This window comes from Paracoccus sp. NSM, from assembly GCF_052379855.1.
Lineage (GTDB): Bacteria > Pseudomonadota > Alphaproteobacteria > Rhodobacterales > Rhodobacteraceae > Paracoccus.
Genome location: NZ_JBQTCG010000015.1, coordinates 1 through 41,654 on the forward strand (window position 1 = coordinate 1; position 41,654 = coordinate 41,654).

Consider the following 41,654-nt stretch of genomic DNA (forward strand, 5'->3'; position numbering starts at 1 on the left):
ATTACCGCCCCACTGTCTTCGGTGAATTGGATGCGATCTTCTGCGACAAAAATGTTGGGCGGAAAAGACACGTCGAAGATCGCAACAATCTCGTGCCCGAGACTGCTTTCATGAACGAAAATGTTCTCCATGAACGTGGGAGGTGAAACAGCTTTCACCGTGATCCCTAGTTCCTCTTGAAACTCTCGAACGACAGCAACCTCTACCGTTTCGCCAAACTCGACTGTTCCACCGAGAGGTCGCACGCCCTTCACGCGCCCGGCGTCATCGAGAACTTCAGCCGCAAGCAGACGACCGTCGCGCCAGTGGAGGCCCAACGCCTTAAGCCGTATTCTAGATGCAGGACGCCATGTGCTCATGCAGAAGGATTACAGCAAGGCGCGATCGACCGCAAAAGGCTCCTCGCGTCTATCCGCCGGCCTTGGTGCCGCGAACGGCGCGCGGCGACCTCTGACCCGCGCACTCGGCCCAAAGCGGCCCGACAGCCCCGGTCTGGCGCCGCCTTGCAGCATCCCCGGACCGGACGTTCGTGCTTGGCGCAGCGAGATCGCGCAGGCAAAGTCTGCTTTGTGGGGCAATGGGGACGGTCAGCCAGTTACCGTCAATATGGCTGCAGATGATGCTTCGCCAAGATGCTCGTGATCCAAGGATCTGTAGCTTCCGTTTAAGGCTTTACTGTTGGGCGATCGTAGGACTTGCCCTGCGTCAAGCGCCACATGGATGTCGTCTGACCCTATGCGACGGGGCCGGGTCGAGGCGTCGGGCCTGCCTCAGCGGCGTCGCGGATGCTGGTCACCATCCGGCGCAGGTTCTGCGGATAGGGGTCGGCCCGGCAGGGATACAGGTCGGGCGAGGCCAGCGTGCGCGCGATGGCCGGGTAGCGCAGCGCCTGTTCGGCATCCTCCATGGCGAAGGGCAGGCCGCGCCGGGACCGGGCCTCCATCACCAGCACCTCGCCATAAGTGTAGTGGATCAGTGCGTGATAGACATGCCCGGCCTCGGCACCCTCCAGGCCAAGTGTCTCGATCGCAAGGGCCACGCGTTCGATCAGGGGCCAGACGGTTGGGCTGCCCGGATGCCCGTCGATCAGGCAGCGCACCAGCCACGGATCGGCCCGCATCGCATCATAGAGCGCGCAGAGGATCGATACGATCTCGTCCACCGGGCATGGGCGTGGAGACGGATGCGGGATCTCGGCGGCGACGCGGTCGATCAAGCCGTCCAGCAGGTCGTCGCGGTCGCGCACATGGTGATAAAGCGTCATCAGCCCCGAGCCCAGCCGGTCGGACAGCGCGCGCATGGTCAGGCCATCCATGCCCGCCTCGCGCAGGATCGAAAGCCCCGCCTCCAGCACCCGGTCACGCGACAGACGCCCCGCCCGGCCGATCCGCCCCGGCCCGCGTTTGGTCGAAATTTCCACGTGCGTTCCTTTTTCGTGTGTATTACTAAATCGCTCAGGAATATGATTCGTATGCCATACGATACCTGTCCCGCCTGTGCAGCGCGACCGCAATCGGACGCGGCAGATCGGCGGACGGCATTCGCGGCTGATAACCGGACCCGCTACCCACGTTCCGAAGGCACGCGGCCCCTGACAAGGAAAGTGCAGACCATGAGACCCTTCGGCAAGGCGGCGCGGCTTGTCGCGACCACGGCCATGACGGCGCTGATCGCGGGCTGGCCCGGATCGGAAGCGCTGGCACAGGGCGGCGACGTGATGGTCCTCGACGAGATCATCTTGCGCGGCGAGCGGCTGGCCAAGACCCCGCTCGAGACGGAAAGCAGCGTTCATGTCCTTGACGAGGCCGCCATCGAGCGCGCCAACGCCACCACCGTCTATGAGGCCGTGCAGTCGGCGCCGAACGTGCTGCCCGCGCCTGCCGACCGCCTGCCGCCGATCCGGGGCGTGGATTCCGACGGCCCGTTCGGGCTTCGGGGCAACGACCTTTATGGCACCGCGCCGCGCGCCAGCCTGATCGTGGACGGGGTGCCGCGGATCAGCTCTTACGTGAACAACGGCTTCCAGTCGCTGTTCGACGTCGAACAGGTCGAGGTCCTGCGCGGCCCGCAGACAACGTTGCGGGGCACCAACTCGATCGCCGGGGCCTTCGTCGTGCGCACCAAGGACCCGGTCTTTCTGGACGAGGGGCAGGTCACGCTTGGCGCGCAGTATGACGGGGTCGCGGGGACGAACTGGCGCGGCGGGCTGATGGTCAATCGTGTCCTTGCCCCCGACGAACTGGCCGCCCGCCTCGTGCTCGAGGCCGAGGATGGCGCCATTCCCGTCGACTTCGCCGATGATCCGACCGGCATCCTCAGCGCCTATGACCGCGTGTCGGGGCGCACCAAGCTGCTGTGGCAGCCCGCGCAGATGCCCGGCCTGACTGCAATCCTGTCGGCCGAATATCAGGAAGGCCGCGACACCGGCTTTGATTCCTTCATCTCGGGGACTGGATTGACGGGGCGTCCGCCCTCGGACCGGATCGCGGTCGGCACGCAGCGCCTGCTGGACACCAAGGCCTGGGGCCTGTCGCTGGATGTCTCGCAAGAGGGGAATTCCGGCACGCTGCGGTCGTTGACCAGCATCCAGCGCGAGGATTTCGCGATGTCGCCGGAATCGACCGAGAATTTCGTCTCGTTCGACGACTTCGGCACGCGCAACCTGCTGCAGGAACTGACCTGGGAATTCGGCGCGAACGGCCCGCTGACGGGCGTCGCGGGTCTCAGCCATCACCAGCAGCGCAAATCGGTCGATTTCGGCCTGTTCGTCGATCTGGACACGCGCCAGACGCGCCGATCCACGGCCGCCTTCATGGACCTGTCCTATGCGCTGTCGGACCGGGTCGAACTGCTGGGCGGCGCCCGGCTGCATCACGAAAGCAACGCCTTCACCACGTCGAACAATTCCTTTGGCAATGTCTCGGCGGTGGATTTCGACGAGACCGAGACCGTGTTTCTGCCCAAGCTGGGCATAGGCTACGCCGTGGCCGAGGATCAGCGCGTCTTCGCCACGATCCGGCGCGGCTATAACGGCGGCGGCGCGGGGGTGAACTTCTTCACCGGGGTGCCGTTCGTCTTTGACCCCGAATATGTCACCACCGTCGAGGCCGGTTATCGCGGCGAGCTTCGCGATGGCTCGGTCGCGCTGGCCACGACGCTGTTTCACAACCGCTATGACGGTTACCACGCCTATGTCAGCGCGCCGGGCAATCCGCTGGACTATTCCATCGCCAATCTCGACGGCACCAGCTGGGGCGGTGAATTCGAGGTGGCGGCCTATATGACCGATGACCTGCGCCTGCGTGGGGGGCTGGGGCTCTTGCGCACGCGGGTCGATGCGCCGGGCCAGGCCATCGACGGCAACCGCTTCGGCAACGACCCGCGCACGACGCTGACCATCGGCGCCGACTGGTCGCCCCGGCCGGGCCTGACGCTGGACGCGAACGCGGTGCGTGTCTCGGGCTATTTCCCGAATTTCAGCCAGACCGAGGGACAGGAATCGGGCGATTACTGGAACCTCGATCTGGGCGTCAGCTATGCGCGCGACAATCTCAGCATGCGGGCGTATGTGGCCAATGCGCTGGACGAGCTGCAATATGTCGCCCGCGACAGCCGTGACGGCGCCGGATCGGTGCTTGAGCCGCGCCGCATCGGGGCGACCCTGACCTATGCGTTCTGACAGTCGCGTCGCGGGGCTCTTGCTGGCCTGCCTGATTGCGGCGGGCCCGGCTTCGGCCGCGCCGGTCCTGCGCGACGTGAACGACGGGACCGGTCGCGGCGTGGCGATCCCCGCCGCGCCCGAACGAATCGTGACGCTTTACGACAACCTGCTGGCCCTGCCGCTTTACGAGCTGGGCTTGCCGCCGGTCGGCTCGCTCTGGCAGGTGACGAGGCCTGACGGCACGCGCGAGGTGATGGGGCTTCAGCCCCTTTTCGGCGTGACCGGGTCCGAGGCCGGGATCACCCCCGTATGGCATGGCGGCAGCTACGACATCGAGGCGATCCGCCTTCTGTCGCCCGACCTCATCATCGGGACCGAGGGCGACGCAGCCCTGCTGCCCCTGCTGCAGCGGATCGCGCCCGTCTTCCTGCATCGCAGCCATTCGGCCGACAGCCGGGGCCTCGACGGCACGCGACGCCTGGCGCGGGATCTTGGCCTCCAGGCCCGTCTTGCCACGCTCGAGGCCGAATATGAGGGCCGCGCCGCCCGGCTGCGCGCGATGCTGCCGCCGCCCGCCCGCCCTGACGGTGACCGGGTCTATGCTGTGCTGTTCCTCAATGACGGGCTGATCGCGCTGACCGGGCCGGGCGGCATCATCGAGGCGGTCGAGGATCTGGGCTTTCGCCAGCCCGAATGGTTGCACGACATCTCGGCGAACGGTTTCTCGATGCCCCTCTCGGCCGAGGCGCTGCCGCGGATCGACGCGGATCTTCTGATCGTGGTCAAGGGCTTCGGCATCGGCAGCGACGACGAGGCCCGCGCAGCGCTGGACCGCGCGGCGCCGGGCTGGCATCTGCTGATGGGGGGGCGCGCGCCGCTTTTCGTCGATGGCGACAGGGTGATGACGATGACCTTCGCCTCGGCCCACGAGGCGCTGGAGGCGGTGGCCCGGCATTACGCGCTGGACCTGCCTGCAAGGGAATGACCGCTTGACGCTGGAATGCCGCAACCTGACGACCGGCTATGACCGTCGCACTGGCCCCCGGATCAGCGATGTCACGCTGAGCGTGCGGCCCGGTTGCCTGACCGCCCTGCTGGGGCCGAATGGCTGCGGCAAATCCACGCTGCTGCGCGCGCTGATGGGGTTTCAGCCCGCATGGCAGGGGCAGGCGCTGCTGGACGGACGGCCCGTCGCCTCGATCCCGCGCCGCGACATGGCGCGCCGCGTCGCCTGGCTGCCTCAGGACAGCCGATGTCCCGATTACCTGACCGTGGGCGAGTTGCTGGATCTGGGCTGCCATTCGCGCGCTGGAACCCTCTCGGGCCATCCTGTCCTGACGGGGGACGAGGCTGCGCGCATCCTGTCCGAGGTGGGGCTTGAGGGGATGGGGCTTGCGCAGGTCAACCGCCTGTCGGGCGGCCAGCGCCAGCGCGCCTTCATCGCCATGGTCCTAGCGCAGGACGCCGAGATCCTGCTGCTGGACGAGCCGGTGAACCATCTCGACATCCGCTACCAATACGAGATCATGGCGCTGGTCCGCGATCTGATGATCCGTCGCGGACGGACGGTCGTGGTGGTGCTGCACGACCTGAACCTTGCGGCGGGTTTCGCCGACCAGGTGGCGTTGATGCAGGACGGGCGGCTGGCTGCCGAAGGCTCGCCAGGGCAGATCCTGACCGAGCCGCGCATCGCCGAGGTTTTCGGCCTGCGGGTCGAGCGATTGGACCGCGATGGGCGGTTGGCCTTTCTGCCCGCTCTGCCGATGCCGACGTCCGACGCGTCGTTGCAGGGCGGCGCTTGATGCGCGGCGCGATTGCGTATGGCTGCGGGCTGGCGCTGATCGGGGTGCTGGCGCTGAGCCAGGGCGCGACCCGGATCGCGCCCGCGGATCTGTGGCAGGCCGTCACCGCATTTGACCCGACCCGCTACGAGCATTTCGTGGTCCGCCACCAGCGCTTGCCGCAGGTTGCGATGGCGGGCCTTGTGGGTGCGGTGCTCGCGGGGTCCGGGGTGGTCCTTCAGGCACTCATGCGAAACCCGCTGGCCGAACCTTCGCTGATCGGCATTTCCTCGGGGGCGTCGCTCTTTACGGTGCTGTTCGGCTTCGCGCTCGGTGCGCCGGTTCCGTGGCAGGGGCCGATCGCCTTTCTCGGAGGGATCTTCGGAATCGCTTCGACGCTGGCCCTGTCGCGGTTGGCGGCGGGCGGCAAGGACCCGCGCGGCTTGTCGTTGATCCTGTCGGGGGCGCTGGTCTCGATGCTTTACGGCGCGATGGCGCAGGCGGTGCTGCTGTCGGACCCGGCGCTGCGGCAGGCGGCCTTGGGCTGGGTGACCGGCAATGTCAGCTTTGTCCATGCCGACCGCCTGCCGCTGATGGCGCCGTTGGCACTGCTGGCACTTGCCGCGCTCTGGCCGATGAGCCGGGCGCTGACGCTGCTGTCGCTTGGCCGCGAGGCCGCCGCCGCCGCAGGGATCGAGGCGCAGCGCGTCTGGTTCATCGCCACGGCGCTGGTGACGCTGGCGGCCTCGGCTGCGGTGGCGATCTGCGGGCCGGTCGCCTTTGTCGGCCTGGTCGTGCCGCATATGCTGCGCCCGCTGGTCGGCGCGACCCTGCGCCGGGCGCTGCCCGCCAATGCGCTGGCGGGCGCGGGCGCGCTGATCCTGGCGGATCTTGCGGCGCGCACGGCGCTGGCCCCGCAGCAGATCCATACGGGCGTCGTGATGAACCTGCTGGGCGGGCTGTTCTTCATCTGGCTGGTCCGCCGGGTCTATCTGGCCCCCGCCGCCACCCCCGAGGGCCGGTGATGCGCGCGCGTCTCATCCGACCCGTCGATGGCAGGACGCGGCTGCACCTGGGGCCGGTGGCGCCAAGGGTCGGGAACCTGATTGCGGGCGTGTCGCTGGCTATCGCCTGTCTGGCCGTCGCGCTGGTCTCTCTGATCCATGCGAGGACGGGGGTGCAGGCGACCGATCTGCTGGCCGCGTTGCTGGGCCGGGACGCCGATCCAGCGGCGCTGGACATTCTGGACCTGCGCGCTCCGCGTGTCGTGCTGGCGCTGGTGACAGGCTTCATTGTCGCGGTCGCGGGCGCCATCCTGCAGACGCTGGCGCGCAATCCGCTGGCCGAGCCGGGCCTGCTGGGTCTCTCGCAGGGCGCAGTGGTGGCGACGATGCTGCTGGCCGCGTTGGTCCCGGCCGCGACGCTGGCGCAGCAATCCCTTGCGGCGACGGGGGGCGCGCTGCTGACCGGGGTGACGATCCTGGCGCTGGTCGGGCCCGGCCGGGCGGCGGGTTTGTCGATCCTGCTGATGGGGATCGCGGTGCAGACGGTTCTGGCCTCGGTTTCGGCGCTGCTGCTGGTCCATGCGCCACCCGACCTGTCCTATCGGCTGGCAGCCTGGTCGATGGGGGCGCTGGACCGCGCGTCTTGGCCGCTGATCCTGGGCTATCTGCCCTGGGCGTTTCTGACTGTGCCGCTGCTGATCCTGGCCGGGCCCAGCCTCCGGGCCTATGATCTGGGCGAAGATCTGGCGCGCGCTCTGGGCGAGCCTCTGGGCATGCGCCGGGTGGCGATCCTGCTGGCGGTGGTGGCGCTGACCGGGGCCAGCACGGCGGCGGCCGGGCCTCTGCTGTTTCTGGGCGTGATGGCGCCGCATCTGGCGACGTATCTGTCGCCCGCATCGGGGACGGCGCGGCTGGTCCTGTCGGGGTTGGTCGGGGCGCTGCTGGTCGCGCTGGCCGATCTGGCGGCGCGGCTGGCCATGCCGGTCCTGCCTCTGCCGCTTGGGCTGTGCCTCGTGCTGATCGGCGTGCCGGCCTTCGCGGCCAGCCTGCGGCTCGCCGGGTCCAGGCCATGATCCCCGCACCAAGGAGACGCCGATGACGAGCCGCAGCCATGCCCTGTTCCGCCATGCCCGCTCCGAGGCGCTGATCGCCTTTTGGCGCGCCGAGTTCCTCGCCCATGAGATCAAGGTCGAGCAGCCCGACCCGGCCAGCCTCGTCGCCCGAGCCGAGGGTGTCCGCATCGCGCTGGCCTGTCACGGACCGCATTGCTGCCTCGAGGTTGATTGCGACGATCCCGCCTGGCTGCCCGAGATCCGGGGGCATCTGGACGCGCATATGGCCGAGTTCGATCCCGGCATGGCGCCGCTGATCTGGTCGGGTCGGGGCCAGCCCGGCGCCTTGCCCGACGCCCTGACGCTGGCGCGGGTCGAGGCCTGCGACCCGCTTGGCGTTTCATGGTGGCGCATGGTGCTGCGCCTGCCGGCCGGTGCCGCGTCGCGCCATGCGGGCGCGCATTGGCATTTCCGCCTGCTGCGCGGCGCGATCCCCGGACGCGCGCCGGTCTGGCCGCGCATGAACGAACGCGGCAGCATCGACTGGCCGTCCGGCGCAGATGCGCTGCTGGACCGGTTCTTCACCACGCGCCACCTCGATGTTGCCTCGGGCTTGCTGAGCTTCGACATTTTCCGCCATCCCGGCGGCCCGACCGATGGCTGGGCGGCCACGATCCCCCTTTGCGACGAGGTCGGTCTTTTCGGCCCCTCCGGCAAGGCCGGTCCGCCATGGGTCGCAGGCCGGACGCTGTTGGCAGGCGGCGACGAGACCGCGATACCGGCCATCCTGCGCGCCATGGAAACCGCCCCTGCGGGCGCACAGGGCCGCGCGGTCCTGCTGGCCGGCAGCCCCGAGGATCGGCAGGACGCGCCGCATCCGGCCCTCCGCACGCACTGGCTGTTCCGCAGCCAAGGCGCGACCGAGGCCGACCTGATCGCCGCGCTGAAAGAGGAGCTGCGCGACGCTTTTGACGGGCTGTGGTTCGCGGGCTCACAAGAGGCCGCACGCCGTTTGCGCAGCAGCGCCCGGGCGGCGGGGTTGACCCCAGACCGGGCGTCCGCCATCGCCTACTGGTCATGACGCCTGGCCGAATTGCACGCCGAGGCCCGATTGCTTGACTCCGCCAAAGGGCACGTCAGGTCGGATCACGCCATGCGCGTTGATCCAGACCGAGCCGCATTCCAAGAGCAACGCTAGGGCGCGCGCGGCGTCAAGGTCGCTCGTCCAGATTAAGCTGCCAAGCTCGTTCGAGCTTTCAGTGGCTGCAGCGAGCGCTTCGTCGACGTGGTGGTGGTGGATCACGGACAGCCGCTTGATGCATATCAACGCAGGCTCGCGGCGCGGTCAATTCTGCCTGTCATCACCGAGCCTTGTCACAGGACCGTCGGGTTTGGGCGCAACCTGCCGGTGGTGGGCTTGATCAGCGCTTTCGTCATCGCGAATGCGGTCTTTCACGCCGAGGCAAGCAGGCTTGGCTACGCCTATGACGGACTGGGCGTGCGACTGGGGCTTGCCACGATCCTGATGCTGATCGCCCTTATCGGGGGGCGCATCATTCCCGCGTTCACCCGGAACTGGCTTGCCGCGCGGGGCGCGACATCTCTGCCGGTGGCGTTCGGCCGGGGTGACGCGCTGGTCCTGGCACTGACGGCGCTTGCATTGGCAGGTTTTGTCACGAACCCCGCTGCGGAAGGCTTGCCGTGGCTCATGGCGGCGGTGGCGGTTGCGCAGATGTGGCGCCTGTCGCGCTGGCGCGGCTGGCAGGTGCGCCGAGAGCCGCTGCTGTGGGTCTTGCACCTTGCCTATCTGGCGCTGGGCCTCGGCTTCGCCGCAGAGGCCGCCGCCATCTGGGGCTTCATGGAAGCCGGCGCCTCGCGCCATGTCTGGGTCGCCGGAGCGATAGGGTTGATGACACTGGCCGTCATGACCCGCGCAACGCTGGGACACACAGGCCGCGCGCTGAAGGCTGACGGCGTTACGGTGGCGATCTTCCTTGCCATGGCCGGGTCCGCGGTCGCTCGTGTGGCGGCAGGCGGTGCCGAGCAGCCGATGCCGCTGCTTCTGGCATCCGCCAGCCTGTGGGCCCTGGCCTTTGCCGGTTTTGCCGTCAACTTCGGGCGGATGCTGTTGCAGCCCCGGCAGAACAGCGCGACCAAGGCTGCGGCATGAACCGGTATCCAGCATCGCGCTAGGCTGATCGTCGCGTCGCGATCCCGGTTGATCTATCGCAAGGCGATTTCCTCTTGCTACGATAGGGTCACCCCGACCAGGACGACACCTCATGCGGGCGGGCGCGCCTTGTCTTGCGTCTTCGACCCTCGGGACCACTGACCGGAGAAATGCCCGTGAATGCCGACTTTGCCTCTGTCTTTTACGAAATCGCGCTGCTGGTGCTGATGGCGGCGGGGGTCGGCTTTGTCGGATTGATGCTGCGCCAGCCGCTTGTGGTGGCTTTCATCGCGGTGGGGGTGCTGGCGGGGCCGGATGCGTTTGGGCTGGTCTCGTCGGTCGATTTCATCGAGACGCTCAGCCAGATCTCGATCGCCGTGCTGCTGTTTCTGGTGGGGCTGAAGCTGGATATCGGCCTCGTGCGGAACCTCGGGCGGGTCGCGGTGGCCACCGGGTTGGGGCAGGTCACGTTCACGGCCCTTTTCGGCTATCTGATCTGCCTTTCCATGGGGCTGGATCATGTCACCTCGCTTTATATCGCGGTGGCACTGACGTTCTCGTCCACCATTATCATCGTCAAGCTGCTGTCGGACAAGCAGGAGATCGGCGCCCTGCATGGCAAGATCGCGCTTGGCTTCCTGATCGTGCAGGACATCTTCGTGGTGCTGGCCATGGTCACGCTGTCGGCCATCGGCGTGGGCAGCGGAGAGCAGAGCGGCGGTCTCTGGCAGGTCCTGCAGGTGTTTCTGGGCGGGCTGGCGATGGTGGGCGTTGTGGTGCTGTTCATCCGGCATCTGGCGGACCCCCTGCTGCGCCAGATCGCGCGCTCGCCCGAATTGATGGTCATCTTCGCGGTGGGCTGGGCGGCCAGCCTTGCCGCGCTTGGCGATGCGCTTGGCTTCGGCAAGGAACTGGGCGGGCTGCTGGCGGGGGTGTCGCTGGCCTCGACCGAGTTCCGCGATTCCATCGGGTCCCGGCTGGCTGCCTTGCGCGACTTCCTGCTGCTGTTCTTCTTCATCAATCTGGGCGCGTCGCTGCAACTATCGACGCTTGGCGATCAGATCGGGCCGGCCATCGTGCTGTCGCTGTTCGTGCTGATCGGCAACCCGCTGATCGTCCTGGCGATCATGGGTTACATGGGCTACCGCAGGCGCACGGGCTTTCTGGCCGGGCTGACGGTTGCCCAGATCTCGGAATTCTCGCTGATCTTCATGGCGATGGGGATCACGCTAGGCCATGTTACGCACCAGGCGATGGGCCTAGTAACGCTGGTCGGGTTGGTGACGATCGCCCTGTCGGTCTACATGATCACCTGGTCGCACAAGCTCTTTGCCTGGTGCGAGCCCTATCTGGGCCTCTTCGAGCGCCGCCACGCCCATCGCGAGGCCGAGGATACCGAAGGCCCCGCCGAGACGCGCGGCCATGATTACGTCATCTTCGGGCTGGGCCGCTACGGGTGCCGCATCGGCGCCAAGCTGCAAGAACGGGGGCACCGCATTCTGGGCGTCGATTTCGACCCGGACGCGCTGGCCGCCTGGCGGCGCATGGGGATGGACGCGGTCTATGGCGATGCGACGGATCCGGAATTCGTGGCCCATCTGGATCTGGTCAATGTCCGCGCCGTCGTCTCGGCCGTTCCGCGCGAACGGGGTGCCCTGACCGAGGCCGACCCGCAGCTTGCGCTGCTTCATGGGCTGAGGGATGCGAATTACCGGGGCCGGGTCTTCCTGTCGGTTCAGAAGCTGGCAGACGTGGACGATCTGCTGCGGCAGGGAGCCAGCGTCGTGTTGAAGCCCTTTGACGATGCCGCCGATTATGCGGTGCGGCGGCTGACGTCGGAAACAGAAGATCCTGCGTGATCTGTCGCGCAATACCCGATCAGCAATGTCCGGCGGGTCGAGCGGTTGCCCATGCCCCCCGCGACCTGCCTGCGCGCCGGTCCTGAACGCAGAGGCCCCGGTTCTGCCGCTATCGCCCGGTGACGCGCCCAAAGCGCCGTCTCCGGGCAATCAGGCCTCGCGCTCGTCAGACGCGCCTGCTCTGGCCGCCTTCATGAGGGTCGAACCCGGCCATCACGACCTCGCGCGTGCGGCAATCGTCACACATCGTCAGCAGGCTGCGCCGGCTTTCGCCTTCGGGGCCGCTGAACATCCAGTGGCTCTGCAGCTTCTCCATCACGCGGCGGATGCTGGACCCGGTGCCGAACGCCTTGCCGCAGGAGGTGCAGCAGAAGGGTTCCTCTTCCTTGAGGACGCGGCGCGGCTCGGACCAGGCGGCAAAGTCGATGCGGGCCTCGATCGTGATGGCCTGTTCGGGGCAGGTCGCTTCGCAGATGCCGCATTGCACGCAGGCGCTTTCGGAAAAGCGCAGGCTGGGCTTGTCGGGCATGTCGCCAAGCGCGCTGGCGGGGCAGGCGCCCACGCAGGACAGGCAGAGCGTGCAGGCATCCGTATCCAGATGCACGGTGCCGAATGGCGCGCCCGCGGGCAGGGCGATGCGGCTTGCGGGGGTGGGCGCGGTGCGGTTCAGTTCCGCCATGGCCAGCGTCAGCAGACCGCGCTTGTCCTCGGGCGGCAGGAAGCTGGAACGCTCGGGCCTGGCGGCAGGGGCGGGATGCCAGAGGGCGGCCTCCAGCGCGTCGGGATCGTCGGTCTGGATCAGCGCGCAGTCATCGGCGGCAAGGCCCGAGGCCGAGCAGACCGCGCCGATCAGGTCCAGCGTCGCGGCCAGCCCGTCCAACGGATGGGCGGGCCGGTCCTTGGCCAGAACCCGGACGCCGCCCGCGCCCCAGGCAAGCGCCGCCGCCATGATCTCGGGGCCGACCTGACTGGGCTCGTTCACGGGGACCGGGATGACATGGGCGGGCAGGCCGCGCCCGAACCGCGCCATCGCGTCGATCAGGGGCGCGCCGTGGTCTTCGTCGTGAAAGAGGATCACGGGCGCCGTCTGGGCGCCCGCCGCGAACCAGGCCTGAAGGCCCCGGCGCAGGCGCTGCGCGATATTGGCGACGACCGGCAGCGCATAGGCGGCGGCACCCGTGGGGCAGGCCGCCGCGCATTGTCCGCAGCCCGCGCAGATCGCGGGGTCGATCATCACCGTGTCGCCCGCGGGCGTGATCGCGCCGGTCGGGCAGAGGTCAAGGCAGCGCGTGCAGCCCGTCAACGTGTTGCGCGAATGGGCGCAGAGGCCGGGCGTGAAGTCGATGAATTTAGGCTTGTCGAACGTGCCGACCATCTGCGCGGCCTCAGAGACCAGCCGCGCCACCGCGCCGGGGTCGCGCGGATCGGCGCGCAGATAGCCGGGGCGGGTCTCGTGGAACAGCGCCGGATTGCCGGTCAGGTCGATCACCAGATCCGCGCGCGAGACCGCGCCGTTGCGGCCGGGGCCGAAATCCAGCCTTGCGCGCGACGACGGCGCGGGGGCGGCAAAGGCGTTCACGTTCAGCTCGAACGCGCCCAAATGGCCGCGCGCGGTGCCGATCCGGCCTTGCAGGACCGGCCATGTCGTCTGGCGCGGCGGGGCCACATCGGAACCCGGCAGAAGCAGGACGGTGATGTCCAGATGCTCGGCCAGCTCGCGCGCGGCCTTCAGCGCGACGTCGTCCCGGCCCAGGATCAGCGCGACGCCGTTGCTTTCCAGCGTCACGACCTCGAACTGGCTGGCCTCGATTTCGGCCATCGCCAGCAGGGCAGCCATCTTGGGCGCGGACTTCGCGCCTTCGTCCGACCAGCCCGCCGTCTCGCGGATATTGGCGAAGCGCAGGGTGCCATCGTAACCCATGTCCTGCGCGACTTCGGAGAACAGCGGCGCCTCCTGCGTGCAGGCCACCGTGATCTGGGCGAAGTCGCCAAGGGCCGCGCGGAAATGGTCCAGCTGGGCGCGGCAAAGCTGGGTCGCGGGCCTGCCCTCGGCGCCGAGCGTTTCGGGCGCGAGGGTCATCGTTCCCTCGCAGGTGCAGATCATTCGCGCGTCGGTCATGTCGGGCTGGGCCTTTTCGATGGGCTTTGGCTGGACTATCTGTGCAGATGTAGTCCGAACTGCCTGTAAAGGGTAGCGGGGGAGGAAGAAAATGTCACAAACCATCGCGCCCGCGCGGGTCGATCTGCCGCCCGCTTTCGCGCTGCACCGCAGCGATGCGCGCGACGTCCTGGCCGAGGCTGCACGACTGGCGCCCGACCATGGCGCGGGCCTGTTGGTCATGCATGAATCGCCGGGCCTGCTGGCCTTTGCCGTCGTTCTGGAACCCGAACAGCCACTGGCCGAAGCCCGGCGCGCCTTTCTTCTGGGCATGACCGCTTTGGCCGATGCGCTTGGCGCCCATTGCCCGCCCGAACGCCCCGTCCGGCTGGAATGGCCGGACCGGGTGATCTATGACGCCGCGCGTCTGGGGGGAGGGCGCCTTGCCGTGGCCCCCGGCTGCGCCGAGGATCAGGTGCCCGACTGGATGGTCTTTGGCGCCGAGTTGATTGCGGATCGCGACCACCTTGCCGAACCCGGCCGCCATCCGGACAGCACGTCCCTTAAAGAGGAAGCCTTCGATCCGGCAGAGCTGATCGTTTCGACCTTCGCGTCTTACATGATGCTCTACTTCGATCGCTGGAAACATGACGGCTTTGATGCCGTGACGAACCGCTACCTGATGCGCGTGGACCCGCCGCTTCTGCGCGGCGTCCGGCGGATCGAGGGCGACCGCCTGTTCGAGATGACGCCCTCGGGCGGTGGCCGTCGCTTCGCCGCGCTGGCCGAGGCACTGGCCGCGCAGGATTGGCGCGACGAGACGGGGCCGCGCCTGTGACCCGGCTGCCGCGCACGATCCGGCTGGACCCCTCTGATACGGTCGTCTTCGCCCGAGCGGCAGAGCCCGGCGAATGGGCGGTGCCGGGCACGTTCCTCTTTTGGGGGCGCGATCCTGACGACCTGTCCCGAAAGGAGGCCATCGCCTTCCGCTCGGGCTTTCTGGGGGTGGACAGCTTCGGCCATTCCACCCTTGTCGCGGTGCAGGAGGCCAGCGCGGCCGAGCGCGCGGCGATGGTCGAGACACTGGCGCGGCAATTGGTCACGCATCTGGGCGCCCCCTCGGTCGAGGCCGCCCGCCCCGCTGCCGAGGAAGAGGTCGCCCTGGCCGAGGCATTGTGCCGCGGCCATGACCTGAACCGGCTGATCGCGCTGCATCGCCGCCATGACGGCACTGACATCCGCGAACAGTTCCGCACGCTGAGGCCCCGCGACGAGACCGCCTTTTCGGCCAGTCACCTTCAGGGCCATGACCGCGCCTTCCAGTTCTTCGAGGAAGTCGAGGATCACGTGGACATTTTCGATCTGAAAGGGCAGCGCTGATGCCGGAATTCTGGGTTGCCTCGGGGCATCATCTGACGCGGCTGGACGCGGCAGGGCGCATGGTGGTCACCGACGAACTGCTGTTGGCATGGCTGGCGCGCCCCGAATTGCTGCCCCCGCCCGAGGCCTGCGCGGCGGAACGCGCGCTGCATGCGCGGCTGATGCAAACGCCCCGCGCGCAGGTGCCCGAACCCGAGCTGGCCGCCTTGGCCGACCGTGACGCGCAAGAGAACTGGCGCTTTTTCCTGACTCTGCGCGATCACCTGCTGCGCGCGGGCACGATCGAGGCCGGGTATGCCGCCATCATGGAACAGGGTGTGCGCCTGCCGGTCGTGTTCCTGTCGCAACTGGTGCAGCTGATCCTGCGCAACGCGCTGGACGGCTGCGAGGACCCGCAGGTCCTGCGCGCGGCCGAGTGCTTCTTTCGGCCGCAACGCGCGCACGTCAAGGACGGGACGCTGCTGCTGGCCGATGACGAACTGGTGACGCAATTCGCGCAGGACATGCACGCCGCGCCGCTGACCACGATGTTCTCGGGCGGTGTCGACGGGCTGGACGTGCTGGGCGGTGGCAATGAATGGACCTATTGGTCGCGTTCCGACGCGCATACGACGGTGCTGAATTTCGGCGGCGACCCACTGGCGCGGGCGGGCATGGCGCAGGCGCTTGAGGCCTTCATCACGCATATGATGGGGATCGAGGTGACCGTGACGGCTCAGACCTCGGCCCAGGATGTGGAGCTGCGCTGGTATGTGGGCCTTGACCCGGCGGGGACCGCGATCGGTGATGCGCTCTGGCATGAACGCGCACTGCCTGCGACGCTGGTGGGGCTGTTCCGGCTGGATTTCGGTCCGCATGTTCCGGTGCGCGCCGATCTGGCGGGCCAGCCGGTCTGGCTGATCCTGGGCCTGCCCGCCGACAACACGCTGCGGATGAAGCCGCAAAACCTGCTGTCGGGCCTGCCGCTGGCAGAGCCTGCGCTGCATTGAGGGGAAAGCCCATGCCACAGGAAGTCCTGCGCTTCGGCGTTCTGGCCATCCGCCGCCCCCCGGTCACGCGATGGGGCGCGGGTGAATTGCGGCCGACCGCCCTTTTGATGCCCGAACCCGAGACGCCTGCGAACACGCTGCTGATGACCGAGGATGGCGTCGAGACCTGGTATCTGGGCGGGCGCGATCTGATCCTGTGGTCGGGCGATACCGGGCATCACCGCGACAATCTGCAATCCGGGCGGCCCTCGATCTGGGTCGCGCTGCGCGGCGCCGATCCCGCCCGGACGCAGCTTGTCTGCCTGACCGCCGATCCCTACGAGGGCGAGGGGCTTGCCTCGGATCTGGACCTGATCGTGGCGGCGGTGCCGATGCCGCAGGCCGTTCAGGCGATGATCGAGGACTTTGTGGCGACCCATCACGTCGAGATGCCCTTCAAGAAGCGCAGGCGTCTGCCGAACGATCCCAACGCATTGATCACGCGCGCGCCGCGCGTGCTGCACCCCGAGGATTCGTGGCAGGCGCGCAAGGGCAAGGGGCCGGACCTGTGACCGACGAGGATGACGGCTTTCTGTCGCGCTGGTCGCGCCGCAAGCGCAAGGCCAGGGCCGCACCCGAGCCCCAGCCTGAACCGCAGCCCGAAGCCCAGCCCGAAGCCGCACCCGTCGAACCCGAAACCCTGTCCGACGAGGAACTGGCCGCCCTGCCGCGTATCGAGGACCTGACCGAGGGCAGCGATATCCGCGCCTTTCTGCGGGCCGGCGTGCCCGCCGCGCTGAAGAACGCGGCGCTCAGGCGGGTCTGGATGCTGACGCCGGCGATTCGCGATTACCGCGATCCGGCGGTCGATTATGCTTGGGACTGGAACACGCCGGGCGGTGTTCCGGGCGATGGTTGCGCCCCCGCGCCGGAACGCGCGGCGCAGATGCTGCGCGATCTGCTTGATCCTCCGAAGCCGCAGGCCGAGGCCTTGCCCGAGACCGAACCTGCAGACGAGACCACTATTGCCGAGGCCTCCCCCAAGGTCGCAGCAGCGCCCGAAGATCGAGCCCCGTCCCGGCAGGACGCCTCTGCCCCGCCCGCGTTTTCCGACGATGACGCGCCCGCCCCGCAGCCCCCGCGCAGGCATGGCGGCGCATTGCCGACCTGACGCAGCGACACCTTCGCCGCGGCGTTGACGGCCGCCCCGGCCGAGACCATTCGTCGCAAGGGGCAGGCGTGCCGGATTGTGTGGACAGAATTGCGGCAATCCGGTAACTTTTGCATCTCGTTGCATATCATTGCAGCGATTGGGGAAATGCACAGACATGACAGACAGCCAGCCCGCGACGGGGCCAGCTATCGAGGGAACGGACCGCGCCCGTGGCGATCAGTATCGCTTTCTGGCGACACTTCTTTCTGCTGCGCCTTCGCAAGACCTGCTGATCGGAATTGCCGGCCTGTCCGGCGATGCGACGGCGTTCGGGCAGGCCGTGAACGCGCTGGCCGCCGCGGCGGGGCGCACCGATGCCGCCCAGGTCGAACGCGAGTTCTTTGCCGTCTTCGTGGGCGTCGGACGCGGTGAATTGCTGCCCTATGGAAGCTTTTACCAGACCGGGTTCCTGAACGAACGCCCGCTGGCCGAGGTCCGCGCCGATCTTGCCCGGCTTGGCGTCGCGCGGGCCGAGGGTCGGTTCGAGCCCGAGGACCACATCGCCCTGCTGTTCGAGGTGATGGCCGACATGGCGCATGGCCAGATCGCGGTCGGGCCCGACGAACAGGCGGCTTTCTTCGCCCGTCATGTCGCGCCCTGGGCCGGGCAGTTCTTCGACGATCTCGCCGTGGCGCCCAGTGCCCGGTTCTATCGTTCGGTGGCCGAATTGGGCCGCCTGCTTGTCGATATTGAAGCACGCGCCTTTTCGTTGGCCGCGTGATGTTTGGATGATGCTTCGGGCAGGGCAACCTGACCCCGCGCCAGGGAGGGAGAAGAAATGACCAAGGAAAAGGGTAAGGGCACGGGATCCTCGTTGAACCGTCGTGCCTTTTTTGGGGTCGCGGCCACAGGGGCTGCCGCGACGGCCCTGGGTGCGGGATCGGCGATGCCGGCCTTCGCGGAAACCGGCGATGAGCGAACGCGCGCGCGCTATCAGAAGACCGCTCATGTCGAGACCTATTACCGCACCAACCGCTACTATCCCCGGGGGGCCAACTGATGCTGACGAAACGCAGAAACCGTGAAACGGCGGCCACGGGCCGTCTGTCGCAGATGGCGGCATCGGTCGCCGCGAAGCCCCTTGACCGCCGCAGCTTCCTGCGGGCCTCGGGCCTGTCGGTGGGCGGACTTGCGGCGCTTGGCACGCTTGGCGCGGGCATGACCCGCCGGGTCGAGGCCGCGGGCTTCACCGACCTGTCGCAGCCTATCGAGATCAAGACCAACATGTGCACCCATTGTTCGGTCGGCTGCACGGTCAAGGCCGAGGTTCAGAACGGCGTCTGGGTCGGCCAGGAACCGGCCTACAGCAGCCCGATCAACCGCGGCACGCATTGCGCCAAGGGCGCCTCGGTGCGCGAGCTGGTGCATGGCGACCGCCGGATCAAGTATCCGATGAAGAAGGTCGGCGGCGAATGGCAGCGCATCAGCTGGGATCAGGCGCTGGACGAAATTTCGGAGAAGATGACCGAGATCAGGGGCCGTTCGGGCGCGGATTCGGTCTATCTGCTGGGTTCTGCGAAGTTCTCGAACGAGGGCGCCTATCTGTTCCGCAAGTTCGCGGCCTTCTGGGGCACGAACAACGTGGACCATCAGGCGCGCATCTGTCACTCGACCACGGTGGCGGGCGTGGCCAACACCTGGGGCTACGGCGCCCAGACGAACAGCTACAACGACATCCGCAACGCCAAAACCGTCGTCTTCATGGGCTCGAACGCGGCCGAGGCGCATCCCGTCTCGTTGCAGCACATCCTTGAAGGCAAGGAAACGCAGCGCGCCAATGTCGTCGTCTTCGACCCGCGCTTCACCCGCACGGCGGCCCATGCGACCGAATATGTGCGCTTCCGTCCCGGCACCGACATCGCGGTGATCCACGGGATGCTGTGGCACATCTTCGAGAACGGCTGGGAGGACCGGGAATACATCGCCCAACGCGTCTGGGGGATGGATCAGGTCCGCGAGGCCGTCCGCGCCTATCCGCCCGAAGTGGTCGAGCGGATCACGGGTGTCGATGGCGACACGCTGAAGCGCGTGGCTGAACAATTCGCCAAGGAGCGCCCCTCGACGTTCATCTGGTGCATGGGCGGCACGCAGCACACCGTCGGCACGGCGAACGTCCGCGCCTACAACATCCTGCTTCTGGCGACCGGCAATGTCGGCGGCGAAGGGAACGGCGCCAACATCTTCCGCGGCCATTGCAACGTGCAGGGCGCGACCGATTTCGGTTTGGATGTGGGCAACCTGCCTTGCTATTACGGTCTTGGCGCCGGTGCGTGGAAACACTGGGCACGCGTCTGGGACGTGCCTTACGAGTATTTCGTCAGCCGCTTCGACGCGGTGCCCGCCAAGGCTGGCCGCGATGCGCGCACGCCGGAACAGAACATGGAGGTGCCGGGCATCACCTCGACCCGCTGGTTCGACGCCGTGACGATCGACACGGACGAGATCGACCAGCAGGACAACATCAAGGCGATGATCGTCTTCGGTCATGGCGGCAACACCGTTCCGCGGATGCAGGACGCGCAGCGCGGCATGGATGCGCTGGACCTGCTGGTCGTGGCCGACCCGCATCCGACCACCTTCGCGGCCCTGCACTCGCGCACCGACAACACCTATCTGCTGCCGATCTGCACGCAGTTCGAATGCTCGGGCTCGCGCACGGCCTCGAACCGGTCGGTGCAATGGGGTGAGAAGGTCGTCGATCCGATCTTCGAATCCGACAATGATTATGCCGTCATCTACGCCCTGTCGCAGCGCCTGGGCTTCGCCGACGACATGTTCAAGAACTTCGAGATGGTGCAGGGCAAGTTCGGGATGGAGCCCACTCCGGAATCCATCCTGCGCGAGATCAACCGTGGCGGCTGGTCCACCGGCTATACGGGGCAATCGCCCGAACGCCTCAAGGCGCATATGGCCAATCAGGACAAGTTCGACCTGATCACCCTGCGCGCCCTGCCGGATGCCCCCGAGGAAATCCGCGGCGATTACTACGGCCTGCCCTGGCCCTGCTGGGGGACGCCCGAGCTGCGCCACCCGGGGACGCATATCCTCTATAACACCAACCTGCACCCGATGGAGGGCGGCGGCGCCTTCCGTCCGCGCTTCGGGCTCGAGCACGAGGGCCAGACCCTTCTGGCCGAGGGCAGCTGGCCGCGCGGGTCCGAGATCCAGGACGGCTATCCCGAATTCACCTTTGCCCTGCTCGAGCAGCTGGGCTGGGATGGCGACCTGACTGCCCAGGAGCGTGCGACGATCATGCGGATCGGCGGCGACAATCCGGGCGGCGTGTCCTGGTCCACTGACCTGTCGGGCGGCATCCAGCGTGTCGCGCTGGAACATGGCTGCGTGCCCTTCGGCAATGGCAAGGCCCGCGCGGTGGCGTGGAACCTGCCCGACCCGATCCCGGTCCACCGCGAGCCGCTTTATTCGCCGCGCCCCGATCTGGTCGCCGAATACCCGACCCGCGACAACGGTCGCCAGCAGCGGATGCCGAACATCGGCAAGACCGTGCAAGAGGCGAACCTGGCCAACAACGTCCATGACAGCTTCCCGCTGATCCTGACCTCGGGCCGTCTGGTCGAATACGAGGGCGGCGGCGAAGAGACGCGCTCGAACCCGTGGCTTGCGGAATTGCAGCAGGACATGTTCGTCGAGATCAACACCGAGGATGCGGCCGCGCGCGGCATCGTCGATGGCGGCTGGGTCTGGGTGACGGGCGCCGAGGGCGGGTCCAAGGCCCGTGTCAAGGCGATGGTCACCGAACGGGTGGGCAAGGGCGTGGCCTTCATGCCCTTCCACTTCGCCGGCTGGTTCCAGGGCGTCGATCAGCGGGGCAACTACCCGCAGGGCACAGACCCGATCGTGCTGGGGGAATCGGTCAACGTCATCACCACCTATGGTTATGACCCTGTGACCGGCATGCACGAGGGCAAGGTCACGCTTTGCCAGATCGCGGCTGCATAAGGGAGGATGTGAAACATGGCACGAATGAAATTCCTCTGCGACGCTGACCGCTGCATCGAGTGCAACGCCTGCGTCACCGCCTGCAAGAACGAACACGAGGTGCCCTGGGGCATCAACCGCCGCCGGGTCGTCACGATCAATGACGGCCTGCCGGGCGAGCGTTCGGTCTCGATGGCGTGCATGCATTGCACCGACGCGCCCTGCGCCTCGGTCTGCCCGGTGAACTGCTTCTACACCACTGCCGACGGCGTCGTCCTGCACAACAAGGACACCTGCATCGGCTGCGGCTATTGCAGCTTTGCCTGCCCCTTCGGCGCACCCCAATACCCGCAGACCGCCAATTTCGGCACGCGCGGCAAGATGGACAAGTGCACCTATTGCTCGGGCGGCCCCGAGGCGGATCACAGCCAGGCGGAATACGTCAAATACGGCGCGAACCGTCTGGCCGAGGGCAAGCTGCCGCTTTGCGCCGAGATGTGCTCGACCAAGGCGCTTCTGGCGGGCGACGGCGACATCATCGCCGAGATCTACCGCGAGCGCGTCGTGACGCGCGGCTACGGCTCGGGCGCCTGGGGTTGGCGCACGGCTTACGGCGAAACCGTGTCGGTCTGAGGAGAAAACCGATGAGCAATCTTCTCACCCGCTTTTTCGCTGTGCTGTTTCTGGCCATCGGCCTGTCCGGGCCGGCCATGGCGCAGGTCAACCCGACCGCCAGTTCGGTGACCGAGGACCAGCTGTTCGAAAGCCTCGGCACCGCCCCCGTGGCGGGCCGGATCACCATTCCGGATGCTGCCGCAGGCTATCTGATCAAACCGGACAACAAGTCCTGGGCCGCCCTTCAGGCCGAGACGCTGCATCTTCTGGTCGTCGGGCCGATCGTGGCGATCATCGTCCTGCTGGCGCTGTTCTACATGTTCCGGGGCAGGATCCGGGTCGATTCCGGGCTGTCGGGGCGCACCATCCTGCGCTTCAACACGGTCGAGCGGTTCGCGCATTGGACCCTGGCCAGCACCTTCATCATCCTGGCTCTGACCGGGATCAATATCGTGGTCGGGCGCACCCTGATCCTGCCGCTGATCGGCGACGGCGCCTTTGGCACCCTGACCGCCTGGGGCAAGATCGCCCATAACTACCTGGCCTGGCCCTTCATGGTCGCGCTGGCACTCGTCCTGATCCTGTGGATCGCGCACAACATTCCGAACAGCGTGGACTGGCAATGGATCAAACAGGGCGGCGGGCTTCTGAAGAAGGGCGTCCATCCCCCGGCCAAGAAGTTCAATGCCGGGCAGAAGGTCATCTTCTGGGCGGTTATCCTGGGCGGTGCGGCCTTGTCCTTCACCGGCTTCATGATGCTGTTCCCCGCGCAGGCCGGGACGGCCGCAGACTGGCAGTTCTATCAGACGATCCATGCCCTGACCGCTGCCGGCCTGACCGCGGTCATCATCGCGCATATCTACATCGGCTCGGTCGGGATGGAGGGCGCCTTCGACGCCATGGGCTCGGGTGAGGTCGATGAGAACTGGGCGCGCGAGCACCATTCGCTGTGGGTCGAAGAGATCAAGGGCGAAACGGGCAGCGCGGCAGGTCATGCCAAGGCCCATCCCGCCGAATGATGCCTTGAGACAATCCTGACGCACTCCGCCTGCCGGGCGGGGTGCGTCCCCATCCCAGGAAACCGATATGGCCGACCTCACCGACGATATGCTGCGCGACGCATTGTCGGGTCTGTCATTGCCCGATGGCTCGGATCTGCTGGCATCGGGGCGTATCGTCGGCATGGGGATCGTCGGAAATCGCGTGAACCTGTCTATTCAGACCACCCCGGCCGAGGCGCCCTCGCTGGCTGCCCTGCGCGATGCCGCCGAGGCGCGGTTGCGCGGCGTGCCGGGCATCACCAGTGCCTTTGTCGTGCTGACCGCCGAGACGCCCGCTCCGCCTCGGTTGGACGCTCCGAACCCGCAACCGCAGTCCAAGGCCGACCCTCTGGCGCAGGTGCGCCATGTGATCGCCGTGGCTTCGGGCAAGGGCGGCGTGGGCAAGTCCACGACGACGGTGAATCTGGCGCTCGGCATGGCGGCGCAGGGGTTGAAGGTCGGCATCCTCGACGCCGACATCCACGGCCCCAGCCTGCCCACGCTGCTGGGCCTGCACGGCAAGCCGCAGGCCGAGGGACGCAAGCTGCGGCCCATGCAGGCCTATGGCCTGCGCGCCATGTCGATGGGCGTGCTGGTGGATTCGGAAACCGCGATGGTCTGGCGCGGGCCGATGGTCATGTCGGCGATCACGCAGCTGATGGCCGATGTGGAATGGGGCGCGCTGGATGTGCTGCTGGTGGACATGCCCCCCGGCACCGGCGATGCGCAGCTTGCGCTGGCGCAGGGGACGCGGCTGTCGGGCGCGGTGATCGTGTCCACGCCGCAGGACCTGTCGCTGATCGACGCCCGGCGCGGCATCGCCATGTTCCGCAAGGTCGATGTGCCGATCCTGGGCATCGTCGAGAACATGGCACATTTCATCTGCCCCGATTGCGGCAGCCAGCATGCGATCTTTGGCGATGGCGGCGCGCGGGCCGAAGCGACCCGTCTGGGCGTGCCGTTCCTGGGCGCCGTCCCCCTGACGATGGAACTGCGCGCCGCATCCGATGCGGGCCAGCCCATCACCGCCCGCGACCCCGACGGGGTGCTGGGCGCGATCTACCAGCAGATTGCCCGGTCGATCCTGACCGGGCTCAGCCCTGAACGCCGGGCCCTTGGCCCCAACCCATGAGGAGAAACCGATGAAAGCCTTTGCAGCCGCCGTCGTCTTTGCCGTGATCGCCGCCTATGGCGCCAGCTATGTGCTGGATGCCAACTTCCAGAACCCCGCCTACTCCGCCTTTACGACCGAGGGTGCGCGGGTGGACAAGCCCGGCTCGAACTTGCTGAGCAACTGAGCCGATGCGCCTTGCCGCGCTGGCTTTCGCGCTGCTGGCGCTGCCTGTCGCCGCGCAGGATCTCAGCGGGCATGGCGGTCCGGTCAGCGCACTTGATGCAGGCGCGGATGGGGTCGTGTCGGGCGGGTTCGATGGCCGCGTGATCCTGTGGAACGCCGATGACGGCACCGCCGCGCGGATCGAGCATTTCCACAGCGGCAATGTCAGCGCCGTGGCGCTGGTGCCGGGCGGTTTCGCCAGCGCCGGACAGGACGGACGTGTCGCGCTCTGGCGCGCGGGGCAGGACGCCCCGGTCTGGGCCACCCCGTCCGGGGTCGCGCCGGTCACGGTCCTGGCTTACGCCGACGGCGCCCTTGCAGCGGGTTTCGGCGATGGCCGCATCGGCCGGATCGACCTTGCCGATGGCGCCCTGACCACCTTTGACGCACATGACGGGCGGGTCGCGGGGCTGGCCTTCATGGCGGACGGCGCGCTGGTTTCGGTCGGCGCGGATCTGCGCTTTGCCCGATGGGGCGCGGGTGACCGGCTCTTGGCACGCACGGGGCTGCCGGGCCTGCCCAACGGCCTTGCCCGCGCCGGAGACGTGCTGGCCGTGCCCTTCGCCGATGGCAACCTGCAGCTCATGTCGGCAGAGGGCGCGATGCTGCCAGAGCGTTTCCTGACCGACCGCCCGCTGGTTGCGGTGGCCTCGGCGCCGGGCACGGTGGCGGCTGCGGCGGTCGACGGCTCGGTCTGGCTTCTGGATCTGCCCTTTCTGACCAGCCGGGCCGAGGTGCCGGGCGGGGTCGGCCCGGTCTGGGCGCTGGCTTTCGACGAGGATGAGCTGTTCGCCGCCGGGGCGCAGGGCGTGGTCCGGCGCTTTTCACTGGCGGATGGCCGGCCCCTGGGCACCACGCCGCTTGCCGATGCGGGCGCAGGGCAGGACGGCAGCCGCGGCGCCGAGGTCTGGCGGGCCTGCGCGATCTGCCACTCGCTTGCGCCGGGCGATCATTCCCGCGCGGGGCCCAGCCTGCACGGCCTGTTCGGTCGCCAGATCGCCACCGTCGATGGCTTTGCCTTCTCGCCCGCTTTGCGCGACATGGCGATCATCTGGACGCCCGACACCCTGTCGGCCCTGTTCGAGCAAGGCCCCGAAGCCTATACGCCCGGCTCGCGGATGCCCGATCAGCGCATTGCCGATCCCGGCGACCGCGCGGCCTTGGCCGAGTATCTGGCGCAGTTCGCCCCCTGAGGCCACATGACGCCCCCTGTCACAGGGGCTGGCATCGCGCGCCCGGCAGGCTATACCTGACCCCCATCATGCGGGAAGAACCATGACACCGACCTATCCCCTGTTGCCCGACCCGACCCTGCCGCGCCTGACGCGTGCCGTGCGCGGGCTTGATCAGACCGGGGCCGAGATCGAGATCGCCGTGGTCGAGGAACGCCCGCTGACGATCTACTTGAACAGCCAGGAGATCGTCACCGCCATGACGATCGGCGATTACCCGGAATATCTGGCGCTTGGCTTCCTGCGCAATCAGGGGATGCTGCGCGACGATGACGTGGTGACCGGCGTCGATTACGACGAGGATGTCGAGACCGTCGTCGTCCGCACCGCGACCCAAAGCAATTACGAGGAAAAGCTGAAGAAGAAGACCCGCACCAGCGGCTGCGCGGTGGGCACCGTCTTCGGCGACATGATGGAGGGGCTGGAGGGCGTGACCCTGCCCCAGGCCGAAATCCGTACCAGTTGGCTTTACGCCTTGGCGCGCAGCATCAACACGCTGCCCTCGCTTTATCTCAGCGCCGGTGCGATCCATGGCACGGTCCTTTGCCAGCAGGATCGCGTGCTGGTCTATATGGAGGATGTCGGCCGCCACAATGCGGTGGACAAGGTGGCGGGCTTCATGCTGCGCCATGACGTGCCTGCGGCGGACAAGATCCTTTACACGACGGGCCGGCTGACATCCGAGATGGTGATCAAGACGGCGATGATGGGGATACCGGTTCTGGCCTCGCGCTCGGGGTTCACCGCATGGGGCGTCGAGATCGCGCAGCAATTGGGCCTGACGCTGATCGGCCGGATGCGCGGGCAGCGCTTTGTCTGCCTGTCGGGCGAGGGGCGGCTGATCCGCGACGCCGATCTCGCGCATATCCCCGACGAGGATCGTAGGCATCGCCGCAAGGGGGCCGAGGAATGATCGCGGGCATCGTTCTGGCGGGCGGGCGCGCCACGCGGATGGGCGGCGGCGACAAGGGCCTGCTGCAGGTGGGCGGGAAGCGACTGATCGACCATGTGATCGACCGGCTGACGCCTCAGGTGGGCGCGATGGCGATCAACGCCAATGGCGATCCCGCGCGCCTGTCGGAATTCGGCCTGCCGGTCCTGCCCGACAGCCTGCCGGACCATCCCGGCCCCTTGGCGGGGGTGTTGGCGGGGCTGGACTGGGCGGCCGGGCAGGGCGCCGATGCCATCGTGACCGCCGCCGCCGACACGCCCTTTTTCCCGCGCGATCTGGCGGCGCGTCTGGTGGCCCATGCGGGTCCGTCTGGCCTCTGCCTCGCGGGCAGCCCGGACCAGACGGGCAAGCTGCGCCGTCACCCGACCTTTGGTCTCTGGCCTGTCGCGCTGCGCGATGACCTGCGCGCCGCGCTGACGGGGGGCCTGCGCAAGATCGTCCTGTGGACCGACGGGCATGGCGCGGGTCTGGCCGCGTTCGACAGCCTGCCCTTCGATCCGTTCTTCAACGTCAACACGCCCGAGGATATCGCCCGGGCCAACGCGCTGGCCCCGCAGGCATGAGGGTTTACGGCATCACCGGCTGGAAGAATACCGGCAAGACCACGCTGACCGAACGGCTGGTTGCGCATTTCACGGCTCAGGGCCTGCGCGTCTCGACCGTCAAGCACGCCCACCACGACACCGAGATCGACCATCCCGGCCGCGACAGCTTTCGCCATCGGCAGGCGGGCGCGGGCCAGGTCATCGTCGCCTCGCCCGCCCGTTGGGCCGTGATGACGGAGCTGCGCGGCGCGGCCGAACCGCCTCTGGCCGATCTGCTGGCGCATCTGGCGCCCTGCGATCTTGTCCTGGTCGAGGGCTACAAGCGCGCCCCCCATCCCAAGATCGAAGCCCATCGCGCCGCCACGGGCCGCGCTTTGCTGGCGCCCGAGAACCCGACGATCCGGGCCGTCGCCTCGGACAGCGCGCCCCAGATCGCGCTGCCGCTTTTCGATCTGGACGACATTCCCGCCATCGCCGCCTTCATCCGATCCGAGGTGAACCTATGAGCCTGACCCCGCCCCGTCTGCGCAACGATGCCTTTGCGATGCCGCAGGGGGTGGATTGGCTGCCGGTGGACGAGGCTCTGGCGCGGCTGCGCGCGGCGCTGCATGCCGTGACCGCCACCGAGGAACTGCCCACCGCGCAGGCCGTGGGGCGCGTGCTGGCCGCCCCCGCGATCGCGATGCGGTCGAACCCACCCATGGCCAATGCGGCGGTGGATGGCTACGGCTTTGCCCATGCGGCGACGGGCGAGGGCGTGCAGAATCTGCCCTTGGCGCAGGGGCGCGCGGCGGCGGGGCAGCCCTTTGACGGCACGCTGCAGATGGGTCAGGCGCTGCGGATCCTGACCGGCGCGATCCTGCCCCCCGGCGTCGATACCGTCGTGATGCAGGAGGACTGCGCGACCGACGGCACCACATTGGCCTTTGACGGGCCGGTCAAGCGTGGCGCGAACACGCGCAAGGCCGGCGAGGATCTGGCCGAGGGCGCCGAGGCCCTGCCCAAGGGACGCCGCATTGGCCCGGCCGATGTCGCCCTGCTGACCGCGCTTGGCGTCGCGCGGGTGCAGGTGCATCGGCGCCTGCGGGTCGCGGTCCTGTCCACGGGTGACGAATTGCTGTCCGACCCGTCGCGCGCCGCCTTGCCGCACCAGATCTATGACGCGAACCGCCCGATGCTGCTGGCCCTGGCCGAAGGCTGGGGCTTCGAGCCGGTCGATCTGGGCCTTGCCCCCGATGATCCGGCCCAGATCGCCGCCCGGCTGGACGAGGGCGCTGCGCGGGCCGATGTGATCCTGACCTCGGGCGGTGCCTCGGCGGGGGACGAGGACCACGTCTCGCGGTTGCTGCGCGATCAGGGCACGCTGACCAGTTGGCGCATCGCGATCAAGCCGGGCCGCCCGCTGGCGCTGGCCCTGTGGCAGGGCGTGCCGGTCTTTGGCCTGCCGGGCAACCCGGTCGCGGCCTATACCTGCGCGCTGGTCTTTGCGCGCCCTGCGCTGTCGCTGCTGTCGGGTGCGGGCTGGACGGCGCCGCAGGCCTTCACCGTGCCTGCCAGCTTCTCCAAGCGGAAAAAGGCAGGCCGCCGCGAATTCCTGCGCGCGCGGCTGGACGCCGAGGGCCGCGCCGAGGTGTTCCAGTCCGAAGGCTCGGGCCGGATTTCGGGGCTGTCATGGGGGACGGGCTTCGTGGAACTGCCCGACGAGGCCTGCGAGATCGGCCCCGGCGATCCGGTGCGCTTCCTGCCCTATGCCTTGTTCGGGGTAATGCAGGGCGCGGCGGGCTAAGCAGCCTTAGCCGTTCCACAGCACCTTGCCCAGATCGGTCAGGTCGTAGCCGCCCAGATGTTCGGCCCGGCGGGCAAAACCGTCCGAGCGCGCAAAGGCCAGCAGCCTCTGGACGGGCGGCTCGAAATAGTCGCGCCGGGTCATCGCCAGATCGAAGCCTTCATCCGTGACCAGCGGCAGAAAACCCAAGCGCCCGGCCACGGCCTGAAGGCCAAGGCCCAGATCGGCCTCGCCCGTCTCGATCAGCGCGGCCAGATCGGCGTGCGTCTCGGTCGGGCGGTCCGCGATGGTCAGGTCGGCCATGGTCAGCCCTTCGCGCGATAGCAGCATCTCGAACAGCCGCGTCGATCCGGCGCCCCCGGCGCGCGTCGCAACGCGCAATCCGCGCGCTGCCGCGTCCTTCAGCCCGGTGATGCCTAGTGGATTCCCGGCCCCGACGATCAGCCCCTGCACCCGCCGCGCCCAATGGATCAGGACATGCGACGTGCCGGGCAGATGGGCACGGGCGGCAGCGATGTTCCATTCGCCCGTATCGGGGTCGATCAGGTGGAACCCCGCCAGAACCGCGCGCCCCGCCGCCAGGTCTTCAAGCCCCCGGACGGACCCGCGCGCCAGCACCGCCAGCCCGCTGCCCGATTGCCTGAGCGCCCATTCGAGCAACGGATCGTTCGAGCCCGCATAGATCGGTGGCGCGGCGGCAATCCCTGCCGCGGGCAGTTCGGTCTGCGCCTCAAGCCAGGCATCGACCAGACGGCGGGGGAACAGCAGCTTACCGGTGACGCGGCTGAACGGAATCGTCTGCCGCGCGACCATCTCGTAGATCGTGCGTTCTTTGACGCGCAGGTAATCGGCGACCTCTGCCGTCGTCATCAACGGCGATGCAGGGCCTTCGGAAGCGGCGCGAACCGGGTGACTCTCGTGCATTATGATGCAAACTCCTGCAAAACTTCCGCGTTTGAGTTGCTGCTGATTTTCTGCTCTTTTCCACAGATCCATGCAAGGAATCTCTGTGGACGGGCCTTTCGCAACTGCCTTGACTTTGATCGCCAGCGGCGATGACGCGCTGATGCAGATCATCGGCCTGTCGCTGCGCGTCACGCTGAGCGCGGTGGCGATTGCCTGCGTGATCGGCCTGCCCCTTGGGGCGGTGCTGGCGCTGGCACGGTTTCCGGGGCGCGGCGCGGTGATCGTGGCCTTCAACGCGCTGATGGGACTGCCGCCGGTCGTGGCGGGGCTGGTCGTCTATCTGACCCTCTCGCGGTCGGGGCCGCTTGGACCTCTGGCGCTGCTCTTCACGCCGACGGCGATGGTCATCGCGCAGACGCTGCTGATCCTGCCCATCGTCATCTCTCTGACCCGGTCCGTGGTCGAAGATCTGTGGGCCGAATACCGCGAACAGCTTCTGTCGCTCGGGGCGGGGCGGGCGCGGGCTGTGCCGACGCTGCTTTGGGACGGGCGCGTGTCGCTGCTGACCGGGGTGCTGGCCGGGTTCGGTCGCGCCAGCGCCGAGGTGGGCGCCGTGCTGATCGTCGGCGGCAACATCGCGGGGCATACCCGGACCATGACGACCGCGATCACGCTTGAGACCAGCCGCGGCAATCTGGGGCTGGCGGTCGCGCTTGGGATCATCCTGCTGACGCTGACGCTGACGCTGAACGCGCTGGCCTGGGGGGCCGGGCAATGGGCGCGGGGGCGGCTGGGATGAGCGCGTCGATCCTGCCCCTGTCGCTTGAGGACGTGACCTATGCGCCGGGCGGTGTGGCATTGCTGTCGGGCATCACGCTGCGGATCGAGGCCGGACGGCGCCTGATCGTGATGGGCGCGAACGGCGCGGGCAAAAGCCTGTTCCTGCGGCTCTGCCACGGGTTGATCGACCCCAGTGCGGGCCGCCGCCTCTGGGCCAGCGGCGAGGCGCGGCCCGAAGCGCAGGCCATGGTCTTTCAACGCCCCGTCCTGCTGCGCCGATCCGTGGCGGCCAATCTGGATTACCCGCTGGCGCTGCGGGGCCTGACGCGCGCGGCCCGGCACGAGGCCGTTTCCCTGACGCTGGACCGTTTCGGCCTGTCCGCGATGGCGGATCGCCCCGCGCGGCTTTTGTCGGGGGGCGAACAGCAGCGCCTTGCGCTGGCCCGCGCATGGGCGATGCGCCCGCAGGTGCTGTTTCTGGACGAGCCGTCCTCGGCGCTGGACCCCTCGGCCACCCGCATCATCGAAGAGATGGTGGCGCAATTCTCGGATGCCGGGATCACCATCGTCATGACCACACATAATCTGGGGCAGGCTCGCCGCCTCGGGCAGGACGTGGCCTTCCTGCATCGCGGCCGCCTGATCGAACATCGCCCGGCCGCCGACTTCTTCGCGGGGCCCGAAACCCCCGAGGCCCGCGCATTTCTCGCGGGCGATCTGATCTGGTAATCGCAAAGGGGAGAAAGCGAACCATGACCCATACCCGCCGTTTCATCCTGTCGGCCGTGTCTGCCTTGGGGCTTCTGGCCGCGCTGCCTGCCGCCGCGCAGGATTTCATCACCGTCGCCTCGACCACCTCGACCGAGAATTCGGGCCTGTTCGGGCATATCCTGCCGATCTTTCAGGCCGAGACCGGGATCGAGGTGCGCGTCGTTTCGCAGGGGACCGGGCAGGCGCTGGAAACCGGGCGCCGGGGCGATGCCGATGTGGTCTTCGTCCATGCCCGCGCCCAGGAACAGGCCTTCGTGGCCGAGGGCTACGGGGTCGAGCGTTTCGACGTGATGTACAACGATTTCGTCATCGTCGGCCCCGGTGACGACCCCGCCCGCCTGCGCGAAGCCCCCGACGCCGCCGCCGCGATGGCGGCCATTGCCGGGGCGGGCGCGTCCTTCGCCTCGCGCGGGGATGACAGCGGCACCCATGTCGCGGAAAAGGCCCTGTGGTCCGCTGCGGGGATCGAGCCTGCGGGCGAATGGTATCTGTCCACCGGCTCGGGGATGGGGGCGACGCTGAACACGGCCTCGCAGGTGCCGGCCTATGCGCTGACCGATCGCGGCACCTGGCTCAGCTTTGACAATCGCGGCCCGCTCGAGATCGTCCATCAGGGCGACCCGGCGCTGTTCAACCCCTATGGCATCATCCTTGTGAACCCCGAGAAACATCCGCATATCAAGGCCGAACAGGGGCAGGCCTTCATCGACTGGATCATCTCGGATGCGGGACAGGCGGCCATCGCGGGCTTCACCATCGGCGGCGAGCAGCTGTTCTTTCCAAGCGCCCGCGACGAGTGAGCGCAAGGCGGGCACTGGTCAAGGCGCCTGACCAAGGCTAGGTCTTGGACATGACGCAACTTGTGCCCGTTTCCAGCCCCTTGCAGCAGGCTCTGGCCGGGCTGCCCCCCGTTGCGCCTGAGCGGGTGGCTTTGGCCCCGGGTGCTGTCTTGGCCGAAGACTTGTTCTTTCCCACCGACCTGCCCGCCCGCGCGGTCGCCCTGCGCGAGGGGGTGGGCGTGGTCGCCTCGGATCTGATGGGCGCCAGCCCGCAGATGCCCCTGCCCATCGCCGGGGCACTTCTGCGTCCGGGCGATGCGCTGGCGCCCGGCCAGAACGCGGTCCTGCCGCCCGACGCCATCGGCCCCGGCCCCGCGGCCCTGCGCGAGGTTCAGCCGGGCGAGGGCATCCGCCGCGCAGGCCATGACGGGCGGTGCGGCGATCCGATCGCCCGCGCGGGCGAAAGGCTGACCGCGCGCATCCTGCTTGTCGCGCGGCTCGCGGGGCTGGATCAGGCCCTGCTGCGGCGTCCACGCGTTCAGCTGGCGTTGGATTGCCCCGATCTGGCCGGTTTCGCTGCCCATTGGGCGCGGGCGCAGGGCGCGCTGGTCGTGGCCGCGCAGCCCGATCTGCTGTTGCGGGTCGCCGCGTCTCACAGGCCGCGTCTGGCGCTGGCACCGGGCGAGGCCGGCTGGATCGCGCGCGACGATGCGGGGCTGGTCATCGATCTGCCGCCGCGCTTTGACTCGGCGCTGGCGGTCCTGCTGGCGCTTGCCCAGCCCGCACTGGCGGCGCTGTCGGGTAGTGCGCTGCCGCAGCGCCCCGTGGTGCTGACGCGCAAGATCGCCTCGGCCATCGGGCAGACCGAGCTGGTCCTTCTGCGCCCCGATCCCGAAGGCTGGCACCCTTTTGCCGCGGGGCTGGTCACGCTGTCGGCCCTGTCGCAGGCGCGTGCCTATGCGTTGATCCCGCCCGAGATCGAGGGCTATCCCGCCGGGGCCACGATCCCCGCTTATCCGCTTGACCCTGAACAGGATTTCGCATGACCGCCGATCAGACCCAGTTCCTGCGCATCCTGTCGCGAGATGAGGCCGAGACGGCCTTTTGGGACGCCCTGCGCCCGGCCCCCCTGCGGTCCGAGACCGTTTCCCTGACCGATCTGGCGGGCCGCGTTCTGGCGCGCGACGTGACGGCGGGGGTCGATGCGCCGCCCTTTGACCGGTCCACCGTGGACGGCTTTGCGCTGCGCGCCGCCGATCTGGCCGAAGTCTCGGCCGCCGAACCGCTGCGCCTGACGCTTAACCCCGAAACCATCGCCTGCGGCATCCAGCCCGCGCTGGTCGTCGCGCCCGGCACGGCGACACCCATCGCGACGGGCGGCCCGATCCCGCGCGGAGCCGATGCGGTGGTGATGATTGAACATACCGAGCCCGCCCCGGACGGGATCATGGTCGCGCGCGCGTTGGCGCCGGGATCGAACATCGCCTTTGCCGGGTCCGACATCGCGCGGGGACAGGTGGTGCTGCGGCGCGGGGCGGTCATCGGCTCGCGCGAGGTGGCGATGCTGGCGGCGGTCGGCATAGGCGCGGCCGAGGTCTGGCGGCGCCCGCGCATCGCGGTCCTTTCGACCGGGGACGAACTGGTGCAGCCCGGCCAGCTTCTGCGCCCGGCGGCGATCTACGATTCCAACGGCCCTGTCATCGTGGCGGCCCTGCGCGAAAGCGGCTGCGACGCGGTGCATCTGGGCGCCCTGCCGGACGAGGCCGGGGCGCTGGAGGCTGCCGTGCGCGCGGCCCATGACGCGCATGACGGGCTGATCCTGTCCGGGGGCACCTCCAAGGGGGCGGGCGATCTGACGGTCAAGGTGATCGAGGGCTTGGGCGATCCGGGCATCGTCGCGCATGGCGTCGCGCTGAAGCCGGGCAAGCCGCTCTGCCTTGCGGTCTGCGGCGGCAAGCCGGTCGTGGTGCTGCCGGGGTTTCCGACCTCGGCCATGTTCACCTTTCACGAACTGGTCGCCCCGGCCTTGCGCGCGATGGCAGGCCTGCCGCGCGAGAATGCGGCGCAGGTCACGGCGCATCTGCCGCTGCGGCTGGCGTCGGATTTCGGGCGCACCGAGTTCGCGATGGTCGCCCTGACGCATGGTCCGGAGGGGCTGGTCGCGCATCCGGTCTCGAAAGGGTCTGGCGCGGTCACGGCCTTTGCCGAGGCCGACGGCTTCGTGACCATCCCCGCCTTGGCCGACCACTTGCCCGAGGGCACCGAGGCGCGTGTGACGCTGTTCACCCCCGGCATCACCGCGCCCGCTCTGGCGATCATCGGCAGCCATTGCACCGGGCTTGATGCGGTAGTGGGCGCGCTGTCCGGGCAGGGGATCGTGCCGCGCCTTCTGGCGACCGGATCGCATGGCGGGCTTGCGGCCCTGCGGCGGCGGGCTTGCGACATCGCGCCGATCCATCTTCTGGACCCCGCGACCGGCATCTATAACGCGCCTTTCCTGGATCAGGGGATGCGGCTTTTGCCCGGTTGGCGGCGGATGCAGGGGATCGTGCACCGCAAGGGCGACCCGAGGGCCAAGGGATCGCCCGACGCCATCCTGGCCGCGTTTCTTGCCGACCCTGACGCGCTGATGGTGAACCGCAACCAGGGGTCCGGCACGCGGGTGTTGACGGATCGCCTGCTCGGCGGCGCAAGGCCCGGCGGCTACTGGAACCAGCCCGCTTCGCATAATGCGGTGGCGGCGGCTGTGGCGCAGGGCCGGGCCGATTGGGGAATCGCCATCGCCCCGGTGGCCGAGGCGCTGGATCTGGGCTTTGCCCCCCTGGCCGAAGAACATTACGACTTTGCGCTGTGGTCCGACCCGCGCGACCCGGGCGCCATCGCCGCCTTCGAAGAGGCTCTGGCCGCCAGTGCCGAGGCGCTGATCGGTCTGGGCTTCACCCCTGCGGCGCGGTGAGCCCTTGCCAGCGCCCCGATCATGGGGCGATGCTGCCCAAGGGGAAAGCGGAGGGGCGGATGCTTGGATTTCTGGTGAATGACGGGCAGGGCGGTCTGGACGCGCTGCTGGGCGATGCCGCCACGCGATTGGGGGCGGATGGCCTGCGTGTCGCGGGCGCCTTGCAGCAGAACCAAGAGGTCGCGCCGGATCGGCCCTGCCGGATGATGCTGGCGGTTCTGGGCTCGGACCGTGTCGTCGCGATCTCGCAGGATCTGGGCCGCGATGCGACGGGCTGCCGGCTGGACCCGCAAGGGCTGGCCGAGGCCGTGGCCCTTGTCGAGGCCGGCATGGCGCGCGCCGCGCCCGATCTGCTGATCGTCAACAAGTTCGGCAAGTCCGAGGCCGAGGGGCGCGGCTTTCGCGACCTGATCGGCAAGGCGCTGGCGGACGGCATCCCGGTCCTGACCACGGTATCGGCGATCCAACGCGCCGCGTTTCTGGATTTCGCCGGGGACATGGCGTCGGAACTGCCCGCCGAATTGCAGGCGATCACGGCATGGCATTCCGCCCTGCGCGCCGTGCAGGCCTAGGCGTCGGGCGCGCGGCCCGGACCGCAGCGGATCACGAAGATGCGGGCCTGTCCGCCTTCGGTTTCTTCGGTGGTGACAAGCTCGTGCCCGGCCTCGGCGCAGAAATGCGGCACGTCGATCACCGCCGCCGGGTCGGTCGCGACCAGCCGCAGCAGGCTGCCCGGCGCCATGGCCTTGAGACGCTTGCGCGCCTTCAGCACGGGCAGAGGGCAGAGAAGCCCCGTCGTATCAAGCGTTTCGGTCTGAGGTGACATTGGTGCGCCGTCCCTGTGGTCTTGCATCAAGCCTAGCGGCCGGGGCGCATCGCGGCAAGCGCGGGCCTTTGGTCCGGACCGGGCGGCGCGGGCCGCCCGGTCCTGATTCAGATGCGCCCTTCCTCGACCGCGTGGCAGGCGGCGGCCTGCACCCCGCGCCGCGTCAGGCCCGGGATCTCGGTCCGGCAGCGGTCATTGGCAAAGGGGCAGCGCGGGTGAAAGGGACAGCCCGGCGGCGGGTCGATGGGCGAGGGGATCTCGCCCTCGACTTTTTTACGGCGGCGGCCGGTCATCTCGATATCGGGCACCGCGTCCAGCAGCATCCGCGTATAGGGGTGCTGGGGGGTCGCGAACAGCGCCTCGGCCTCGCCCACCTCGGCCAGACGACCAAGGTAGAGAACGCCGATTTCGTCCGCCATGTGCCGCACGACCTGAAGGTTGTGCGAGATGAACACATAGGTCAGCCCGAATTCGTCCTGCAGGTCCTTCATCAGGTTCAGGATCTGCGCCTGCACCGACACGTCCAGCGCGCTCGTCGGCTCGTCGCAGACGATGAATTCGGGCTTGGCGGCCAGCGCCCGCGCGATGGCGATGCGCTGGCGCTGCCCGCCGGAAAACTGGTGCGGGAACTTCAGCCCGTCCTCGGGCGAGAGGCCGACGAGGGTCAGCAGTTCCCCCACCCGCATCCGCCGCGCCCGGTCGTTCATGCCGCGCTCGAACACGCGCAGGGGTTCGGCGATGATGTCCGTCACCCGCCAGCGCGGGTTCAGGCTGGCCAGCGGGTCCTGAAAGATCATCTGGAACCGGCGGCGCAGGCGGCGCGCCTCGGCGCCCCGCAGACCGCGGGCCAGCGAGGTGCCGTCAAAGACGATCTCGCCCTCGGTCGGCTCCAGCAGGCCGACGATCAGGCGGGCGATGGTGGATTTGCCCGAACCGCTTTCGCCCACCAGCGCAAAGGTCTTGCCCTTGGCGACGGTGAAGCTGACATCCTTGACCGCGTTGACATAGACCTTGTCCTTGCCCTCGATCTTGCGGTTCAGCCAGGGGGCCGAGACGTCGAAGCGCCGCGACAGGTTGCGGACGTCCAGAAGGGTGTCGCTCATGCTTCGGTGACCTCCGGGTAAAGCCAGCAGGCGGCGCGGCGGCCGGGTTCGATCTCGGACGCGTCGGGCCGGTGGGTGCGGCACTTGTCGAAGACCTTGGGACAGCGCGGGTTGAAGGCGCAGCCCTGCGGGATCGCGTTCAGGCGCGGCATCGAGCCGGGGATATGCACCAGCCGGTCAAGGTTCTCGCCCAGCTTCGGGATCGCGCCCATCAGCCCCTGCGAATAGGGGTGCTTGGCGTCCTTGATGACGCTTGCCACGGGGCCAAGCTCGGCCAGGCGCCCGGCATACATCACCGCCACGCGGTCGGCGGTTTCGGCAATCACCCCCATGTCATGCGTGACCAGCATGATCGCGGCGCCGCGCTCGGCGCAGATTTCCTTCATCACGTCGATGATCTGGGCCTGCACAGACACATCCAGCGCGGTTGTCGGCTCGTCCGCGATCACCACCTCGGGGTCTGCGCAGAGCGCCAGCGCGATCACCACGCGCTGCCGCATCCCGCCCGAGAACTGGTGCGGGTAATCGTCGATCCGCCGTGCCGCATCCGGGATGCCCACATCGTCCAGCAGCTTCACGGCGCGCTTGCGGGCGTCAGCCTCGGACAGCGGCAGGTGCGTGCGGATCGTCTCGATCAACTGGCGCGAGATGCGGTAGAGCGGATTGAGCGAGGTCAGCGGGTCCTGGAAGATCATGCCGATCCGGCGGCCCCGGATCTTGCGCATCTCGTCGGGCGCAAGATTGTCGATGCGTTTGTCGCCCAGCCAGATCTCGCCGCGGGCGATGCGGCCGGGCGGGTCGATCAGGCCGATGATGGCGGCGCCGGTCATCGACTTGCCGGCACCGCTTTCGCCGACCATGCCCAGCACCTCGCCGGGCATGATGTCAAAGGTGATGTCCTCGACAGCGGTCAGAAGGCCGCGCCTTGTGGGAAACTCGACCGTGAGGCCTCGGACGGAAAGAACGGGTTTTGTCATGGCCTCACCGCAGCTTGGGGTTCAGCGCGTCGCGCAGCCAGTCGCCCAGGAGGTTCACCGAAAGCGCCAGCAGGATCAGCGTCAGCGCCGGGAACAGAAGGATCCACCACTCGCCCGAGAACAGGAACTGCTGCCCGATGCGGATCAGCGTGCCAAGCGAGGGCTGGGTCGGCGGAACGCCCACGCCGAGGAAGGACAACGTCGCTTCTTCGATGATCGCGAGCGCGAGGCCGATGGTGCCGATGACCAGCACGGGGCCAAGGACGTTGGGCAGGACGTGGCGCAGCAGGATCAGGAAGGGATGCACCCCCATGATCCGCGCGGCCGAGACGTAGTCCTTTTGCCGTTCGACCATCGTGGCGCCGCGCACGGTGCGGGCGAACTGCGCCCAGTTCGACAGGCCGATGGCGATGATCAGGACCCAGATCGCCATGCTCTCTTGCTGGTTCGCGGGGATCAGGCCGCGCGCAATGCCGAAGATCAGCAGCGCGATCAGGATGCCGGGAAAGGACAGCTGGATATCGGCGATGCGCATGATGATGCCGTCGATCATCCCGCCATTATAGCCCGCCACCAGCCCAAGCGTGACGCCAAGCGTGATCGCAAAGGCCGTCGCCATCGCGCCCACGAACAGGCTGATGCGGCTGCCATACATGATCGAGGACAGCACGTCCCGGCCCTGATTGTCGGTGCCCAGCAGGTAGCTGTTTCCGGTGAACTGGTTTTCCGTCATCGGCGGGGTGAAGCCGTCCATCAGGTTCAGGCTGGCCGGATTGAACGGATTGTGCGGCGCGATCCAGGGTGCAAGCACCGCTATCAGAATCAGCGACAACGCGACGATGGTCGCCACCACCGTCACGGGCGAACGGCGCCAGGAATAGAAGATGTCGCTGTCCAGCGCGGCTTTCAGCCTGCCTTGGGGCTTGGGCGGCACGATGGGCGCGGCCTTGCCTTGGGTTGGGTGTGTCATGGGTTACTTCCCGTTTCCGGCATCGACGCGCAGGCGCGGGTCGACGACGTAATAAAGAATATCGACGATCAGGTTGATCAGCACGAAGACCAGCGCGATGAACATGAGGTAAGCGGCCATCACCGGCACATCGACCACCTGCACCGACACGATGAACAGCGATCCGACGCCGGGCCACTGAAAGACTGTCTCGGTCACGATGGCGAAGGCGATGACCGAGCCCAGCTGAAGGCCGGTGATGGTGATGACCGGGACCAGCGTGTTCTTCAGCGCATGGCCGAAATGGATCGCCCGCTGCGACAGCCCGCGCGCGCGGGCAAAGCGGATGTATTCGGTCCGCAGCACCTCCAGCATCTCGGCGCGCACAAGGCGCATGATCAGCGTCAGCTGGAACAGCGACAGCGTGATCGCGGGCAGCACCAGCGAGCGGAGGCCGCTTTCCGTCAGAAGCCCGGTGCGCCAAGCGCCGATCTGCACCGTGTCGCCCCGCCCGAACGAGGGGAACCAGCCCAGCTCGACCGCGAAGATGTAGATGAGGCCGATCCCGATCAGGAAGGTCGGCAGCGACACCCCGATCAGCGAGACGGCCATGATGAAACCGGTCAGGAAGCTTTTCGGCTTCAGCGCGGTGAAGACGCCGAGCGTCAGGCCGAAGACCATCGCGATGGTGGCCGAGGCGAAGGCCAGTTCCAGCGTTGCGGGCAGGCGCGACAGGATCAGTTCCGTCACCGGCTGTTGCAGACGATACGAGATCCCGAATTCGCCCTGCAGCGCGTTGCCGATGAAGCGCAGGAATTGCCAGATGACCGGGTCGTTGAGGCCCAGCCGGTCGCGCATGATCTCTTGATCCTCCAGCCGCGTCTCGACGCCGACCATGCTGGCGATGGGATCGCCGACATAGCGAAAGACGATGAAGGCGATCAGCGCCACGAACAGCATGACCAGCACCGATTGCGCCAGCCTGCGGATGATGAAGGCCAGCATGGCCATATCCTCTCGAAATAGGGAAACGCCGCGCTCGGGAGATTCCCGAACGCGGCGGTCCGTCAGGTCGTCAGATCACTCGGAGATGGTCAGGCTGGTCAGCAGCGGCTGGTTTTCCGGGTGAACCGGCAGGGTCAGCCCGTCCCGCATCGCATAGGCCAGCACCTGGTTGTGGATCGGCAGCAGCACGCGGTCCTCTTTCACGACCTGCCAGATCTCGGCGACGGTGGCGTCGCGGACCTCCATGTCGGTCTCGGTGCCGAGCGACCTGATCTTTTCGTCCAGCTCGGGGTTCGAATAGAGCCCGCCGTTATAGGCGCCGTAGCTGCCATCCTTGGTGTGGACCAGATCGTTGAACACATAGGCGGAATCAAAGGTCGGAACGCCCCAGCCCAGCAGGTAGAAGTCGGTCGTGTTCGACGTCACCAGCGGCGAATGCTGCGCGACCGGGCGCGAGGCCAGCGTCACATTGATGCCGATGCGGCCCAGCATGGCGACGACGGCCTGGCTGATCGCCTCGTCGTTGACATAGCGGTTGTTGGGCGTGTCCAGCGTGACGGTGAAGCCGTTTTCATAGCCCGCCTCGGTCATCAGCTCCTGCGCGCGTTCCAGATCGACCGCCGGATAGGCGTTCAGTTCCTCGGTCCAGCCGGCGACAAAGGGCGGGTTCGCAACGCCCGTCGGGATCGCCTGACCGCGCATCACGACCTGCGCGATCGCGTCGCGGTCGATCGCAAGCTCCATCGCCTCGCGCACGCGCGGGTCGTTGAAGGGGTTGGCGTCGGTGACGTTCGACGAGGCCAGCGGTTCCTCGCCGAAGCGGTAGCCGAAATAGATCACCCGGTTTTCCGGGCCGGTCTCGATCTTGATGCCCTGGGTGTTCTGCAGGCGGTCGATGTCCTGCACCGGCACGTCCTGCACCAGATCCACCTCGCCCGACAGCAGCGCCGCGATGCGGGTCGCGTTGTCGGCGATGGGCAGATAGATGATCTCGGTCACGGCCGGGGTTTCCTCGGCCCAGTGGTTCTCGTTCAGGGTCAGGACCGAACGGACATCCACCTCGCGCGATTGCAGGATATAGGGGCCGGTGCCGTTGGTGTTGCGGACGGCGAAATTGTCCTCGCCCGCGGCGTAGTCCTGCACCTCGACCACGTCATTGGCCTCGGACCATTCGCGGTCCATGATGAAGGTGTTGGTGAGGTTGTTGGGATAAAGCGGCGAGGGGCCGGTCATCTGCACCTCGACGGTCAGGTCGTCCACGGCGCGCACCTCGGCCACCTCGACATGCAGCTGGCGCATGTTCGAGGTCTCGGACCGGGCGCGGTCCAGCGAGAAGACCACGTCATCGGCGGTGAAGGCCGCGCCGTCATGGAAGGTCACGCCCTCGCGCAGCTTGAAGATCCAGACGGTCGGGTCGTCTTCCTTGAGCGTCCATTCGGTCGCCAGCCGAGGCTGCAGGTTGCCCTCGACATCGCGGTCCACCAGCGTTTCGTAGATGTGGTGGGCGAAGTTGTGCGTGACGCCCTGGTTCTGCGAATGCGGGTCCAGCGTCAGCGCGTCCGAGGCACGCGCCCAACGGATCGTCTCGGCCGAGGCGGCGCCGGCAAGGATCGACGTGGACAGCAGCGCGATGCCGAGGCGTGTGGTCACCTTTTTCATGGCTTGTCTCCCTGAATGTTCTGAAAGGCCGCGTCGGGCGCAGCCACTGCAGACACAGAAGCCTATACCAAACGGCTGTTCAATTAAATTTTGACCGGTCGGACAGGTTTCTTGCGAAAGCCGCGCTGTTCAAGGCGATACGGGATCAGGTCGCCTCGCAATGCCGGGTCTGCGTTTTGGTCGGCGTCGATCCGAAAACGGCGCGTCGTGAGCGGCCGTCCGCCAATTCGGGGATTCGCAAGGCCATGCAGAAGATCGCGTCGCTACGCCAGAGGTCTCGGCTATCGGCAGATCGGCCTGCTGCAGGGGGAG

Annotated in this window: 42 protein-coding genes and 1 pseudogene; 32 read left to right on the forward strand and 11 right to left on the reverse strand. The window is 67.9% G+C overall.

Annotated elements, in window-relative coordinates; all coding sequences use genetic code 11:
• Window positions 1-317 (reverse strand): NUDIX domain-containing protein (locus ACTZWU_RS15215; protein ID WP_444738213.1); only part of this gene is annotated, 317 nt, incomplete at its 3' end.
• Window positions 318-733: 416 nt separating this feature from the next.
• A complete protein-coding gene (locus ACTZWU_RS15220; protein WP_444738214.1) occupies window positions 734-1,420 on the reverse strand; it encodes a TetR/AcrR family transcriptional regulator in 687 nt (228 codons plus the stop codon).
• Window positions 1,421-1,612: 192 nt separating this feature from the next.
• On the opposite strand from ACTZWU_RS15220, the gene ACTZWU_RS15225 reads away from it, so the two are divergent.
• The 6 genes from ACTZWU_RS15225 to ACTZWU_RS15250 are packed head-to-tail and all read left to right on the forward strand — an operon-like array spanning window position 1,613 to window position 8,579.
• A complete protein-coding gene (locus tag ACTZWU_RS15225) occupies window positions 1,613-3,679 on the forward strand; it encodes a TonB-dependent receptor (protein WP_444738215.1) in 2,067 nt (688 codons plus the stop codon).
• The gene (locus tag ACTZWU_RS15230; RefSeq protein ID WP_444738216.1) at window positions 3,669-4,646 is read left to right on the forward strand and encodes an ABC transporter substrate-binding protein; all 978 of its coding nucleotides are present in this window, start codon (window positions 3,669-3,671) and stop codon (window positions 4,644-4,646) included. The genes ACTZWU_RS15225 and ACTZWU_RS15230 overlap by 11 nt, the downstream gene beginning before the upstream one ends.
• A gap of 4 nt (window positions 4,647-4,650) precedes the next feature.
• A complete protein-coding gene (locus tag ACTZWU_RS15235) occupies window positions 4,651-5,463 on the forward strand; it encodes an ABC transporter ATP-binding protein (protein ID WP_444738217.1) in 813 nt (270 codons plus the stop codon).
• Window positions 5,463-6,467 (forward strand): FecCD family ABC transporter permease, encoded by a 1,005-nt coding sequence (locus tag ACTZWU_RS15240; RefSeq protein WP_444738218.1) that lies wholly within the window; start codon window positions 5,463-5,465, stop codon window positions 6,465-6,467. Before ACTZWU_RS15235 ends, ACTZWU_RS15240 begins: the two co-directional genes overlap by 1 nt.
• Entirely contained in the window at window positions 6,467-7,519 is a 1,053-nt protein-coding gene (locus ACTZWU_RS15245) for a FecCD family ABC transporter permease (protein WP_444738219.1), read from the forward strand. The genes ACTZWU_RS15240 and ACTZWU_RS15245 overlap by 1 nt, the downstream gene beginning before the upstream one ends.
• A gap of 22 nt (window positions 7,520-7,541) precedes the next feature.
• Window positions 7,542-8,579, forward strand: a complete 1,038-nt coding sequence (locus tag ACTZWU_RS15250; RefSeq protein ID WP_444738220.1) for a siderophore-interacting protein — start codon at window positions 7,542-7,544, stop codon at window positions 8,577-8,579.
• Here the strand turns inward: ACTZWU_RS15250 and ACTZWU_RS15255 are convergent.
• Window positions 8,574-8,801 (reverse strand): aldehyde dehydrogenase family protein, encoded by a 228-nt coding sequence (locus tag ACTZWU_RS15255; protein WP_444738221.1) that lies wholly within the window; start codon window positions 8,799-8,801, stop codon window positions 8,574-8,576. The genes ACTZWU_RS15250 and ACTZWU_RS15255 overlap by 6 nt on opposite strands.
• Here ACTZWU_RS15255 and ACTZWU_RS15260 point away from each other — a divergent pair.
• Window positions 8,793-9,668 carry an NnrS family protein gene (locus ACTZWU_RS15260; protein ID WP_444738222.1) on the forward strand — a complete coding sequence of 292 codons (876 nt, stop codon included), beginning with the start codon at window positions 8,793-8,795 and terminating at the stop codon, window positions 9,666-9,668. The two genes, ACTZWU_RS15255 and ACTZWU_RS15260, sit on opposite strands and share 9 nt — an antisense overlap.
• 170 nt (window positions 9,669-9,838) lie before the next feature.
• Window positions 9,839-11,527: a cation:proton antiporter gene (locus tag ACTZWU_RS15265; RefSeq protein ID WP_444738223.1), complete on the forward strand. Its 1,689-nt coding sequence runs from the start codon at window positions 9,839-9,841 to the stop codon at window positions 11,525-11,527.
• Window positions 11,528-11,693: 166 nt separating this feature from the next.
• Here ACTZWU_RS15265 and ACTZWU_RS15270 read toward each other — a convergent pair whose 3' ends face one another.
• Window positions 11,694-13,646, reverse strand: coding sequence for a 4Fe-4S dicluster domain-containing protein (locus ACTZWU_RS15270; RefSeq protein ID WP_444738224.1), 1,953 nt, complete (start codon window positions 13,644-13,646; stop codon window positions 11,694-11,696).
• 91 nt (window positions 13,647-13,737) lie between these two features.
• Here ACTZWU_RS15270 and ACTZWU_RS15275 point away from each other — a divergent pair, with 91 nt between their 5' ends.
• From ACTZWU_RS15275 to ACTZWU_RS15355, 17 genes are all read left to right on the forward strand, one after another.
• The gene (locus ACTZWU_RS15275) at window positions 13,738-14,463 is read left to right on the forward strand and encodes a biotin/lipoate--protein ligase family protein (RefSeq protein ID WP_444738225.1); all 726 of its coding nucleotides are present in this window, start codon (window positions 13,738-13,740) and stop codon (window positions 14,461-14,463) included.
• Window positions 14,460-15,005, forward strand: a complete 546-nt coding sequence (locus ACTZWU_RS15280) for a DUF6505 family protein (protein ID WP_444738226.1) — start codon at window positions 14,460-14,462, stop codon at window positions 15,003-15,005. The genes ACTZWU_RS15275 and ACTZWU_RS15280 overlap by 4 nt, the downstream gene beginning before the upstream one ends.
• Entirely contained in the window at window positions 15,005-15,994 is a 990-nt protein-coding gene (locus tag ACTZWU_RS15285; RefSeq protein ID WP_444738227.1) for a DUF6352 family protein, read from the forward strand. Before ACTZWU_RS15280 ends, ACTZWU_RS15285 begins: the two co-directional genes overlap by 1 nt.
• 11 nt (window positions 15,995-16,005) lie before the next feature.
• Entirely contained in the window at window positions 16,006-16,545 is a 540-nt protein-coding gene (locus tag ACTZWU_RS15290; protein ID WP_444738228.1) for a DUF3305 domain-containing protein, read from the forward strand.
• Window positions 16,542-17,144, forward strand: coding sequence for a DUF3306 domain-containing protein (locus ACTZWU_RS15295; RefSeq protein WP_444738229.1), 603 nt, complete (start codon window positions 16,542-16,544; stop codon window positions 17,142-17,144). The genes ACTZWU_RS15290 and ACTZWU_RS15295 overlap by 4 nt, the downstream gene beginning before the upstream one ends.
• 157 nt (window positions 17,145-17,301) lie before the next feature.
• Entirely contained in the window at window positions 17,302-17,907 is a 606-nt protein-coding gene (locus ACTZWU_RS15300; RefSeq protein ID WP_444738230.1) for a TorD/DmsD family molecular chaperone, read from the forward strand.
• Between the two features lie 57 nt (window positions 17,908-17,964).
• Window positions 17,965-18,186 (forward strand): hypothetical protein, encoded by a 222-nt coding sequence (locus ACTZWU_RS15305; RefSeq protein ID WP_444738231.1) that lies wholly within the window; start codon window positions 17,965-17,967, stop codon window positions 18,184-18,186.
• Window positions 18,186-21,146 (forward strand): formate dehydrogenase subunit alpha, encoded by a 2,961-nt coding sequence (locus ACTZWU_RS15310; RefSeq protein ID WP_444738232.1) that lies wholly within the window; start codon window positions 18,186-18,188, stop codon window positions 21,144-21,146. Before ACTZWU_RS15305 ends, ACTZWU_RS15310 begins: the two co-directional genes overlap by 1 nt.
• 15 nt (window positions 21,147-21,161) lie before the next feature.
• Entirely contained in the window at window positions 21,162-21,758 is a 597-nt protein-coding gene (gene fdh3B, locus ACTZWU_RS15315) for a formate dehydrogenase FDH3 subunit beta (protein WP_219831545.1), read from the forward strand.
• Window positions 21,759-21,769: 11 nt separating this feature from the next.
• The gene (locus tag ACTZWU_RS15320) at window positions 21,770-22,759 is read left to right on the forward strand and encodes a formate dehydrogenase subunit gamma (RefSeq protein WP_444738233.1); all 990 of its coding nucleotides are present in this window, start codon (window positions 21,770-21,772) and stop codon (window positions 22,757-22,759) included.
• A 67-nt stretch (window positions 22,760-22,826) separates the two neighbouring features.
• Window positions 22,827-23,912 (forward strand): Mrp/NBP35 family ATP-binding protein, encoded by a 1,086-nt coding sequence (locus ACTZWU_RS15325; protein ID WP_444738234.1) that lies wholly within the window; start codon window positions 22,827-22,829, stop codon window positions 23,910-23,912.
• 10 nt (window positions 23,913-23,922) lie between these two features.
• Window positions 23,923-24,078, forward strand: coding sequence for a hypothetical protein (locus ACTZWU_RS15330; RefSeq protein ID WP_444738235.1), 156 nt, complete (start codon window positions 23,923-23,925; stop codon window positions 24,076-24,078).
• A gap of 4 nt (window positions 24,079-24,082) precedes the next feature.
• Window positions 24,083-25,309, forward strand: a complete 1,227-nt coding sequence (locus ACTZWU_RS15335) for a c-type cytochrome (RefSeq protein ID WP_444738236.1) — start codon at window positions 24,083-24,085, stop codon at window positions 25,307-25,309.
• 82 nt (window positions 25,310-25,391) lie between these two features.
• Window positions 25,392-26,261, forward strand: a complete 870-nt coding sequence (locus tag ACTZWU_RS15340) for a formate dehydrogenase accessory sulfurtransferase FdhD (protein ID WP_444738237.1) — start codon at window positions 25,392-25,394, stop codon at window positions 26,259-26,261.
• Entirely contained in the window at window positions 26,258-26,863 is a 606-nt protein-coding gene (gene mobA, locus ACTZWU_RS15345) for a molybdenum cofactor guanylyltransferase MobA (protein ID WP_444738238.1), read from the forward strand. Before ACTZWU_RS15340 ends, mobA begins: the two co-directional genes overlap by 4 nt.
• A complete protein-coding gene (mobB, locus tag ACTZWU_RS15350) occupies window positions 26,860-27,351 on the forward strand; it encodes a molybdopterin-guanine dinucleotide biosynthesis protein B (protein WP_444738239.1) in 492 nt (163 codons plus the stop codon). Before mobA ends, mobB begins: the two co-directional genes overlap by 4 nt.
• Window positions 27,348-28,631, forward strand: a complete 1,284-nt coding sequence (locus tag ACTZWU_RS15355) for a molybdopterin-binding protein (protein ID WP_444738240.1) — start codon at window positions 27,348-27,350, stop codon at window positions 28,629-28,631. Before mobB ends, ACTZWU_RS15355 begins: the two co-directional genes overlap by 4 nt.
• A 6-nt stretch (window positions 28,632-28,637) precedes the next feature.
• On the opposite strand, the gene ACTZWU_RS15360 is transcribed toward ACTZWU_RS15355, so the two are convergent.
• A complete protein-coding gene (locus ACTZWU_RS15360; protein WP_444738241.1) occupies window positions 28,638-29,501 on the reverse strand; it encodes a substrate-binding domain-containing protein in 864 nt (287 codons plus the stop codon).
• A gap of 196 nt (window positions 29,502-29,697) precedes the next feature.
• On the opposite strand from ACTZWU_RS15360, the gene ACTZWU_RS15365 reads away from it, so the two are divergent.
• Genes ACTZWU_RS15365 through ACTZWU_RS15390 form a run of 6 tightly spaced genes read left to right on the forward strand, consistent with a single transcriptional unit; the run spans window position 29,698 to window position 35,395 of the window.
• Entirely contained in the window at window positions 29,698-30,336 is a 639-nt protein-coding gene (locus ACTZWU_RS15365; protein WP_444738242.1) for an ABC transporter permease, read from the forward strand.
• On the forward strand, window positions 30,333-31,046 hold the full coding sequence (locus ACTZWU_RS15370; RefSeq protein ID WP_444738243.1) for an ATP-binding cassette domain-containing protein: 714 nt from the start codon (window positions 30,333-30,335) through the stop codon (window positions 31,044-31,046). Before ACTZWU_RS15365 ends, ACTZWU_RS15370 begins: the two co-directional genes overlap by 4 nt.
• Before the next feature lie 23 nt (window positions 31,047-31,069).
• Window positions 31,070-31,888 (forward strand): substrate-binding domain-containing protein, encoded by an 819-nt coding sequence (locus tag ACTZWU_RS15375; RefSeq protein WP_444738244.1) that lies wholly within the window; start codon window positions 31,070-31,072, stop codon window positions 31,886-31,888.
• Window positions 31,889-31,938: 50 nt separating this feature from the next.
• The gene (locus ACTZWU_RS15380; protein ID WP_444738245.1) at window positions 31,939-32,913 is read left to right on the forward strand and encodes a hypothetical protein; all 975 of its coding nucleotides are present in this window, start codon (window positions 31,939-31,941) and stop codon (window positions 32,911-32,913) included.
• The gene (locus ACTZWU_RS15385; protein WP_444738246.1) at window positions 32,910-34,823 is read left to right on the forward strand and encodes a molybdopterin biosynthesis protein; all 1,914 of its coding nucleotides are present in this window, start codon (window positions 32,910-32,912) and stop codon (window positions 34,821-34,823) included. The genes ACTZWU_RS15380 and ACTZWU_RS15385 overlap by 4 nt, the downstream gene beginning before the upstream one ends.
• Before the next feature lie 59 nt (window positions 34,824-34,882).
• The gene (locus ACTZWU_RS15390) at window positions 34,883-35,395 is read left to right on the forward strand and encodes a DUF2478 domain-containing protein (RefSeq protein WP_444738247.1); all 513 of its coding nucleotides are present in this window, start codon (window positions 34,883-34,885) and stop codon (window positions 35,393-35,395) included.
• On the opposite strand, the gene ACTZWU_RS15395 is transcribed toward ACTZWU_RS15390, so the two are convergent.
• The 6 genes from ACTZWU_RS15395 to ACTZWU_RS15420 form a co-directional block, all read right to left on the reverse strand.
• The gene (locus tag ACTZWU_RS15395; protein WP_444738248.1) at window positions 35,392-35,649 is read right to left on the reverse strand and encodes a sulfurtransferase TusA family protein; all 258 of its coding nucleotides are present in this window, start codon (window positions 35,647-35,649) and stop codon (window positions 35,392-35,394) included. The genes ACTZWU_RS15390 and ACTZWU_RS15395 overlap by 4 nt on opposite strands.
• A 107-nt stretch (window positions 35,650-35,756) precedes the next feature.
• Window positions 35,757-36,752 carry an ABC transporter ATP-binding protein gene (locus ACTZWU_RS15400; protein ID WP_444738249.1) on the reverse strand — a complete coding sequence of 332 codons (996 nt, stop codon included), beginning with the start codon at window positions 36,750-36,752 and terminating at the stop codon, window positions 35,757-35,759.
• Window positions 36,749-37,729, reverse strand: a complete 981-nt coding sequence (locus ACTZWU_RS15405) for an ABC transporter ATP-binding protein (protein WP_444738250.1) — start codon at window positions 37,727-37,729, stop codon at window positions 36,749-36,751. The genes ACTZWU_RS15400 and ACTZWU_RS15405 overlap by 4 nt, the downstream gene beginning before the upstream one ends.
• A gap of 4 nt (window positions 37,730-37,733) precedes the next feature.
• A complete protein-coding gene (locus ACTZWU_RS15410; RefSeq protein WP_444738251.1) occupies window positions 37,734-38,699 on the reverse strand; it encodes an ABC transporter permease in 966 nt (321 codons plus the stop codon).
• A 3-nt stretch (window positions 38,700-38,702) separates the two neighbouring features.
• On the reverse strand, window positions 38,703-39,683 hold the full coding sequence (locus ACTZWU_RS15415) for an ABC transporter permease (protein WP_444738252.1): 981 nt from the start codon (window positions 39,681-39,683) through the stop codon (window positions 38,703-38,705).
• A 75-nt stretch (window positions 39,684-39,758) separates the two neighbouring features.
• Entirely contained in the window at window positions 39,759-41,342 is a 1,584-nt protein-coding gene (locus ACTZWU_RS15420) for an ABC transporter substrate-binding protein (RefSeq protein ID WP_444738253.1), read from the reverse strand.
• 140 nt (window positions 41,343-41,482) lie between these two features.
• Here ACTZWU_RS15420 and ACTZWU_RS15425 point away from each other — a divergent pair.
• Window positions 41,483-41,654 (forward strand): annotated as a pseudogene (locus ACTZWU_RS15425) (IS3 family transposase); the annotation flags it as partial.

What these genes read in the sequence shown, in the direction of transcription:
- ACTZWU_RS15225 (WP_444738215.1), top strand. Translation starts at nt 1,613, where the DNA reads ATGAGACCCTTCGGCAAGGCGGCGCGGCTTGTCGCGACCACGGCCATG.
- ACTZWU_RS15230 (WP_444738216.1), top strand. Translation starts at nt 3,669, where the DNA reads ATGCGTTCTGACAGTCGCGTCGCGGGGCTCTTGCTGGCCTGCCTGATT.
- ACTZWU_RS15240 (WP_444738218.1), top strand. Translation starts at nt 5,463, where the DNA reads ATGCGCGGCGCGATTGCGTATGGCTGCGGGCTGGCGCTGATCGGGGTG.
- ACTZWU_RS15245 (WP_444738219.1), top strand. Translation starts at nt 6,467, where the DNA reads ATGCGCGCGCGTCTCATCCGACCCGTCGATGGCAGGACGCGGCTGCAC.
- ACTZWU_RS15250 (WP_444738220.1), top strand. Translation starts at nt 7,542, where the DNA reads ATGACGAGCCGCAGCCATGCCCTGTTCCGCCATGCCCGCTCCGAGGCG.
- ACTZWU_RS15265 (WP_444738223.1), top strand. Translation starts at nt 9,839, where the DNA reads ATGCCCGTGAATGCCGACTTTGCCTCTGTCTTTTACGAAATCGCGCTG.
- ACTZWU_RS15270 (WP_444738224.1), bottom strand. Translation starts at nt 13,646, where the DNA reads ATGACCGACGCGCGAATGATCTGCACCTGCGAGGGAACGATGACCCTC.
- ACTZWU_RS15275 (WP_444738225.1), top strand. Translation starts at nt 13,738, where the DNA reads ATGTCACAAACCATCGCGCCCGCGCGGGTCGATCTGCCGCCCGCTTTC.
- ACTZWU_RS15285 (WP_444738227.1), top strand. Translation starts at nt 15,005, where the DNA reads ATGCCGGAATTCTGGGTTGCCTCGGGGCATCATCTGACGCGGCTGGAC.
- ACTZWU_RS15290 (WP_444738228.1), top strand. Translation starts at nt 16,006, where the DNA reads ATGCCACAGGAAGTCCTGCGCTTCGGCGTTCTGGCCATCCGCCGCCCC.
- ACTZWU_RS15300 (WP_444738230.1), top strand. Translation starts at nt 17,302, where the DNA reads ATGACAGACAGCCAGCCCGCGACGGGGCCAGCTATCGAGGGAACGGAC.
- ACTZWU_RS15305 (WP_444738231.1), top strand. Translation starts at nt 17,965, where the DNA reads ATGACCAAGGAAAAGGGTAAGGGCACGGGATCCTCGTTGAACCGTCGT.
- ACTZWU_RS15310 (WP_444738232.1), top strand. Translation starts at nt 18,186, where the DNA reads ATGCTGACGAAACGCAGAAACCGTGAAACGGCGGCCACGGGCCGTCTG.
- fdh3B (WP_219831545.1), top strand. Translation starts at nt 21,162, where the DNA reads ATGGCACGAATGAAATTCCTCTGCGACGCTGACCGCTGCATCGAGTGC.
- ACTZWU_RS15320 (WP_444738233.1), top strand. Translation starts at nt 21,770, where the DNA reads ATGAGCAATCTTCTCACCCGCTTTTTCGCTGTGCTGTTTCTGGCCATC.
- ACTZWU_RS15325 (WP_444738234.1), top strand. Translation starts at nt 22,827, where the DNA reads ATGGCCGACCTCACCGACGATATGCTGCGCGACGCATTGTCGGGTCTG.
- ACTZWU_RS15330 (WP_444738235.1), top strand. Translation starts at nt 23,923, where the DNA reads ATGAAAGCCTTTGCAGCCGCCGTCGTCTTTGCCGTGATCGCCGCCTAT.
- ACTZWU_RS15335 (WP_444738236.1), top strand. Translation starts at nt 24,083, where the DNA reads ATGCGCCTTGCCGCGCTGGCTTTCGCGCTGCTGGCGCTGCCTGTCGCC.
- ACTZWU_RS15340 (WP_444738237.1), top strand. Translation starts at nt 25,392, where the DNA reads ATGACACCGACCTATCCCCTGTTGCCCGACCCGACCCTGCCGCGCCTG.
- mobA (WP_444738238.1), top strand. Translation starts at nt 26,258, where the DNA reads ATGATCGCGGGCATCGTTCTGGCGGGCGGGCGCGCCACGCGGATGGGC.
- mobB (WP_444738239.1), top strand. Translation starts at nt 26,860, where the DNA reads ATGAGGGTTTACGGCATCACCGGCTGGAAGAATACCGGCAAGACCACG.
- ACTZWU_RS15355 (WP_444738240.1), top strand. Translation starts at nt 27,348, where the DNA reads ATGAGCCTGACCCCGCCCCGTCTGCGCAACGATGCCTTTGCGATGCCG.
- ACTZWU_RS15360 (WP_444738241.1), bottom strand. Translation starts at nt 29,501, where the DNA reads ATGACGACGGCAGAGGTCGCCGATTACCTGCGCGTCAAAGAACGCACG.
- ACTZWU_RS15365 (WP_444738242.1), top strand. Translation starts at nt 29,698, where the DNA reads ATGCAGATCATCGGCCTGTCGCTGCGCGTCACGCTGAGCGCGGTGGCG.
- ACTZWU_RS15370 (WP_444738243.1), top strand. Translation starts at nt 30,333, where the DNA reads ATGAGCGCGTCGATCCTGCCCCTGTCGCTTGAGGACGTGACCTATGCG.
- ACTZWU_RS15375 (WP_444738244.1), top strand. Translation starts at nt 31,070, where the DNA reads ATGACCCATACCCGCCGTTTCATCCTGTCGGCCGTGTCTGCCTTGGGG.
- ACTZWU_RS15380 (WP_444738245.1), top strand. Translation starts at nt 31,939, where the DNA reads ATGACGCAACTTGTGCCCGTTTCCAGCCCCTTGCAGCAGGCTCTGGCC.
- ACTZWU_RS15385 (WP_444738246.1), top strand. Translation starts at nt 32,910, where the DNA reads ATGACCGCCGATCAGACCCAGTTCCTGCGCATCCTGTCGCGAGATGAG.
- ACTZWU_RS15390 (WP_444738247.1), top strand. Translation starts at nt 34,883, where the DNA reads ATGCTTGGATTTCTGGTGAATGACGGGCAGGGCGGTCTGGACGCGCTG.
- ACTZWU_RS15395 (WP_444738248.1), bottom strand. Translation starts at nt 35,649, where the DNA reads ATGTCACCTCAGACCGAAACGCTTGATACGACGGGGCTTCTCTGCCCT.
- ACTZWU_RS15400 (WP_444738249.1), bottom strand. Translation starts at nt 36,752, where the DNA reads ATGAGCGACACCCTTCTGGACGTCCGCAACCTGTCGCGGCGCTTCGAC.
- ACTZWU_RS15405 (WP_444738250.1), bottom strand. Translation starts at nt 37,729, where the DNA reads ATGACAAAACCCGTTCTTTCCGTCCGAGGCCTCACGGTCGAGTTTCCC.
- ACTZWU_RS15410 (WP_444738251.1), bottom strand. Translation starts at nt 38,699, where the DNA reads ATGACACACCCAACCCAAGGCAAGGCCGCGCCCATCGTGCCGCCCAAG.
- ACTZWU_RS15415 (WP_444738252.1), bottom strand. Translation starts at nt 39,683, where the DNA reads ATGCTGGCCTTCATCATCCGCAGGCTGGCGCAATCGGTGCTGGTCATG.
- ACTZWU_RS15420 (WP_444738253.1), bottom strand. Translation starts at nt 41,342, where the DNA reads ATGAAAAAGGTGACCACACGCCTCGGCATCGCGCTGCTGTCCACGTCG.